This is a genomic window from Mesorhizobium sp. B2-4-18 (genome assembly GCF_006441385.1).
GTDB lineage: Bacteria > Pseudomonadota > Alphaproteobacteria > Rhizobiales > Rhizobiaceae > Mesorhizobium > Mesorhizobium australicum.
The window spans coordinates 444,429-499,831 of the sequence record NZ_VFUW01000003.1 but is presented as its reverse complement, the minus strand read 5'-3'; the positions used below and the strand labels follow the sequence as shown (position 1 = coordinate 499,831).

Below are 55,403 nucleotides of genomic sequence, written 5' to 3'. Positions count from 1 at the left end.
GACGATGCGGCCAGCGCCGGATAGCAGATGGCGGGCCTGAGATTGGCGAACAGCTCCATGTCCTTGCGCAGGCGCAGCAGGCCGGCTTCGGGGCGCACCTCGTAAGGCACGGCATCCCATTTCGGTCCGCCGACGGCGCCGAACAGCACCGCGTCCGCAGCCATCGCCTTTTCCATGTCGGCATCGGAAATCGCCGCACCGTGCGCATCGAAGGCGCAGCCGCCAACCAGGCCCTCGTCGGTGACGAAGCCACTGCCGAGCTTTGCGTTCATGGCCGAGATCAGCTTCTTGACCTCGGCCATCGCCTCGGGGCCGATGCCGTCGCCGGGGAGCAGGAAAAGATGCTTCGTTGCCATGGTGAGCCGTCCTAGAAAGAATGCGTTTCGGTTTGCACGGCGTCCTTCGCGCGCCAAAGAGGCTCGCGGCGCTGTGCGACGCGGCCTTGCTAAACGCCAAGCGGTTGCAGCGCAAGGGGAGGACGAAGGACCTGTCGCCGCTGTCCCGCCGGCATGTCCAAGTTAGTGGCCACGGAAGATGCGCTCACCGGTGCGAGAGAATGTTGACCAGCCGGCCCAGCGGATCGCGCACATAGAAGCGCCGCACGCCCCAGGGTTCATCGGCGGGTCCGTATTCGACGGCGAAGCCGGCGCCCTTCATGGCTTCGAATGCCGCATCGACATCGTCCACCTCGATCGACAGATCCGGCACCGGCGTACCGGACCCGCCTTGCGTCATGAAGCTGACCTGCAGCTCCATCATGTCCTCGGAACCGTAGGTTACGATCCAGCCCTGATCCATCAGGATGTCGAGGCCAAGCACGTCATGGTAGAAACGGTTCGCCGCGGCCACGTCCGGCGTTTCGATATTGGCCACGATACGCCGGACCTTCATGGCGGAAGTCTCCTCACACGGTACGCCGCAGCGCCGTCACCTCGATCTCGATCTTCATTTCCGGCTTGTTGAGCTGGCAGACGATCATCGTCGCCGCCGGCCTGATGTCGCCGAATGTCTCGCCAAGGATCGGGAAGACGACATCCACGAAGGCCTGGTCGGTGATGTAGTAGTGCGCGCGCACCACGTCGGATATCTCGAAGCCGCCGTCCTGCAACGCCTTGCCGATCGTCGCCAGGCAATTGCGCGTCTGCGCCTCGACACTGTCCGGCATCGTCATGGTGGCGTAGTCGTAGCCGGTCGTCCCGGACACGAAGCACCAGTCGCCCTGCACCACGGCGCGTGAATAGCCGGCGGCCTTTTCGAACGGCGAGCCGGTTGAGATGAGCTTGCGCATGGGGGAGCCTCGCATTGTTGCAGCTACTTTGGAGCGAAAACCCGATCCTGCCATGGGCCAATGCAGATGGATCGGCGGTGCAGAATCTATGGTCCCGACGGGCCAGCTTGTGCCCGGACGCCACAAAGGGAAATCGGCAAAGTCAACCGCCGCCACAATTTCTGCTTGCATTCAGGAACAAAAAGAGAACTATATATGTATCCGCGAGAGCAGACGCGGTCACTCCGGGGGGAGGAATCATTATGTCAAGCCGCACCGTCGCGCTCGCTCGCGCCTTCGTGGTACGGTTTTCGCGCGTGCCGGTGGTAGTCTTGACAGCGATGGCGGCCCAGGCCGGGCTTGGCTCTACGGCGCTTGGCGCGGGCATGGATTACGCCACCTGTTTCAGCGACGGCAAGGTTGGCGCCGACCAGCAGATCGCCGCCTGCACGCCCATCGCCGAGGACAGCAGCGAGATACCCGATCTGCGCGTGAATGCCTATTTCTGGCGTGGCCTTGCCTATACGCAAAAGAATGATATCGACCATGTCATCGCTGACATGAATGAGGTGATAGCGCTCGATCCGACTTACGTGCGCGCTTTTACCAACCGCGCCATTGCCTGGGAGAGCAAGGGGGACTTCGACCGAGCCGTGGCGGACTATACGGGCGCGATCGCGCTCACGCCGAACGACGCCAACCTCTACGCCTATCGCGCCAGGGCACTCGGCAAAGGAGGCGAGCATGATCGCGCTATTGCCGAGTGCGACAAGGCGATCGACATCGACCCCGCCAACGAGATCGCCTATGGCGTGCGCGGTGTCCAATGGGAAGACAAGGGCGACGCGGCGCGGTCCCAAGCCGACTATGACAAAGCGGAGAGCGTCCGTACCGACCCGGTCGCGCCTTATCAAGACCGCGTCCGCTCGTGGATCGCGAAGGGCGAGCGCAAGCGCGCTGAAGCCGACTGCAAGTACATAGCTGGCGTCGACGTGAGCAAAGGACGCGCTTGCAGCCACCTGATCGTGAAAGCTCTCGGCGACCCGCGCGACGGCGGCCCCGGCTCAAACCCCGCTTCTGCTCAAAATGCGATTGGAGTGGGGTGGCAGGAAAAGGGCGACCATACCCGCGCCATCGCTGCATTCGACGAGGCTATCCGGCTCAATCCAACAAGTTCCGCTTTCTACTTCAATCGCGCCAAGAGCTGGGGCTTAAAGAAGAATTATACCCGCGCGCTCACCGATCTGAATGAAGCCGTCCGCCGCAACCCGGCCAACGCCGAGGCTTATCGCGTGCGCGGGATGACTATGGCTCGAATCGGCAATTCAAAGGAGGCTTTTGCCGACCTCGACAAAGCGATTTCCATCAGTGCCGACGATCCAAAACCGTATTTTGAGAGGGCGCTTGTCTGGGAGACGAGCGATCCCAACAAGGCACTCGCCGATCTGGATAAGGCAATCGCGCTCGATCCGGCCAACGTGGGCTACCGCAACGAAAGGCTTCGCGTCCAGCTCGACAAGCGCAGGGCGAAGGGGCAACCCGTACTGCAGGCACCAGACACGGAGGACAATCAGGGTCCCGAGACCGCCGACACCTCCAACCCAGCCGCGATGCAAGCGGCGAAGCCTGCCGAGCCTCCAACGTATGAGCCGTTTCAGCCATACCCCAAGAAGGTGGATCATTCCGAGATCGTGGCCTCGACGCTCAAGCGGGGCCTGGAGCAACAGGCGCGTGGAAATCTCAATGACGCGATAGACTCGTTCAACTTTGCAATCGAACGCGACCCCTACAATGCCGACGCCTTCTACAACCGCTCGATCGCCGAGGCATCGCGAGGGAACGACGCCGTCGCCGCCAAGGACTGCCGGCGCGCCGTTGATCTCGACCCCAGGCGAACGGGTTCCTGCAACGACCATGCGTCGGCCGAACCAGCCGAGTCGGCTGCGGGAGGGACCAGGAACCCGGCAGCTGCGAAAGTCCTGATCGAGCGCGCCAAGGCGCGTCTCGCGGAATATAGCGCCGACAGCGCGCTCATCGATCTTGCCACTGCGATCCGCCTCGATCCCGACAATGCTGAAGCCTATCTGGCGCGAGGGCGAGCGAGGGCGACGAACGGGGACAAGGCCGGAGCATCGGCGGATTGCCGTCACGCGGTCGAACTCGATCCGAAATGGGCAGGAGCTTGCGACGAGCAGGTTGCAAGCGGCGAAAGCATGCAGTTGACTCCACCGAGGGTGGAACAGCCGAAACCCTCCGTCGCGGCCGGGGTTGAAATCCTGGCCCGGCAACTCAGCCAGGGTAAAGCAAAGCCAACCGAAAAGCTGCCCGCGTCAAAGGTAACGGAGCTGGCTCAGGCGGCTCGCCCGGGCGTCCTGAGCGCAGTGCAGAACGGCGACACTTTCTCGGGTGCCGGAAAATACGAGCAAGCCATCGGGCAATATGAGAAGGCGATCGCCCTCGACCCCAATAGCCCGTTCGCCTATTTCGGTCGCGGCAAGGCCTGGGCCGCAAAACGCAACTACAGTCGAGCGATCGCCGACTATGATCGGGTGATCGATCTCCTCCCAAACTTAGAGTCGACGTGGATTTTCCGGGGCATCGCCAAGACCATGTCGGGCGATGTCGACGGAGCCTTGGCGGATTGTAGCCAGGCCGCCAAGATTGACCCGGAAGCGAGCGACGCATTTGTCTGTTCCGCGTCGGCTTGGAGCGCCAGGGGCGACGCCGAGCGGGCGATCGCGGCCTACTCAGTGGCGATTAAGATCGACCCGAAAAATGCAGCCAGTTACTTCGGGCGCGGCATGGCACGAGTCGACATGAATGACTATGAGGGCGCCATTGCCGATTTCGATCAGGCGATAAAATTCGATCCTTACAATGTCAGCTATGTGACCGAGCGCATTACGGCTCTGGCCGCGAAGGCAAAAGACGCTGCTGCATCGGGTGCCGTTGGGCCTGAGCCGAAGAATCTAAAGGCTTTGACCGATCGTGGCTACACTATTCCACCTGCAGCCAGAGTGGCTTTCGAGCAGGGAGGGGTGCTGGATAACGAAAATGACTATGACGGCGCCATCGCGCAGTATGGCAAGGCAATCCTCCTGTTCCCTGCATTCCGGGACGCATATGTGGCCCGCGCCTTCCTTTGGGAGATAAAGGGCGATTATGCTCAGGCCATTGCCGATTTCAGCCTTGCGATCGCGATCAACCCCGACATTGGCGAGACCTATGGCGATCGCGGCCGCAACCTCAAATATCAAGGGGATTATGACGGAGCGGTGGCGGATTACGACAAAGCCGTCCGTCTTGATCCAACGAACGCCAGGAGCTATGCCGGTCGAGGCATGTTCCGAATGGCCCGGCGAGAAGACGCAGCAGCACTTGCCGATTTCGAGACTGTGCTCAGCCTCGATCGCAATAACGTTTTCGGTTACTTCGGCCGAGGAGCGATCGGCGTTCGCCAATCGAACTATGATGGCGCCATTGCCGATCTGAACCAAGCAATAAGGATGAAGCCGAATTTCGCTGCCGCTTATCAAGCGCGAAGCCAAGCATGGGAAGCCAAGGGAAACCACAAACGCGCCGAGGCCGACCGCAAGAAAGCGCTCAGCCTCGAAGCGAAATAAGCTTGTCCGTCGGAGTTGCATGGAGGTCGGTCCGACTGGTCCGATGGCGGGCTCACAACGGTGAGCCGGTGATGAATCAGGCTCGCAGTTGCGCCAGGACGCCTGCGATATCACCCATGCCCAATGCCGATGATGCGACCGTCTTCCACCCGAAAAAATGTCGCAGGAGGTGAAGTGCAGCGTCCGGCCGGTCGGTGCGACACCGAAATAGACACCTTGTGTGCCGCTGTAGACGAAGCTCGCGGCCACATGGTCCTTGTCGGCGACCACGACTTCCGTGACGACTTTGAGATCCGGCATTGCCGTCAGCCGCGCCTTGAAGAAAGCGACCGTCGCCTGTTTCGGACTGACATTGGCCGGCGGCGGTGCCGCGGCGCTCTGTTGATGATTCACATAGGTGTCGGCGAACAGTTCGGAGAAGGCGTCGATATCGCCCGCGCTCAATGTCGCCGCGAACCGTCCCGCCAGTGGTTGAGCCGAGCAGCCGCCCGGGCGAGGGTCGGTGTCAGCAAGCCGCCACCGAGAAGCAGCCCGGCTGCTGTCACTTGTCGCTGATTCTGCATCGTAGCCTCCGTCGGGAAATGGCGACGGAAGACCGTCGCGCTTGGCGACAGCGCTAGTTCGCCGACCCCAGCGCCTTGTCCAGCGCTTCCTTCACATCGGCCGGCCATGTCGCCAGCGCCGGCCAGGCGTTCGGTTGGCCATTGTCGCCGCGGCGGGCGAAATAGAGCTGGTGCTTGGCCGGGTCGACGGCCATGAAGCCGTCATTGCCGCCACAATCATGCGGCACGCAGCCGCTGGCGAAGAAAGCGCCGGACGCGGTCTTTTCCGTGCCGCCGCCGACCAGCAGGCTGGTCGCCATATCGGGCATGTCCTTGCCGAGCAGCTTTTCGGCTTCCTTGTAGACAGCCTCATTGTGGAAGGCGTCGATGATGTTCTGGTACTTTTCCGGATCGATGTCTTTCCAGTCGGTGCCGGGTTCGGGCATGTAGGTGAGATTGCCCGAAATCGTCAGCCCATCCGTCGGCGACCACTGCAGGGCCGGCTTCTGGTCCCCCGGCAGGAGATAGGGCACGAAATAGATGGCGTTGTCGGACACTCCCGCGGGCGGCGCTCCGCACTCGTCCTGCTCGACCTTGGTGCTCTGGATGGCGCCGCCTTCCGGCTTCCAGACGATCACCGTCGCCGGGCCGCATTGATTGCCGCCATCGCCAACATCGAACAGGGCCACCTTGATGCCGCCAACCTCCACAATCTTGTCGAAGAAGAGATCGTAATTGCTGGCCAGCTGCTTACCGTCATAAGCAAGCACCTTCTCGCCGTCCTGCTCCGGCTGCGTGATGGTGAGGTGGCCGCCTTCGAACGGCACCGGCGCCTGTTTGTCGTCATCGGCGGCGTCGGCGGCGTTGGCTCCCGCATCCTGATCGGGGGCCGGCTTTTCCACCGCCGGCGCCCTCTGCGCGGCGGGCATCTGGGTCTGCGCGAGCCCGCTCGCGGCGGGCGCCAGCAACAAGGCCAGCCCGCAAACGCCGGCAAGAAGCTGATGTCTCACGACTGTCCCTCCCTCGACCCGGCCCGGAAAGGGCCCGGTCCTGGCGGCCGCTCAGGCCCAGGGGCGCAGTTCGGCGTTCTTCTTCTCGAACGAGGCGATGGCGCCTGCCTTTTCCATGGTCAGGCCGATATCGTCGAGCCCATTGAGCAGGCAGTGCCGCTTGAAGTCGTCGAGGTCGAAGGTGACCACGCCGCCGTCCGGACCACGGATTTCCTTGGCTTCGAGATCGATCGACAGGGTGGCGTTGGAGCCGCGCGATGCGTCGTCCATCAGCTTCTCCAGGTCCTCGGGGCTGACGGTGATCGGCAGCACGCCGTTCTTGAAGCAGTTGTTGTAGAAGATGTCGGCGAACGAGGTCGAGATGACGCAGCGTATGCCGAAATCGAGCAGCGCCCATGGCGCGTGTTCCCTGCTTGAGCCGCAGCCGAAATTGTCGCCGGCAACCAGGATCTGCGCCTTGCGGTAAGCGGGCTTGTTGAGCACGAAATCCGGATTTTCCGAACCGTCGTCCTTGTAGCGCATCTCGGCGAAGAGGCCGGTGCCAAGCCCGGTGCGCTTGATTGTCTTGAGATAATCCTTCGGGATGATCATGTCGGTGTCGACATTGACGATCGGCATGGGAGCGGCGACGCCGGTGAGCTTGGTGAATTTTTCCATGGCTTTGGCCCGTGTTTTCGTTGCGGGGGGATTTGCTGAGGCTCGGTTTACACAAAGCCGCGGGCAAATAAAAGGCAACTGTTCGTGCGCGCCGGCACAAGGGCGCTGTGCAAAACAGCTTCGAATTCACCGCCCGATGGTGCAGTCTGGTCCAATGGTGGAAAACTCCCACGTTCTCTATGCGCGCGAACTGGCGCTCGGCATTCCCGAATTCCGCCGCGTGCTGGTGGAATCCGGTCTCGGCGAAGTCCGGCCCGTCGATGACGAGGCAAGGCTGAAGGCGATGCTGGAGGGCGCCAGCCTGATCGTGACCGCCCGTCTCGACATGGCCCGTCTCGACAGGGCCGGTCTCGACATGGCCGGTCTCGACATGGGAGGCAGGCCGCTGATTGGCGTTGCCCGCTGCCTGACCGACTTTTCCTGGGTCTGCTACATCAGCGATCTTGCCGTCTCGGCCAAGGCGCAAGGCCTGGGCATCGGCAAGGGACTGATGGACGAGGTGGCCCGGCAGCTCGGACCGTCGGTCGCCATCAGCCTGATTTCCATGCCCGACGCTGTCGGATTCTATGAACGCATCGGCATGAAGCGCATGCCCGACGCCTTCTGGATCTCCCGCCAGCGCTGACTTTTCCTCTGTGATCCATCCATCGTCAACGGTGAGCGACCTTGTCGCTTGACATGCAACCAAATGGTTGCATATTAAAGCCATGAGCATGGATGCCGTCTTTCGCGCCCTGGCCGACCCGACACGCCGGCAATTGCTGGACAGCCTGCATGCTAGGAACGGACAGACGCTCAATGCGCTGTGCGCGGAGATGGCCATGACCCGCCAGGCGGTGACCAAGCACCTGGCGATCCTGGAAGAGGCGAACCTCGTCACCACCATCCGCCGGGGCCGAGGGAAGGAGCACTACCTCAACCCGGTTCCGATCAATGAGATCGCCGAACGCTGGATCGGCAAATTCGAGCGCCACCGGCTTGATGCATTGAGTGATCTGAAGAAACGCCTCGAAAGGGAAGACTGATGAGCAACAGCTTCGTTTACGTGACCTATATCCGCACCACGCCGGAGAAACTCTGGGAGGCGTTGACCGACCCGGAGTTCAACCGGCAGTTTTTCCTCTGCTCCTATCAGGAGAGCGATTGGAAAGTGGGCTCCAGCTGGAAGCTGATCTTCCCGGACGGCCGTGTCGCCGACAGTGGCGAGATTCTCGAGATCGACCCGCCACGACGCCTGGTCATCAAATGGCGCAATGAATGGATGCCCGAGATCAGGCAAGACGGCTACACGCGCTGCACCTTCACCATCGAGCCCGACGGCGAGCTGATGAAACTTGCCGTCACCCATGAGGCGGACGGCCCGCACAGGCTGATCGGCAATGTCGCCAAAGGCTGGCCGCTGGTGCTGGCCAGCCTGAAGAGCCTGCTCGAGACCGGCAAGGGATTCGAGCGTCCGCCATCGAAAGCTTGAACTCGTTTCGCTAGCGGAACAAATTTCACGTGGAGGCATCGATGATGCACGCTCTCAGGGTGCGGAGCATGACCAATGGCGAGACGATCATGGCATCGGCCGAGATCGGCGCGCCTCCCGAACGCGTCTTCAAGGCGCTGGTCGGCAAGGAAGCCGAGCAATGGTGGGGGTCAGCCGATACCTACCGGATGGTCGACTGGTCGGCCGACCTTCGCGTCGGCGGCCGCTGGACTGTTGTCGTGCGCACGGCCGGCGGTAGGGACCTGCCGGCCGGCGGCGAATTCCTCGAAATCGAAACACCGCGCCGGATCGTGCAGACGTGGGCCCATGGCTGGGACCATCCCACGCTTGGCCGGCGGCAAACCAGGGTCGCCTGGCTGCTGGAGCCTATCGCCGACGGCACGCGCGTCACCATCTGCCATGGCGGCTTTGGCGGGCGGCAAGAGGCGGCGGCTGAACATGCCGAGGACTGGGCCCGGGTGCTGGCCTGGCTGCAGGCGTATGTCGAGGCTGGAAGGCTGGCTGCGGCCTGATCGGCGTGCGGAGCGACGTCACGCCCCTCCGCACGCCTTGACCCACGCCTGTTCTGGTCCACATCCCTTGCATGGGAAAACAGGCATGTTTCATAGGCACGGCTGGCTGGGGCATTCCGACACGATACAAGAATAATTTCCCGCAACCGGGATCGCATCTCGAACGCTACGCCCGGCACTTTCCGATCGTCGAGATCGACACGTCCTTCTACAAGCCGCACCGTCGCGAGACTTACGAACGCTGGGCACACGCCGTGCCGCAGCACTTCCGCTTCGCGGTCAAGATGCCGAAGGCGATCACGCATGAGCGCCGTCTCGTGGACTGCAACGACCCTTTGCAAAGCTTTCTCCAGGAGGTCGAAGGTCTCGGCGCAAAGCTCAGCGTGCTTCTGGTGCAGCTGCCGCCGAGCCTGCCCTTCGAGCCCGATGTCGCGAGCGATTTCTTCGACATGGTGGGCACGCGAACCGAGACTAGGCTGGTCTGCGAGCCGCGCCATCCCAGCTGGTTCGAAGCAGAGGCTGAAGCACTTCTGGCCGATCGCCGGATCGCGCGCGTTGCCGCCGATCCCGCTCCGGTGCCACCCGCCGCGGTTCCGGGCGGCTGGCCCGGCCTCGCCTATTTCCGCTGGCACGGCGCGCCGCGCGTCTACTACTCCGACTACGACGCCGACAGCCTCGACCGATTCAGCCGGCAAGTCGAGGCAGCGGCCGCTTCGGGTGCCGAGGTTTGGGGAATCTTCGACAACACGGCCGGAGGCAATGCGCTGGGCAACGCGCTCAAGGTTGGCGCGATGATACTCCAGACTTCGTCATTCTAGGGCGAAGCAAGGAGCGCAGCGACGCGGCGCAGACCCTAGAATCCATGCCGCGACGTCGACTTGTCGCGACAATACGCGCCAATCGGCACCCCCTTCGTTCTGCGCCGTTAGAACACTACGACAGCGGTAACGGCATGGATTCCAGGGTCTCCGCGACGTCGCGTCGCTCCTGCTCCGCCCTGGAATGACGAAGAAACTGAGCGCCTGGCAAACCCGCAAGGCAGCCCCTGACCTCAAATAACATTCAATTCCCGGAAGGCCCGCCCTTCGGCGACACGCGCGTAGCCAAATGCCGAGCAGTCGATCGTCCGGTAGCCGCCATGCACGATCAGTTCGGCCAGCGCCTTGCCGACCGCCGGCGCCTGTTGCAGGCCATGGCCGGAGAAACCGTTGGCGAACAGGAAATTCGTCACTTGCGGGTGCGGGCCGATCACGGCGTTCTGGTCCAGCGTGTTGTAGTCGTAGTGCCCGGCCCAGGCGCGCGTCGCCTTGATCGCCTCGAAGGCCGGGATGCGGGTTGCCAGCACCGGCCAGATAACCTCTTCGAACAGCGGCCAGTCGACGTCGAAATCCCCGGGATCGGCCGGGCCGTCGCCCTCTTCCGGCTCGGCGCCGCCGGTGAGGTAGACCGAGCCTTCCGGCCTGACATAGATGCCAGAGGGATCGACCAATAATGGCATGTCAGTGAATTTGTCCCGCGCGTCGAACACGAAGACGTTGCGCTTGCGCGGCTCGACCGGCAGCGAAAGCTGGGCAAGGGCGGCGACCTTGCCGGCATTCGGCCCGGCGGCATTGATGACGGTACCGGCCTCGAGCCGATCGCCATTGTCGAGGCTGACGCCGGTGACGCGGTCACCCTGCCGTTCGACGCCGGTGACCGACGCGTTGATAAAGTCGATCTTCTTCTGCCGCAGCGCCTTGCGAAACAGCATCAGCATCGCATGGGCGTCGAACCAGCCCTCGCCGGTCCGGCCATAGGCGCCGGCTGTGATGCCTTCGGCCGACAGCCAGGGGAAGCGGCGCGTCAGCTGGTCGGCATCCTCGAGCAGGATGTCGGCGCCCTCGGCGACCTGCGCTTCGTGGTTGGCTTTCAGGATCGGCAGCCCGGCCTCGCCGGCAAGGATGAGATAGCCGCCCTCGCGAAAACCGATATCGGCGTCGGTGCCGAATTCTTCTTTCAGGCGCCGAAACAGTTTTAGCGTGAACTGCGACAGGCGGATGTTTTGCGGAATGGAGAATTGCTGGCGGATCGAGGCCATGGACAGCGTCGTCGCCGCATGGGCGAATTGCGGGTCGCGCTCGATCAGCGCGATCGAGCCGGAAAACCCTTCCTCGCGCAGATAGTAGGCGATCGAGGACCCGACGATGGCCCCGCCGATGATGACGATGTCGTAGCGCACTTTTTTCTCCGATCCGCCGCCCGCAATCTACGCGACCGGCAAAGTGATCTCGAAGCGCGTGCCGCGCTCGGAGTCAACCAGCCGGATCGTACCATCATGCGCTTTCAGGAGGGCCAGCACGATGCCAAGCCCCATGCCGGTGCCGCCCGTATCGCGTCGCGTGGTGAAGAACGGCTCGAAGATGCGCGCTTGGTTGCTTGGCGAGATGCCGGCGCCGTCGTCGCTGACCAGCACGGTCGCCTTGCCGCCGGCGCTTGCGGCGGTGATCGAAACCAGCGTCGCGCCGTGCCTGGCGGAATTGTCGATGAGGTTGGCAAGCACGATCGCCGCGTTCTCGGCCGAGATGCGCAAGGCCAGGTCGCCACCGGCCTTGACTTCAACCGCCAACCTGGTGTCGACGGGAAGCAGGGCCAGCGCCGCGCCGACCGAGGTGCTTTCGCCGCTGGGTGCGAGGTTTTCGGCCCGCGCCAGGTCGAGCAGCCGCCGGACCAAAAGGTTGAGCCGCCCTGCATCGGTGACGATATTGTCGGAGAAGCGCCGCCGCTCGTCATCGCCCATCGCGCTGCCTGAATCGCGCAGCAGTTCGGCCGCGCCCTGGATCGCCGTCAGCGGCGATTTGAGTTCATGCGAGACATGGGTGGCGAAGGTCTGGATGGCGTCCGAGCGCGCCTGCAGTTTTTCGGCCATGTCGAGAAAGGCGGCGGACAATTCAGCCATTTCGCGCGTGCCATGGTGGTCGAGAGGCCGGATCGCGTCGCGTTCGCCGGCGGCGATGCGCTGGGTGCGGTCGATCAGCGCGTAGATCGGCCGGCTGACGGTGCGCAGGAAGACGAGGCCGATGAGCAGCGTGCCGCCGAGAATGGCGATCGCCGCCGCCGTCACCTTGCCGCGTTCGCCATAGAGATGTTTTATGATGTTGTTGGGCGTCCGCGAGACATAGACCACGCCGGCGACCTTGCCGTCGACGGCCACCGGCAAAGCGACGAAGACGCGCACCTTTGTGCCGCGGCTGACCGAATAGAGCGGCGGCGCCGGCTGGTTGGGGATGCGCAGCCGGAGCGCGCTGGCATAGCGCCCGGCAAGTGCTGCGCGCACCTCCTCGACCCCGGCAAGCGACTGCCCGGTCTCGTCGCGCCCGGCAATCACCACACCCCAGGGATCGAGCAGCCGGAAGCCGGCCAGCGTGGTCTTCTGCGTCGCGTCGAGAATGCCCGCCAGCCGCGCGCCGATCGCGGCGAAAGCGGGATCGATCGTTGCGGGAATCCCCGCCGGCCGGGTCGCAAGCACGTAGTCCGAGGCGAGATCGAGCCGCGGCTCGATCGGCCGATAGGGCGAATCGAGATTGGCGCCTCGGCTCGCATAGCCATTGGCCGGCGGCATCGCCACGCCAAGCTTTTCCGGTGAAATGCCGGCGTCGCGGACCTCCTGCGCATAGATGGCGGCGACGGCCGCGCCCTGTGCGATCAGTTCTGCCTCGGTCTGGCGGATCAGCTGGTTCTCATAGAGGCGGAAGAAGAACAGGCCGACCAGCGGCAGGGACATCACCAGGATCAGGATGGCGACGACGACGGTGGCGAGGCGCGGCCGCCATTTGCGGCCGATCCACTTGCTGCCAATCGACTTGCTTGATGTCGTCAGCCGCATCGGCCGAGCCGGAAGCCGACGCCGTGCACGGTCTCGATGACCTCCGGGCACCCCACGGCCGCCAGCTTGGCCCGGATGTTGCGGATATGGCTGTCGACGGTGCGGTCGGCGACATGGATCTTGCCGGCATAGGCGTTGGCCATCACCGCGTCGCGGTCGAGCACATGGGTGGGCCGCGCCAGAAACCCTTTCAGGATCGAGAACTCGATCGCCGTCAGGGCGAGCGGCTTGCCGTCGAAGGCGGCCGCGTGGCTGGCCGGCGCCAGGGTGAGCTTTCCCTGCGCGAACTGCCTGTCGTCGGCCAGTTCCGGCGCCGCCGGACGGGCGCGGCGCAGGATGACGTTGACACGGGCGACGAGTTCGCGCGGGCTGAACGGTTTGGTGACATAGTCGTCGCCACCCATTTCGAGCCCGAGGATGCGGTCGATCTCCTCGTCGCGCGCGGACAGGAACAACACCGGCACGTCTGATGTGTGACGCAGCCGCCGGCAGACCTCCAGCCCGTCCATCTCCGGCATGCCGATGTCGAGCACGACAAGGTCGGGTGTGCTTCGTTCGATTGCCTGCAGGGCGGCGGCGCCATCGGAGACGGCAGCCGTTTTCATGCCGGCCTTTTCCAGCGCGAAGCAGATCACTTCGCGGATATGCGGGTCATCGTCGGCGACGAGGATGTGATGCGGCATGGATTAGCGATCCGGCACGGGTTCCGCGGCGCTGGGAACAATAGGCCGCCTGTTGTCGAGATAGCGAAGCAGGCGCCAGTCGCGGAAGCTCCAGCTTCGCCAGTTTTCCTGCAGGCCGCGATACCAGCCTTCATCGACACCGCGCAACCTTGCCAGTTCGCCGACGGCACCGGCATTGGCCGTCCCGCGCTGAGGATCGAAGAAGCGATCGAGCGCTGGAAACGCGTCCGGCCCGAGCGATCGGAGATACCAGGCGTCGAGCGGGATGCCTTGGCCGCTCATTTCGAGGGAATTGTCGACATTGTAGGTGGCGATCATGGCTGCGAAGTTGATGAAACAGCAGGCATAAAGCGTTAGGGATAACGTCAGAAGATTGGCGGAGAGCAGCCATTCACTGGATTTTCCGAGCGCGATACGGGCGACGATCAGCGCAAGGCCGGCCGCCACCAGTCCCATCCAGACGAAAGCGGCGACGCGCCAGTAGGTCAGCGCATAGATGCCGACATAGAGGTCGAGCCGCAGGATCGACGAGACGACCAGCATGATGTTCTGCGCCACCCAGGCATAGACCAGCCGACGGATGAGCGGGTCGGCCGATGTTTCGCTGCCGGGCCTCAGCGCCGCAAGGACAAAGCCGGCGGCCAGCAGCGCGGTGACGATCAAGGGATAGGCGCCGCGATGCGCGTAGGCGGCGTAGCTCAAACCATCGGGAAGCGCGACCCCGCCCCACAGATAGGTGGCGTCGAGTCCGCTCTGCAGCGCAAACAGAATGTTGAAGACGATCAACGCGCGCAGGATGGCGGCCTTGCCGAAGACGATGTCCTCGACGGCGTGCCTGTCGGCCGCTGGCTGGGCATCGGCAGGAGGGTGATTTGGCCTGGCGATGCGGCGCTGAAAGCGCGGCAGGCGTGGCCGCAGAAAGGCCCAGACGCCGGCAAGCACGAATAGCCAGAAGGCAATCCGCGTCAGCTGGATCAGGTCGAGCAGCTTGAAGACGTCGATCAGCGACAGCCAGTCTTCGATGACCGGATTGGCGGCACCGAAAAGGGCGACGAAGACCGCGCCCAGCGTCAGCGGCATTACCCAGACCGCGATTGCCGCCAGCCTTATGCGATGTCCGCCGAACCGCCGCGCCGCTCTTCGCCATTGGAGAAAATCGCCGAGGAACCGGACCGGTGCCGCCAGTCCGAACAGCACGATCTGGCCGGCAATGCGCGGCGTGCGGTGTCGCAGCCGGCCGCTCAGCGAAAGCGCGAACGCCACCAGCGCGGCAAGCGCGACCGAGACGGACAAGGGACTGACAGTCTCGGCCAGCGGCAACAGCGCGACAAGCAAGGCGGCCGACTTGAGCCACACCTTGCCGTCGCTGAAGGCGGCGGGATGCACGGCAACCATCGCGGCGGCAATCAGGATGGCGAACAGCGGAACCGTGATGCCGGCGGGCTGGCCGTAGAACAGGAAATCGGCGAGCGCGACCAGCAGCACGGCGACGCCGAAGCGGCTGCAATAGCTTGGCGCGGCGCGGAAGAAAGAGGTCACGGCCTGATCTTCCTGATGGCGTTCCTTCGCCATGGCGATGGGCTCTTGCGGACAAATGGGATGGGAGTTGCAGCGGTGTTGGCGCGTTGCGGGTCGACCAGCCACCAGCCTTCGCTGCGCAGCCGGTAAGGCAGACGGGGTTTTGCTCGCTTGTGCATGCCGCCTGTCTCGCAGGCCTGCAGGAAAGCGATGCGGCGGATCGGAGGAGGTTTTCGGCAGGCGCGTGCAGTTTTCGTGCAGGGCCGGCGGCTTGCCTCGCCCGGCCGCAACCGGCATAGATCTGGCATGACCGAAACCTACCGCCCGCGCCGCTCCGTGCTCTATGTCCCGGCCTCCAACGACAAGGCGCTGGCCAAGATCGCGCAGCTTGCCTGCGACGCCGTCATCATCGACCTCGAGGACGCCGTCGCCCCCGCCGACAAGATCGCCGCGCGCGAAAAACTGGCCGGCATTTTCGCCAACCGCCCTGATGCCAATGGCCGGCGACGCGAGATGGTGGTACGCGTCAATGCGCTGTCCAGCGAATGGGGCACTGACGATCTTGCGGCCGTGGCCAAGGCGGAGCCGGACGGCATCCTGCTGCCGAAGGTCGACACGCCGCGTGACGTGCTCGAAGTCGGCGATGTGCTGGACGATAATTTTGCCCCGGACAGCGTGAAACTATGGGCGATGATCGAGACGCCCAAGGCCATGCTCAACATCGGCGCCATCGCCGAACTCGGCCGCGACCCCGCCTCACGCCTGGATTGTTTCATCGCCGGAACGAATGACCTGATCAAGGATACCGGCGTGCTGGCGACGCCGGATCGCGCCTACCTGCTGCCATGGCTGATGCAGATGCTGCTGGCGGCACGCGCCGGCGGGATCGACATGCTCGATGGGGTGTTCAACGAGTTCCGCGACCCGGATGCGTTCGCGCGTGAGTGCACGCAGGCAGCCGCCATGGGCTTCGACGGCAAGACGCTGATCCATCCATCGCAGGTCGAGGCGGCCAACCGTGCCTTCGCTCCGTCGGCGCAGGCGCTGGCCGAGGCGCGCGCGGTGAAGGATGCCTTCGCGCTTGCGCAAAACAGTGGCAAGGGCGTCATCGCGCTGAATGGCAGGATGGTCGAGCGGTTGCACTTGGCGCAGGCCGAGAAACTTCTGGCGAAAGCGGCCGCCATCGGCGCATGATATTCGCCGATTTGGGATACACGACAGGAATTGAACGATGAAACTCTACCGCTTTCTCACCGCCCCGGACGACGCCAGCTTCTGCCATAAGGTGACGGCGGCGCTGAACAAGGGCTGGCACCTGTTCGGCTCGCCGACCTACGCCTACGACAAGAAGACCAAGACCATGCGCTGCGGCCAGGCCGTGGTGAAGGATGTCGATGGCCAGGAATACGGGCCGGATACGAAGCTCAGCGACTGGTAGGGAAACGCCGAGGGCTACTCCGCCGCCTCTTCGATCTTCTCCATATCATCGTCCGACAGGCCGAAATGGTGGCCGATCTCGTGGATCAGCACGTGGGTGACGATGTCGCCCAGCGTTTCCTCGTTTTCGGCCCAGTAGTCGAGCATGGCGCGGCGGTAGAGCGTGATGCGGTTCGGGCCTTCGCCGGTTTGCGGATTCCAGCGTTCGGCGATGCCGCGCCCCTCGAACAGGCCGAGCAGGTCGAACGGCGTTTCCAGCGACAGGTCGTCCATGATCTCGTCGGTCGGGAATTCGGCGATCTGGATGACGATCTCGCCGGTCAGCTTGCGAAAATCCTCCGGCAGGTGGGCGTAGGCCTCCAGGGCAAGGAACTCCAATTCCTCCATCGAGGGCGCAAGTTCACCATGCCAGGTGCGGGTCTTGTAGATGCGGGCCATGCTTTGTCCTTTGATCCCGGCATATAGGCGTTCGCGCTGGTCGAGGCAAATGACGCCTGTACGCCGGTGTCGCGCAAGAAGAGGAATAAATTCCTTGATGAGTCTGCTTGACTCTTCCGATCCCCTCTGGAATCTATAGGAACATAACAGGAACAATCGTGAGTGGAAGCTGACCGTCATGGCGATGACCGCCGTGGCGCGGGAGACTGTTTTTGCCCTGCGCCGCCAGATCGCGAAGATCGAGGGAACACTGCCCGAGCGCCTGCAGGCGCCGGCTGGCGCGCCCCTTGCTGACGCCGGCAGCGATCTGACGATCGTCCGGCGCGGGCTTGCCGCCGCCTTGCCGGATGCTTTCCTGCCCATCGGCATCGAGCGGCTCGATGCCGCGCTCAGCGGCGGCCTGCCGAAAGCCGCCCTGACCGAAATCCATGGCCTGGAAACCCGCGATGCGGGCGCCGTCGCCGGTTTCGCTCTGTCGATCGTCAGCCTGATCCTCAGCCAGGCGCAGGGGCTGCCCATCCTGTGGATCGGGACATCGGAAATTTTCCATGAGGCCGGCTTTCCCTATGCCAGGGGGCTGCATGCCTCGTTCGGCATCGAGCCCCAGCAATTGCTGTTTTCCGAGACGCCCAGGCTTGTCGATGCGCTGTGGATCGCCGAGGAGGCGGCCCGCATGACCGCGCTTGCCGCCGTCATCCTGGAGATCCGCGGCAATCCGCAGCGGCTGGACCTGACCGCGACACGCCGCCTGCATGCGCGGGCGCAAGGTGCCGGCCGGCCGGTGTTCCTGCTGCGGCAGGCGGCCGAGCCCGAACCGACGGCGGCGCCTGTTCGTCTGATTGTCGCTTCGGCGCCGGCCGTGCCGCGCGAAACAGTCGCCGGGCCGCTCGCCGGCTCGATCGGCCACCCGGCCTTCACCATCAGCATCGGCAAGAGCCGCACGGCCCTGCCTGGACAATTCACACTGGAGTGGAACCCCGATGAACGCAGATTCGATGAAAGAAGGGGCGAGGAAAGAAGCAGGGCAAGCAACGAATGGGCAGAGAATCCTGTCCCTGTGGTTTCCCTATCTCGCGACCGAAAGGATCCTGCGGCAGCGTCTGGGGAAATCCTGGCGTTCCCGGCCGCCGGATCATCCGCAGCCATCTCATCCACCGCTCGTGATCAGCCATCGCCAGGGCAACGCGCAGCGCATCTCGGCCCTCGACGCGCGGGCTGAGGCGCTGCACCTGAAACGCGACATGGGGATTGCCGACGCGCGCGCCATGCATCCGTCGATCGACATCGTCGAAGCCGATCCGGAGGCCGACCGGCGCCTGCTCGAGGGCCTTGCCGACTGGTGCGACCGCTACACGCCGCTGGTGGCGCTAGACGGCATTGACGGCCTGTTCCTCGACGTCACCGGCTGCACCCATCTGTTCGGCGGCGAACGCGCCATGCTGGACGAAATCCTGTCGCGCTTCTTCCAGCAGGGTTTCGACGTCCGCGCCGGGCTTGCCGGCACGCCCGGGGCGGCCTGGGCGGCGGCCCGCTTTTGCGGCGACCGCATCGTTCCATCAGGCGAGGAGGAAGCCCTGCTCGCCCCCTTGCCGCTGGCCGCCCTTCGCATAGCGCCGGAAACCCGTACCAGCCTGGAAAGTGTGGGGCTGCGCACGGCGGGTGCCGTCATGGCGGCACCGCGCGCGCCGCTCGCCCGCCGCTTCGGCGCTTTGCTGCTCCAGCGCCTCGACCAGGCGCTTGGCCGTCTCGACGAGGCGATCTCACCGCGTCTTCCCGTCGCGCCGCTTTCGGTCGAGCGTCATCTCGCCGAGCCCGTCACGCTGACGGAGGAAATAGAACGGCTGGTGGGCATGCTGGCGACGACCTTGAAGACCGACCTCGAACGCCGCGGCGAAGGCGCAAGGAGCCTGGCGCTGCTGCTTTTTCGCGTCGACGGCGCCGTCAGCCGCATCGCGCTCGGCACCTCGCGGCCGATGCGCGAACCCTTGCTGATCCGGAAATTGTTCCATGAAAGGCTGGCGGCACTCGAGCAGCATATCGATGCCGGCTTTGGCTTCGACCTGGTGCGCCTCTCGGTGCTGGCCGTCGCCGCTTTCGACATGCAGCAGGCCGATCTGACCGGCGAAGCGCCCGATGACGGCGCCGACATCGCCCTGTTCGCCGACCGTATCCGCGCCCGCCTCGGCAAGGGCGCGGTTCTGCAGCCGGTTCCCGTGGAAAGCCACCTGCCGGAACGCGCCGTCGCCGTCATTCCCTTCACCGAAGCCCCGCGCCGGACCACACCACCCAAGAAGCCGGACAGGATGCAGGCGCCGATGACCATCTTCCCGCCGGAACGACCGATCCGGCTGTTCCGTTCGCCCGAGCCCATCGAGGTGCCGGCCACCGAAATGCCGGAGGGACCGCCGCTGCATTTTCGTTGGCGCCGCGCGCTTTACCGTGTGACGCGCGCCGAAGGACCGGAGCGCATCGCCGCCGAATGGTGGCGCGAGGCGCCGGGCGACGCGGCGGCGTCGACACGCGATTATTTCCGCATCGAGGATGCCGGTGGCCGCCGCTACTGGCTCTACCGGCAAGGCCTTTACGGCGGCGTCTCGCAAACCCCGCCGCGCTGGTTCATGCATGGGGTCTTCGCATGAACGCGCTGACAGTCATTCCTTATGCCGAGTTCGGCATCCAGTCGAATTTCTCCTTCCTGCGCGGCGCCTCCAAACCCGAGGAGCTGGTGGTCGCGGCCAAGCTCATGGGCTTCTCCGCGATCGGGCTCGCCGACCGCAACAGCGTCGCCGGCGTGGTGCGCGCCTGGCAGCAGGCCAAGGTCGAAAAGCTTGCCTACCATCCCGGCTGCCGGCTGGTTTTTGGCGACGGCACGCCGGACATTCTCGCCTATCCCAGGGACCGTGCGGGCTGGGGCCATCTGTGCCGCATGCTCACCCAGGCCAATCTGCGTGACGAGACCGAAAAGGGCGCCACCCTGCTCCGGCGCGACGACCTGCTCGAATGGGGGGACCGGATGTCGCTGGCGGTCCTGCCCGATCTGGCGGCCGGCGCGCAAGACAGTCTGGCTTTGCTCCGTGAATTCAAGGATCGCTTCGGCAGGACCCTGCGGCTCGGCGTCTCACCCTGTTATGCCGGCCATGATCGCTTCCGGATCGAGCAGGCGGCGGCGTTCGCCGAGAGCAGCGGCATCCCGCTGATGGCGACCAACGACGTGCTCTACCACACGGCCGAACGGCGCCCGCTGCAGGACGTGCTGACCGCGATCCGCCTCAATGTTCCGGTCGCCGAGGTGGGGCTGGAACTGACCGCCAATGCCGAACGCCATCTGAAGCCGCCGCTGGAAATGGCGCGCCTGTTCCGCCGGTATCCGCAGGCGCTGGCGGAGACGCTGCGTTTTGCAGAGGGCCTGGAATTTTCACTGGAGGAGCTGAAGCACAACTACCCGGAAGAGACAACCGAGGCAGGCGTCGACCCTCAGACCGAACTGGAAAGATTGACTTGGGATGGTGCTAGGAAACGTTACCCCGAGGGCGTCCCAGACAAGGTAGAAGGTCTCATCCGGCATGAACTCGCAATTGTCGGGTTGAAGAAATACGCTCGTTATTTCCTTACTGTTCGAGACATCGTTCGGTTTGCGCGCTCGGAGGGTGTTCTGTGTCAGGGACGCGGCTCCGCCGCGAACTCTGTCATTTGCTATTGTCTTGAGATTACGGAAGTTGACCCCAGCCTCCTGGACGTTCTTTTTGAACGCTTTGTTTCAACGGAGCGTGACGAGCCTCCGGACATTGATGTCGATTTCGAGCATGAAAAGCGCGACGTCGTCATCAAGTATATTTACGATAAATACAGCAGCAAGCGCACGGCGCTTGCTGCTGCTGTTATCAGCTATCGCGGCCGCTCGGCGCTACGTGAAGTGGCTAAGGCCATGGGTTTGTCCGAGGATGTCAGGAGTGCATTGTCGAGTACGATATGGGGCTGGTCGACCTCCGAGCTTGGAGAAAAGGAGGCTCACGCTGGCGGCATCAACCGAGCCGACCCGTTGGCAAGGCTAGTGATCGAACGCTCCAACGATATTATGGGCTTCCCCCGTCACCTGTCGCAGCATGTTGGCGGCTTCGTCATCACTAAGGATCGGCTCGATGAGATCGTGCCTATCGTCAAGACGGCGATGGACGAGCGCAAAATGGTCGAATGGGACAAGGATGACTTAGACAATGTCGGCATTCTTAAAGTCGATGTGCTGGCGCTTGGCATGCTGTCTTGCCTGAGGCGCGCTTTTGATCTGCTGGAAACTCACTACGGGGTGAGAGACAAATATGGCCGGCGCCTTACCCTTGCAACAATCCCTCAAAAGGATGACCGCGTCTACGACATGATCTGTCGTGCCGACACGCTTGGCGTCTTTCAGATCGAATCGCGCGCCCAAATGTCCATGCTACCACGCCTAAGGCCGCGCGAATTTTACGACCTCGTCATCGAGGTGGCGATCGTACGGCCGGGCCCGATCCAAGGCGATATGGTGCACCCTTATCTTCGTCGGCGACAGAAGAAGGAGAAGGTCGATTATCCGAGCAAGGAGCTTGAAATCATTCTGAAGCGGACGCTCGGTGTACCTCTGTTTCAAGAGCAGGCAATGAAGATCGCCATTGATGCCGGAGGGTTCTCTCCCGGTGAAGCAGACAAGCTAAGACGCGCGATGGCTACCTTTAAACGAAATGGCACGATCGGAAATTATGAAACGCTAATGGTCGAAGGAATGGTCAAGAAAGGCTACGAAAAGGACTTCGCCGAGCGCTGTTTCAAGCAGATCGAGGGCTTTGGCGAGTATGGCTTTCCCGAAAGCCACGCCGCCTCCTTCGCCCTGCTCGTCTATGCCTCCTGCTGGTTCAAGACCTTCTACCCGGACGTGTTCTGCGCCGCGATCCTGAATTCGCAGCCGATGGGCTTCTATCAGCCGGCGCAGCTGGTGCGCGACGCCCGCGACCATGGCGTCGACATCCGCGAGGTCGACGTCAATTTCTCCGTCTGGGACTGCACCTTGGAAAAGGCGCTTTTCGACCCGGCCCGCATCCTGCCGCGCCATGCCGAAATGCGCGGTGTCATCGAGACTCAGCATGCGGTGCGGCTCGGCTTCCGGCAGATCAAGGGACTTTCCAAGGAACGCATGGAGGTTTTCGTCGAGCGGCGCGGCGCCGGCTACTCGACGGTCCGGGATGTCTGGCTGCGCTCCGGCCTCAATGTCGACGAGATCGAGAAATTGGCGCAGGCCGACGCCTTTCGTTCCATCGGCCTCGACCGCCGCGCGGCACTATGGGAGGTCCGCGCGCTTGACGGCAAGAGTGCCGCCGAGAAGCTGCCGCTGTTCGACCAGCCGGCGCTCAGCCTGCGCGAGCTGGAGCCCGAGACGAAGCTGCCGAAAATGCCGCTCGGCGAGCATGTCATCCATGACTACCGCTCGCTCGGCCTGTCGCTGAAGGCGCATCCGGTCGCCTTCCTGCGCGAGCGGCTCGACCGCGCCGGCATCACTCCCAATGCCAGCCTGCCTTCCGTGCGCGACGGCAGGCGGGTCTCCGTTGCCGGGCTGGTGCTGGTGCGCCAGCGCCCCGGCAAGGGCAACGCGATCTTTCTCACGCTGGAAGACGACAAGGCCGTCGCCAACGTCATCTTCTGGGAAAGGACCTTCACCCGTTTCCGGCCCATCGTCATGGGTGCCCGGTTTGTGAAGGTCACCGGAAAACTGCAGTCGGAATCAGGTGTCGTCCATATCGTCGCCGAGAAGATCGAGGACCTGACGCCCTGGCTGACCGTGCTGCTGGAGAAGGTCGGTGCGGCCGCACTGCCGGCCGCCGATCCTTCGGACCGCTCCGGCCAACCCGCAATTCGGCCCGCGATGCTGAAAGACGAACGGGATCTCGCAACGCTGTCGGAAGAGGCGGAGAGGGTCATGCCCAAAGGGCGTAATTTTCAGTAGGCCCGACCCACCTTCGTCATCCACGGGCGAGCAGGAGCGAAGCTCCGTCGCGGCGACCCGAGGACGACAAACGTGATGGGTTGCTCAGCCGTAGATCTGCTTGTGGATCTGGTAGAGCATTTCCGAACGGTCGGCGCGCATGTCGGCCAGATCGCGGCTGGAGAAGCTGTCGATTTCGGCGATGAGGCGATTGTAGTGCTTGCGCTTGGCGATGCTGGTGCGAGCGCGGGTCACGAGGTCGTTGAAGATCATAGCAAGGTTCCTTCTGTGCCGCATTCGGCGCGGCCGTTTCTTCCTCCCTTGATCGGTACGGATCATGACATAGGAATGGTGCGTTGCAAAAAGAAGATGTTGCAATGCACCATTGCAGCCAGCGCATAGCCGGTTAATGGCTTCCTAAGCTCCCGCACGACGCGCGGCCCGGGCCGGCAGGCGAGCCGCCTCCCATTTTGTCTTACAAATTAGCGTTACCCCGTCTTGCCAGATCGATTGCGGGCTGGCTTGATCCAATGTCACCTGATGCCTGGAGGAAACATGGCGGCCGCAGATTATTATGAAGTTCTCGATCCGCGTTTCGGGCGCCTGTTCAACGGCAACGCGCAGGTGGAGAAGCTGTTCACCGGCTGCCGGTGGGCGGAAGGGCCGGCCTGGTTCGCCGCCGGCCGCTATGTCGTCTGGTCGGACATTCCGAACAACCGCATGATGCGCTACGACGAGACGGACGGCAGCGTCAGTGTCTTCCGTCAGCCGTCCGGCAATTCCAACGGCAACACCGTCGACCGGCAAGGCCGGCTGGTCACCTGCGAGCATTCGGGCCGGCGCGTCAGCCGCACCGAGCATGACGGCTCGATCACCACCATCGCCGCCAAATGGAAGGGCAAGCCGCTGAACTCGCCCAACGACGCGGTGGTGAAGTCCGACGGCTCGATCTGGTTCACCGATCCGACCTACGGCATCGACACCGACTATGAGGGCGACAAAGCCGAGAGTGAAATCGGCGCCTGCCACGTCTACCGGGTCGATCCCGACACGGGCGATATCGAGGCTGTCATCACCGACATGGTCAGGCCGAACGGCCTTGCCTTCTCGCTCGACGAAAGCCTGCTCTATGTCGTCGACACCGGCCGCACGCATGGCGCCGAGAACCCGGCGCATATGCGGGTGTTCAATGTCGGCAAGCACGGCAAGAAGGTTTCCGGAGGCAAGGTGTTCGCCGACTGCACGGCCGGACTGTTCGACGGCTTCCGGCTCGACGCCGATGGGCGTATCTGGACGAGTGCCGCCGACGGCATCCATTGCTACGATCCCGACGGCACGCTGATCGGCAAGGTCAAGGTGCCGGAGGTGACCGCCAATTGCGTTTTCGGCGGCGCCAAGCTGAACTGTCTCTACATCGCCGGCACCACCTCGCTTTATTCGGTGCGGCTGATGGTGAATGGGGCCAAGACCTATTGAGTCTGCTGGAAACGCTTCTCTGGCGTCCCTTATTGGCCGTTTTGCGGGTAGCCACAGCGCCCGCTTCGCCGCGGCTTCCGGAGCCACGATCCTGCAGTTCGCCGGAGCGGAGTTCGAAGCCGCCTGTCGGCGGTATCAGACACAATTCAAGGGGAGGGCGTCATGCCATTCGTCAACATCCGCATCGTCAAGGAAGTGATCGCCGCCGATCCGGCCGGCAAGAAGGCTGACATCGCCAGGAAAGTCACGGCGGCCATCATGGACGCCACCGGGCTGGGCAATGACGATGTCTGGGTGGTCTTCGAGGAGGTCAACGCCCGCGACTGGTATGTCGGCAAGACCGACGTGGAGACGTTGAGAGGCAAGAAATAATCCCAAGGCGCGATGAGCGCCGCAAATCCGGGCTCTGCTCAGGACGGTGAAGGTGCGGCGGCCGTATCCGCGCCTGCCGTGCGTCCGCCGACCGTACCTTCACCCGGCCGGCGCTTCGCCCAGCTCTCCAGCCAGTCGCGGCTTTGCATCTCGATCAGCCGCGATGCGGTTCGCTCGAATTCGAACACCTCGACGCCGCGCTTGGCCACATAAAGCGCGTGCGGTGGCGCCTCGGCGCTCACCACCAGCCGCGTATGATGGTCGTAGAGCGTGTCGATCAACAGGATGAAGCGTTTGGCCTCGTTGCGCTTGCCTTCGCCCAGTACCGGCACACGGTCGATGAAAACAGTCGAAAACCGCCCGGTGATCGCCAGGTAATCGCGCGCGCCGAGCGGCTTTTCGCAGAGGTCGGCGAAGGTGAAACGCGCAGCGTCACCAGCGGCGGCCGGTACCACCACCTTGCGTCCCTTCAGCGTCAGCGAGGTCTCGGCCGTCGGCGCACCGCGCGTCATCGCCTGCCAGGCCTCGTCGAGCGCCTGGTCGGCCGCCGCATCGGCCGGCGTGACATAGACCGGCGTACGGGCGAGCTTTTCCAGCCGGTAATCCTTGTCGCTGTCCAGCGACAGCACCTGCGCGTGGCGTTCCAGTATGGCGATGAACGGTAGGAAAAGCTGGCGGTTCAACCCGTCACGGTAAAGGTCTTGCGGCGCCACGTTCGAGGTGGCCACCAGTACGACCCCGTTGGCAAACAGTGCCGAGAACAGCCTGGACAGGATCATGGCGTCGGCGATGTCGGTGACCGAGAACTCGTCGAAACACAGCACCCAGGCCTGCTCGGCGAGCGCCTTGGCCACCGGCGGGATCGGATCGTCTTCCCTGACCGTGCCTTCCTTGCGCGCCTGCCGGTGTTTCTGGATACGGTCCTGCACATCGGCCATGAAGTCGTTGAAATGCACACGGCGCTTGCGCCTGACTGGCAGGAGCTCGAAGAACATGTCCATCAGCATGGTCTTGCCGCGGCCGACGCCGCCATGGATGTAGAGGCCCTTGACAGCTTCATGCGTCTCGCGCTTGCGCGCAAACAGCCAGCCCAGTGCACTGGACTTGTGCGCCAGCCGCTTGGCCGAGATCTCGACGGTCAGCCGGTCGAGCGCGGCGGCGATCGCTTCCTGCGCAGCATCGCGCTCGATCGCGCCTGATACCACCAGATGGTCGTAGCGCTGCCGGACGGTCGGATGGGTCTGAAGGCCGTCACGCAGATGCATCGATCACGTCATTGTTCAGAGCAGGATGCCCAGAGAAAGGGTGCGCCGAGATTGAGGTCACGCCGCCGGCATCACCTGAATGTCGGCATCTCCTACCTCGTAAGCGAGATCGGTTGCCCGTTGGAAGTCTGGCCGTCGAATTTCGAGCCGCCCGACGAATAGAGCCGCGCCAGCGAACCGCCATTCTCGTCATAAAGCGTCAGCTGCTTGCCGGCGACGTTCCACGACTTGATGCCGTCGATCGGCGCCGGGCAATGCAGCGGCCCGGCGCGGAAACCGGCGCCGAACTTGGTCTGCGGCGTCGCCACCTTGCAGCTCTGGCCGGAGACGCTGACGTTCCAGACACCGGCGACGGCCGCCGCGCTGAGATCGGCGGCACCCGCGGGCGCCGCGCCGTCCGGCGGCAGCGAAGCAACTTGCGTGTTAGCCGGCGCGGTCGGGAACCGCGACGGGTCGGTGGTGCCGGGTGAGGCCGGCGGCGGCAGCTGGTTGGAACTCACCTGGCCAGCGGGGGCTGGCTGCAGCGGCGCCGGTTGCTGGTCGTCCATCGACGAGAAGCGTGAGGTTGAGCAGCCGCTCGCAACGAGTGCCGCCAGGGATACGGCCACCAGGCCGCCTTTCGAAAAATTCATTACAACCTCCGTCGGATCCGGCTGGGGGGAAACCGTCCGCGCAATCTCACCTCCACCAAGATGGAGAAGGTGGCGAAATTTCAACCCGATATGGTTAAAATAGGGTTTGTGGTATGAATTGTTGCAAATTTATCGCACTCACCCGGCGAGCGGCGCACTCGGCACGAACACATATCCGTCCGGTCCGACGATATAGCACTCGCGCAGACCATGCGGCTTGTCGATCGCGCCGGCCAGCACGATGTGGCCATGCTCCAGCGCCGCCGCCTCGATCGCGTCGGGCTCCGCGCCATAGAGACGCAGTTCGATGCCGGCACCGCGCGTCTCCGTACCCGCGATGGAGCCCGTCATGGGATTGTCGAGATAAGAATGGTCCGCATGCAGCATGAACACCGATCCCAGAAGCTCGAGCGCGGCGAAATCCTCGTCGGCATAGACGATGCGGGCGCCAAGCACGTCACCGCAGAAGGCTTCCATCGCCGCCATGTCCGATACCAGCAGATTGACGCCGATGCCGCGCGGCAGCGAGCGGCCGAAATCCTCGGCCTTCATCCAGGGTGTCTTGGTCCGCTTCATCGCCATGCGTCTTCCTCCTGATGCCGCGATCCTAGCCGAGACCGCCTTGCCGCCCTTGGCCTTCGGCCGGCAAACGCTTGCGCCAGCCGCGTCAGGGCTTATGTCTATGGCCAATTCCAGGAAAGGTGTGTGGCGATTTCCCCGGGAAACGCGCAGCACTTTCCCCCTGGGAATTGAGTGAAAACAAAGAGTTCACCGAAACCCGCCGGAGCGCAGACCTTGGCCGCCAGAAAGAAAGCCGCCAACCGCTACTACAGCGGCCCGCCCAGCGACCATTTCGACGGCAGCCTGTTCTTCAATCCCGGCGGCCGGATGCCCGGCCCCTTCAAGGATCTGCTGAAATGGCAGTTCAGCGGCCAGCGCTCGAAATGGCCGGCTGCCAGCCCGAGCCCCTTTGCGCAGGCAAAGCCGGCGGCGGCGGTCGAAGGCGCCGATCTGGTCGTGACCATGGTCGGCCATTCGACCTTGCTGATCCAGACAGCCGGGCTGAACATCCTTACCGATCCGGTCTGGTCGGAGCGCACATCGCCGTTCTCCTTTGCCGGACCCAGGCGCGTCAATCCGCCGGGTATCGCCCTTGGCGATCTACCGGCGATCGACCTCGTGCTGGTCAGCCACAACCACTATGACCATCTCGACCTTGCCACGCTGAGGCAGTTGCAGGAGAAGCACGATCCGCTGGTGGTGACGCCGCTCGGCAACGATGCCATCATCGCCGCCGCGGTGCCCGGGACGCGGCTTTCCGCGCATGACTGGGGCGACAGGGTCGATGTCTCCGACGGCACCGCTATCCACGTCGAGCCCGCGCATCACTGGTCGGCGCGCGGGGCGCGCGACCGGCGCATGGCGCTGTGGGCCGGCTTCGTCATCGAGACGCCGGGCGGAAAGATCTATTTCGCCGGTGATACCGGCTTCCACGGCGGCATCAACTACCGGCTGATGGCGGAGAGGCATGGCGGCTTCCGCTTCGCCATCCTGCCGATCGGCGCCTACGAGCCGCGCTGGTTCATGGCGCCGCAGCACCAGAACCCCGAGGAAGCGGTCCAGGGCATGTCGTTGTGCAACGCAGCCTTCGCCGCCGGCTGCCATTGGGGCACGTTCCAGCTCACCGACGAGCCGTTCGACGAACCGGTGCGGAAGCTGGCCGAGGCGCTGGACGGCCGAGGCATCCCACAGGAGCGCTTTCGCGCCTTGCGGCCCGGCGAGATCTGGGAAGTGCCCCGGATATGATCGCCTCGATGGCTGGAATGACCGTTTACGCTGCCATGGTTTCGCTGATGGTCATCCGCGGACAGGATAGGGGAATCAGATGAAGTCAATCATGGCAGGTCTTTTGGCGCTGGCGGTCTCTGCGCCGGCGGCTTTCGCGGGCGAGATCAGCGATCGGGCGGCCGAGGCCGAGAAGCTGCTCCAGTCGGGTGATGGCGCCGGTGCGCTGGAGAAATTCAGCAGCGCCCAGGAAGCGCTCTGGCAAGCGATGCCGCTTGGCGTCCTGAACGTCAAGCAAGTCGACACGGCCTCCGGCTTCGGTATCTACAGCGAGCGCGCCAACCACATCTACAAGCCCGGCGAGAAAATCGTGCTGTACATGGAGCCGGTCGGCTATGGCTACGGCAAGGACGGCCTCGGCAACAGCATGATCGCGCTCTCTGTCGACATCACCGTCGTGTCCGCAGCCGGCGAAACGCTCGGCACAATGGAAAAAGTCGGCCGTGTTCAGATCGCCTCTCGCTCGCACAATCGCGAACTGTTCTTCAAACTCGACCTCTCCCTCGACGGCCTGCCGGCCGGCAAATACCGGTGCAACTTCGTCATGCATGACGAGAATTCGAGCAAGACGGCCCCCTTCAGCACGGATATCGAGATCGCCGGCTGAGGCGATGCCGGGAAAACCACCGATGTCCGATGGAGACGGCACCGGCGGGGACGAAATCCGCGTCGGGCGTAATGTCTTCATCAATCAGAACTGCACTTTTTACGACCTCGGCTGCCTCGACATCGCCGACGCTATCTCCCGGCCTCGGGAACCCAAGTACGACAGCCGCGTTTTTCAACCGGTTTCAATGTGTCCGGCTTGCGAGGCGTTCCCATGCTCAAATGGATCATCATTCTCCTGATCATCGCCGCCGCGGCGAGCCTGCTCGGCATGCCGGCGCTGGCGGGCGCGGCCGCCACTGGCGCGCGCATTCTCATCGGCATCGTGCTCATCATCTTCCTGTTGATCTTGCTTGGGGTCTTTGCGGTAACGTAAGTCCCGCACCTTCGCCGTGAAAGCGGCTGCGCACTGGTAATTCCTGCCCGTTTCCGCCATATAGCGCCGAACGGATATGGAAATTTCGGAGCAATGGCAGGCACGGCCCCTTTCGCCAAGATGAACGGCATCGGCAACGAGATCATCGTTGCCGACATGCGTGGCCGTGCGGATCGGGTGACGGCCGCGGCTGCCATCGCGCTCAACGCCGATGCCTCGACGCGGTTCGACCAGATCATGGCGATCCACGACGCCAGGACGCCGGGCACCGCTTATTTCGTCGACATCCTGAATTCCGACGGGTCGGGCGCGCAGGCCTGCGGCAACGGGATGCGCTGTGTCGTCCAGGCGCTGACCGCCGAGACCGGCGAGAAGACCTTCACCTTCGAAACCGTGGCCGGGATCTTGAACGCCCGCGAACACGCGGACGGCTCGATCTCGGTCGACATGGGCACGCCGCGCTTCGGCTGGCGCGACATCCCGCTGGCCGAGGAGTTCCGCGACACCCGCATGATCGAATTGCAGGTCGGCCCGATCGACGCGCCGGTGCTGCATTCGCCTTCGGCGGTCTCGATGGGCAACCCGCACGCCATCTTCTGGGTCGACGCCGATGTCTGGACTTATGAACTCGATCGTTTCGGCCCGCTGCTCGAAAACCATCCGATCTTTCCCGAGCGCGCCAACATAACCATCGCGCAGGTGACCTCGCCCGACTCGATGATCATCCGCACCTGGGAGCGTGGCGCCGGCCTGACCAAGGCCTGCGGCTCCGCCTCGTGCGCGGCTGTCGTTGCCGCCGCGCGCACCAGGCGCACGGGCCGCAGCGTCAACCTTTTGACCCCCGGCGGCGGTACGCTGCATGTCGAGTGGCGCGAGGACGACCACGTCATCCTGACCGGCGCGGCCGAGTGGGAATTTTCCGGCAGCTTCGATCCGTCGACCGGACAATGGGCCCGCGACACCGAAAGCGCGGCGTGATGTCCGCTCTTGCCAAGGACGTCGACGTGGCGAAGGAGCCCGGCTGCATCGACGTGGTGACTTTCGGCTGCCGTCTCAACACCTATGAGTCCGAAGTGATGCGGCGCGAGGCCGAAAATGCCGGCCTCGGCGCGCTGGATGGCGGCACCGTCATCTTCAACACCTGCGCAGTCACCGGCGAAGCGGTGCGCCAGGCCAGGCAGGCGATCCGCAAGGCGCGCCGCGACAACCCGGCCGCGCGCATCATCGTCACCGGCTGCGCCGCGCAGACCGAGCCCGAAAAATTCGCCGCCATGGACGAGGTCGATCTCGTGCTTGGCAACGAAGAGAAGCTGAAGGCCAATTCCTATCGCGCGCTGCCGGATTTCGGCGTCAACGACACCGAGAAGGCGCGCGTCAACGACATCTTTTCGGTGCGCGAGACCGCCGGCCACATGGTCGACGCCATCGAGGGCCGGGCCCGTGCGTTCGTGCAGGTGCAGAATGGCTGCGACCATCGCTGCACCTTCTGCATCATCCCCTATGGCCGCGGCAATTCGCGCTCGGTGCCGATGGGCGCCGTGGTCGAGCAGGTCAAGCGGCTGGCGGGCAACGGCTACGCCGAGATCGTGCTGACCGGCGTCGACATGACGTCTTTCGGCGCCGACCTGCCAGGCGCGCCGAAGCTCGGCAAGCTGGTGAAGACCATCCTGCGTCAGGTGCCCGACGTAAAGCGGCTTAGGCTGTCCTCCATCGATTCGATCGAGGCCGACGACGACTTGCTCGATGCGCTCGCCACAGAACCCAGGCTGATGCCGCATCTGCATCTGTCGCTGCAGTCGGGCGACGACATGATCCTGAAGCGCATGAAGCGCCGGCATCTGCGCGATCAGTCGATCCGCTTTTGCGAGGATGTGCGCAAGCTGCGGCCCGACATTGTCTTCGGCGCCGACATTATCGCGGGTTTCCCGACCGAGACCGAAGCCATGTTCGAGAATTCGCTGGAGATCGTCGAGGAGTGCGGCCTGACCCATCTCCACGTCTTCCCGTTTTCGCCGCGCGAAGGCACACCCGCCGCGCGCATGCCGCAGGTCCGCCGCGAGTTGGTCAAGCAGCGCGCCGCCCGGTTGCGCGCCGCCGGCGAAGCGGCCTACCAGCGCCATCTGTCCTCGCTCGCCGGCAGCCGTCAGTCGGTCCTGATCGAGCGCGACGGCCTTGGCCGCACCGAAGGGTTCACGCTTGCCGCACTCGGCACCGGCGCGCCGGGAGAGATCGTCGAGGCTGATATAACCGGCCACGACGGGATCAGGCTCATAGCCACCCCCCTTGCCGCCCGCGCCGCCTGAGAACACAAAAGCATGGCTGGTTTTTTCAAGAAGATATTTTCGTTCGGCAAGAAGGAGGTGGTCGAGGAGCGCATCGACGAGACCGCCCCGCTGCCGCCGATCAAATGGGACCAGCTCGACGCGCTGAAGCCAGCGGCCGAGCAGGCCGTGCCGGAGTTTTTGAAGCGCGAGGAGCCTGTGGCGGAAGCCGCGCCGGCGACCGTGCCTGCTCCGGTCGAGGCCGCGCCCGGACCGCAGCCCGAGGAACCCACACCCGAAGAACCCACACCCGAACCTGCGCCGACCATTCCGCCCGCGCCGGAACCGACCGTTCCGTCAGAACCGGAGCGGCAGCCGGAGCCCGAGCCGGAAGAGAAACCGGCACCCGCGCCCGAAACGCCTGAACCGCCCGCGCCCGAAGAGGTCCCGCCGCCGCCGGTTGCTCCCGAGCCCACACCCGAACCCCAGCCGCAGGAGATTCCGCCGGCGCCATCGGAGCCGGAGATCGTTCCCTCACGTCCGGAGGGGCGACCGGAACCCGCGCCCATCGAAGTGCCGACGCCGCCAGTCGAAGTGCCGGCCGGGATACCCGCACCGGTCGAGGTGCCGCCGGCGTCGCCGGTTGAAGTGCCTCCGTCGGCGGCCGCCGTCGAGCAGCCTTCAAAGGCCGGCGCTGCCCCTCATCCGCCTGCCGGCACCTCCCCGTATAGGGACGGGGCGAAGGAAGGGGCTTCAGCGCCGTCCTTGCCCGGTTTGCGGGGAGAGCATGAAGGAAAGCGCGGACCTCCCGTCGAAGCGGCGCTCGAAGCGCCACCAGCTGAAATCGCCCCTCCCATTCGCCAACCTGCACCGGTCGAGACGCAGCCGGTCGTTGCCGAGGTCGCGCCCGAGCCTCAATCGGTCCCGCGGCCCACCCCGGAGCCAAGACCCGTTCCCGGCAAGGTGACGGTCGCCAGGAAGGTCGAGCAGAAGGCCGAGCCACAGAAGGCGCCGGAACCGGCGCCGAGGCAATCCTGGTTCCAGCGCATGCGGGACGGGCTAGCCCGGTCCTCGCGCGAACTGACCGGCAACATTGCCGGCGTCTTCACCAAGCGCAAGCTGGACGAGGAGACGCTGCAGGACCTGGAGGACGTGCTGATCCGCGCCGATCTCGGCGTCGAAACGGCGCTGCGCGTCACCGATTCACTGGCCTCCAGCCGCTACGGCAAGGATGTTTCCGATACCGAAGTGCGCGCCGTCATGGCGGCCGAGGTGGAGAAGGTGCTCGCGCCGGTCGCGAAACCACTCGAGCTTGACCTCTCGCACAAGCCGCATGTCATCCTGGTGGTCGGCGTCAACGGCACCGGCAAGACCACGACCATCGGCAAGCTAGCCGCCAAGCTGACCGATGGCGGCCTGTCGGTGATGCTGGCCGCCGGCGATACGTTCCGCGCCGCCGCGATCGAACAGCTGAAGATCTGGGGCGAACGAACGAAATCGCCCGTCATTGCCTCGAAGCTCGGCGCCGACGCCGCCGGTCTCGCCTACGATGCCTTCGAGCGGGCAAAGGAAGCCGGCTCCGACGTGCTGATCATCGACACCGCCGGCCGGCTGCAGAACAAGACCGAACTGATGGCAGAGTTGGAAAAGATCGTCCGCGTGCTGGGCAAGCTCGATCCCGAAGCGCCGCACACCGTGCTGCAGACGGTCGACGCCACGACCGGCCAGAACGCGCTCAACCAGGTCGAGATCTTCCGCAATATCGCCGGCGTCAACGGCCTAGTGATGACCAAGCTGGACGGCACGGCGCGGGGCGGTATTCTGGTGGCGATCGCGGCAAAACATAAATTGCCGGTCTATTTCATCGGCGTCGGCGAACAGGTCGACGACCTCGAACCGTTTTCCGCAAGCGAATTCGCCAGGGCGATCGCTGGAGTGGCTTGAACAAGGCACGATGCCGGAAGTGAGGCTTCCGGATTGGATCGTGCGTTAGAAGGAAACCATGAACCCACCCATTCTCGAACGCGATCCGTCCGACCCGCAGAAAGAGAAGAAAGAAGGCATCAATCCCGTGCTCAAGCTGGCGCTGGAGCTCGGGCCGCTGCTCGTCTTCTTCTTCGCCAATGCGCGCGGCGAGTGGCTGACGCAGAAATTGCCCGTGCTGGCTGAATTCGGCGGCCCAATCTTCGTCGCCACAGGCCTGTTCATGGCCGCGACCGCGATCGCGCTGATCGCCTCATGGCTGCTCACCCGCACCTTGCCGATCATGCCGATGGTGTCGGGGGTCGTCGTTTTCATCTTCGGCGCGCTGACGCTTTATCTGCAGGACGATATCTTCATCAAGATGAAGCCGACCATCGTCAACACGCTGTTCGGCGGCGTGCTGCTTGGCGGCCTGTATTTCGGCCGCTCGCTGCTCGGCTATGTCTTCGAGTCCGCATTCAAGCTCGATGCCGAAGGCTGGCGCAAGCTCACCTTCCGCTGGGGCCTGTTCTTCCTGTTCCTGGCCCTCGTCAACGAAGTCGTCTGGCGGAATTTTTCCACCGACGCCTGGGTTACGTTCAAGGTCTGGGGCATCATGCCGATCACGCTTCTTTTCACCTTCAGCCAGATGCCGCTGATCCTGCGCCACTCGCTGGACGACAAGGCCGGCGGCGAAGAGAAAGTCGGCAAATAAGGCTGTAAAGGGGAGAGCCATGGAATTCGTCACCACCCAGGACGAGCTGCGGACGATCTACAAGACGCCGCGCCCGACCGATGGCTCGATCCGCAAGGAATTGAAGGCGCTGGACGCCCATTGCCGCTCCTTCATCGGCAAGAGCCCATTCGTGCTGATCGGCTCGTCCGATGGCGAAGGCAATGCCGACGTGACCCCGAAAGGCGACAAGCCCGGCTTCGCCGCCATTCTCGACGAGAACACCATCGCCATCCCCGACCGGCCCGGCAACAACCGGCTGGATACGCTGGAAAACATCATCCGCAATCCCTCGGTCGGGCTGCTCTTCCTCATACCAGGCATGAACGAGACGCTGCGCGTCAATGGCGATGCCCGCATCACCGTCGATGCCACCTTGCGCGAGCGCCTTGCGGTCGACGGCAAGGAGCCGCAAAGCGTTATCGTGATCGTAGTCAAGGCCGCTTACATGCATTGCGCCAAGGCTTTCATGCGCTCCGATTTGTGGAAGCCCGACAGCTGGCATGATCGCGCCACGCTGCCGACGCTCGGCCAGATCCTGCGCGACCAGTTGGCACTGGCCGATTCGGCCGAGGCGACCGACCGCTGGCTCGACGGCGAGTACAAACAGACGATGTGGTAGGGTTGTCGCCCCCCGATTCGTCTGGACTGGTCCGCCTTGCTCAACCTCATTGCGATATCCGGCAGCCTGCGGGCGGCCTCCACCAATTCGGCCCTGGTCGCGGCACTGGCGCTGAACACGCCAGCGGGCTGTCGCGTCACCGTCTATGACGGGCTTGGCCGGCTGCCGATCTTCAACCCCGACGACGAGGGCGAGCGGACGCCGCGCGAGGCCTCCGATCTGATCGAGGCCGTCACCGGCGCGGACGGTGTCGTCGTCTCCTGTCCCGAATATGCCCATGGCGTGCCTGGCGGGCTGAAGAATGCGCTCGACTGGCTGGTCTCGCGTGACGCCGCCGTGGGCAAGCCGGCGATGCTGGCGCACGCCTCGCCACGCTCTCTCTACGCCCGCGCGGCGCTGGCGGAGATCATGCGCACCATGTCTTTCGCGCTTTGCGAAGAGGCCATGCTCGAGGTTTCGCTCCTCGGCAAGAAGCCGGCGGAGGTTGAAAGTATCCTGCGAGAGCCGGCAAACGTGCGGACAATTTGCGATGGCCTGTCAGCCTTCGCGGCCTTCATCCGCTCGCGCCAAATTTGAGCGGACTCGCGCCAAATTGAGCGGACGCCATCGTGTCGTCGTCCTGGAAGGACCGGAGGCGTCGGCCAATCGCTACAGCCGATAGACGTACATCACAAAGGTCTCCGCCTCGCCATGCGCCTCCTTGCGCCCGCCATAAAGTGCGCGGGCGGGCAGATTGTCCGGCTCGGTGCCGACCCAGGCCTCTTCGCAGCCATGCTCGCGACCGAGCGCGAACATGGCGTCGAGCATTCCGCGCGCGATGCCTTGGCGCTGGAAGGCTGGCGAGACGCCGACCTCGTCGACATAGAGTTCGGGCGCCTTGTCCGGATGGCGGTGCATGACCGCCGCGCATTGGCCGACGACAACGTCCTCGGCCAGGGCCACGATCATGAAATGGCCCGATTGCGCGAGATAGCTTGCCAGGCGATCGGGCCGCACCGGCTCGTCGAACACGTCGTCGGCAATCCGCATCACAAGGGCGTCATCTCCGGGATAAAGCCTTCTGATCTCAATCGCCATTGTGTAAATTCTCCCAAGTCGGCTTACAAACTTTGACGTTTACGTAAATCCCAAAGACACTAACCGATTGAAAATGCAGGGGTCGAAATAATCGTTTGAATTTATCCCGCACCAGAGTTATTGGGTGCGGGAAATTCGCGGTTCCCCGCAGCAGTCCGGCTCTTCCTCGACGCCGTGTTGGCGGGTCACAGACAAAGGGAAATCATCCTCACATGGCACGCAACAAGATAGCGCTTATCGGCTCTGGCATGATCGGCGGCACGCTCGCCCACATGATCGGCCTCAAGGATCTCGGCGACGTGGTCCTGTTCGATATCGCCGAGGGTATCCCGCAAGGCAAGGGGCTCGATATCGCGCAGTCGTCGCCGGTCGATGGTTTCGATTCCCGGCTGACCGGCGTCAACGACTATGCCGGCATCGAGGGCGCCGATGTCTGCATCGTCACCGCCGGCGTGCCGCGCAAGCCGGGCATGAGCCGCGACGACCTGCTGGGCATCAACCTGAAGGTCATGGAGCAGGTCGGCGCAGGGCTGAAGAAGTACGCGCCGAAGGCCTTCGTCATCTGCATTACCAATCCGCTCGACGCCATGGTGTGGGCGCTGCAGAAGTTTTCGGGCTTGCCCAAGACCCATGTCGTCGGCATGGCCGGCGTGCTCGACAGCGCGCGCTTCCGCTACTTCCTGGCCGAGGAATTCAAGGTTTCGGTCGAGGACGTCACCGCCTTCGTGCTCGGCGGCCACGGCGATTCCATGGTGCCGATGATCCGCTATTCCACGGTGTCGGGCATTCCGCTTCCCGACCTGATCAAGATGGGCTGGACCTCGAAGGAAAAGCTCGACCAGATCGTGCAGCGCACCCGTGACGGCGGCGCCGAGATCGTCGGCCTCCTGAAGACCGGCTCGGCCTATTACGCGCCGGCGGCCTCGGCGATCCAGATGGCCGAATCCTATCTCAAGGACAAGAAGCGCGTGCTGCCTTGCGCGGCACACCTCTCCGGCCAGTATGGCGTCAAGGGTACCTATGTCGGCGTGCCCGTGGTGATCGGCGCCGGCGGTGTCGAGCGCGTCATCGAGATCGACCTTAACAAGGCCGAGCAGAAGATGTTCGAGGCATCGGTGGCGACCGTGCAGGGCCTGACCGAGGCCTGCGTCAAGATCGCGCCGCAGCTCGCCTCGAAATAACCCGCCCAAACGTCACCCCGGCAAAACGACCTGGAGATAGTTCCCGATGAACATCCATGAATATCAAGGCAAGGCGCTGCTGAAGAGCTTTGGCGCGCCGGTGGCCGAAGGCGTGCCGGTTTTCAAGGCAAGCGAGGCGGAAGCCGCTGCAGAGGCGCTGCCCGGCCCACTCTATGTGGTGAAGAGCCAGATCCATGCCGGCGGCCGCGGCAAAGGCAAATTCAAGGAACTCGGCGCCGACGCCAAGGGCGGTGTGCGGCTGGCGAAGTCCGTCGCCGAGGTGGTCGCCAACGCCAACGAGATGCTCGGCCATACGCTGGTGACCAAGCAGACCGGCCCGGCCGGCAAGCAGGTCAACCGCCTCTATATCGAGGACGGCGCCGACATCGAGCGCGAGCTCTATCTCTCCATCCTGGTCGACCGCTCGGTCGGCCGCATCGCCTTTGTCGTCTCGACCGAGGGCGGCATGGACATCGAGGGCGTCGCGCACGACACGCCGGAAAAGATCATCACCGTCGCCATCGATCCGGAAAAGGGCGTTACGGCTGAGGACGTCAAGGCGCTCAACGATGCGCTGAAGCTCGACGGCGACGCGGCCAGGGACGGCGGCACGCTGTTCCCGATCCTCTACAAGGCCTTCGTCGAGAAGGATATGAGCCTGCTCGAGGTCAACCCGCTGATCGTCATGAAGGATGGGCATCTGCGCGTGCTCGACGCGAAGGTGTCGTTCGACAACAACGCGCTGTTTCGCCACCCAGATGTGCTCGAACTGCGCGACACGTCAGAAGAGGACGAGAAGGAGATCGAGGCGTCGAAATACGACCTCGCCTATGTCGCGCTCGATGGCAATATCGGCTGCATGGTCAACGGCGCCGGCCTTGCCATGGCGACGATGGACATCATCAAGCTCTATGGCGCCGAACCCGCCAACTTCCTCGATGTCGGCGGCGGCGCTTCCAAGGAGAAGGTGACGGCGGCGTTCAAGATCATCACCAGGGATCCGGCGGTCAAGGGCATCCTGATCAATATCTTCGGCGGCATCATGAAGTGCGACATCATCGCCGAGGGTGTGATTGCCGCAGTCAAGGAAGTCGGGCTCAAGGTGCCGCTGGTCGTGCGCCTGGAAGGCACCAATGCCGAGCTTGGCAAGAAGATCATCAACGACAGCGGCCTGAACGTCGTCTCGGCCGACGATCTCGACGACGCGGCCAAGAAGATCGTGGCGGCGGTGAAGGGCTGAGCCGGTGCCTCCACGCAAGATAAACCTGGTCGAGGCGGCGGATCGGACCATCACTGAGGTCTTCGATCCGCATATCGCCGGCGACGTGAATGACAGCCAGGCCAAGGTCGCCAAGTTCGGCGAGGTCTTCGACTGGCATGCGCATGACAATGAAGACGAAGCCTTCCTCGTGCTGCGCGGCAGGATCGCCATCGATTTCCGCGATGGGCCGATCGAGCTCGGCGAGGGCGATTTCATCGTCGTACCGCGCGGCGTCGAGCATCGGCCGCGTTCGCTGACATCAGAGCCGGTGGTGCTGATGTTCGAACCGGCGACGACACTCAACACCGGCAATGCCAAGAGCGATCTGACGGTCGCCGATCTGAAGCGGCTCTGACCGATGAACGCCTCGCCCTTCTCTTCGCTCTCGGCCGATCACCAGCTCCTGCAGGCTTTGGTCGGTGCTTGGCGCGGCGAGGAGGAGGTGGCGGATACGCAGTGGGCCGATGGCGGCATGGCGACGAGCGAAGTGACAGCGGAAGCGCAGTTCGGCGGTCTGTTCGTGGTGCAGCGCTATAAGCAGCGCCGCGATGGCACGGTCTCCTTCGGCGCGCACAATGTATTCGGCTTCGACCAGCAGAACAGCGTCGTCACCATGCACCAGTTCGATTCGATGGGCTTTGTGCCGTCCTCGCCCGCCACGGGCACATGGAACGGCAGCGAATTGGTACTGGAGCGATCGTCGCCGCGCGGCTTTGCGAAGGTGACGTATGTTTTCGACGATGCCGACACCTACCGCATGCGATTGCATTTCAAACTTGCCGGCAGCGATGACTGGCAAGACATGGTGAGCGGCGTCTACCGGCGCGTCTCGCCTTCCTCGATCAACGGTTTTTAAAAAGGGCGGCCATGTCCATTCTCGTCGACAAGAATACCAAGGTGCTGGTGCAGGGCCTGACCGGCAAGACCGGTACGTTCCATACCGAGCAGGCGCTGGCCTATCACGGGACAAAGATGGTCGGCGGCATCCATCCCAAGAAGGGTGGCGAGACCTGGACAGGCTCGAAAGGCGAGAGCCTGCCGATCTTCGCCACTGTCGCCGAAGGCAAGGAAAAGACAGGCGCCAATGCCTCCGTCATCTACGTGCCGCCGGCGGGCGCCGCGGAAGCCATCATCGAGGCGATCGAGGCGGAGATCCCGCTGATCGTCTGCATCACGGAAGGCATTCCGGTGATGGACATGATCAAGGTCAAGGCGCGGCTCGATCGCTCGGCTTCGCGGCTGATCGGACCGAACTGCCCGGGCGTGCTTACCCCCGACGAATGCAAGATCGGCATCATGCCCGGGAACATCTTCCGCAAGGGCTCGGTCGGCGTTGTTTCGCGCTCGGGAACACTTACCTATGAGGCTGTGTTCCAGACCACCAATGTCGGCCTCGGCCAGACCACTGCCGTCGGCATCGGCGGCGACCCCGTCAAGGGCACCGAGTTCATCGACATGCTCGAGATGTTCCTGGCCGATGATGAGACCAAGTCGATCATCATGATCGGCGAGATCGGCGGTTCGGCCGAGGAAGACGCCGCGCAGTTTCTCAAGGACGAAGCCAAGCGTGGTCGCAAGAAGCCGATGGCCGGCTTCATCGCCGGGCGCACGGCGCCGGCCGGACGCACCATGGGCCATGCGGGCGCGGTCATCTCCGGCGGCAAGGGCGGCGCGGAAGACAAGATCGCGGCGATGGAATCGGCCGGGATAAAAGTTTCGCCGTCGCCGGCGCGGCTGGGCACGACGCTGGTCGAGGCGATCAAGGGTTAAGCCAGTAGTGAGTAGCAGGTAGTCAGTAGTGAAGAAGGGAAGAACGGGTGAGTAGCAGCTGAGCGGAAAATTCCATTTTCCACTCACTACCGGCTACTCACTATTCCCTCGAAAGGAGACGGAGCCAGGCTCCGCTGAAACGACATGGCAAGACACGATCAGGCCAACGACCAATTTTCGCTCACCTCTTTCCTCTATGGCGGCAATGCCGATTACATCGACGCGCTCTACGCGGCGTATGAGGACGATCCCGCCTCGGTCAATCCCGAGTGGCAGGAGTTCTTCGCCGGGCTGAAGGACGATGCCGGCGATGTGCGCAGGAACGCCAAGGGCGCTTCATGGGCGAAACCTTCCTGGCCGCTGCAGGCCAATGGCGAGCTGGTGTCGGCGCTGGACGGCAATTGGGGCATCGTCGAAAAGCACCTGGAAAAGAAGGTCAAGGACAAGGCCGTCACCAACGGTGTCGTGCTGTCCGACGCCGATGTGCACCAGGCGACACGTGATTCCGTGCGCGCCATCATGATGATCCGCGCCTTCCGCATGCGCGGCCATCTGCACGCCAATCTCGATCCGCTCGGCATCAACACGCTCGAGGATTACAACGAACTGTCGCCGGAAAATTACGGCTTCACCGAAGCCGACTACGACCGGCCGATCTTCCTCGACAATGTGCTGGGGCTCGAATTCGGCAGCATCCGGCAGATGCTGGAGATCCTCACCCGCACCTATTGTTCGACGCTCGGCGTCGAGTTCATGCATATTTCCGATCCCGAGGAAAAGGCCTGGATCCAGGCGCGCATCGAGGGCGCCGACAAGGAGATCTCGTTCACCGCCACCGGCAAGAAGGCGATCCTGCAGAAGCTGGTCGAGGCGGAAGGCTTCGAGCAGTTCATCGACGTCAAGTACAAGGGCACCAAGCGCTTCGGTCTCGACGGCGGTGAATCGCTGATCCCGGCGCTGGAGCAGATCGTCAAGCGCGGCGGCCAGCTCGGCATGAAGGAGATCGTGCTCGGCATGGCCCATCGCGGCCGCCTCAATGTGCTTTCCCAGGTGATGGCCAAGCCGCACCGCGCCATCTTCCACGAATTCAAGGGCGGCTCGGCGGCCCCCGACGAGGTCGAGGGCTCGGGCGACGTGAAGTACCATCTCGGTGCCTCGTCGGACCGCGAGTTCGACGGCAACAAGGTTCACCTTTCGCTGACGGCGAACCCTTCGCATCTGGAGATCGTCGATCCCGTGGTGATGGGCAAGGCGCGCGCCAAGCAGGATTCCCTGTTCGGCCGCGGCCGCGAAGAGATCGTTCCGCTGGAAGAGCGGGCCAAGGTGCTGCCCCTCTTGCTGCATGGCGACGCCGCCTTCGCCGGCCAGGGCGTGATCGCCGAGATCCTCGGCCTGTCGGGCCTGCGTGGCCACCGCGTCGCCGGCACGCTGCACTTCATCATCAACAACCAGATCGGCTTCACCACCAATCCGCGCTTCTCGCGCTCATCGCCCTATCCGTCCGATGTCGCCAAGATGATCGAGGCACCGATCTTTCACGTCAATGGCGACGATCCGGAGGCTGTGGTGCACGCCACCAAGGTGGCGATCGAATTCCGCATGAAGTTCCATAAGCCGGTGGTCGTGGACATGTTCTGCTACCGCCGCTTCGGCCACAATGAGGGCGACGAACCGGCCTTCACGCAGCCGCTCATGTACAGCAACATCCGCGCCCACAAGACGACGGTGCAGATCTATGGCGATCGCCTGATCGCCGAAGGGCACATCACCCAGGCCGAGCTCGATCAGATGAAGGCCGACTGGCGCGCGCATCTGGAAGCCGAATGGGAAGTCGGCCAGCACTACAAGCCCAACAAGGCCGACTGGCTCGACGGCGCCTGGTCAGGCCTGCGCACGGCCGACAACCAGGACGAGACAAGGCGCGGCAAGACCGCGGTACCGGTCAAGACGCTGAAGGAAATCGGCAAGAAGCTGACCGAGGTGCCGAAGGGCTTCGAAGCGCACAAGACGATCATCCGCTTCCTCGAAAACCGGCGTCAGGCGATCGAGTCCGGCGAAGGCATCGACTGGTCGACGGCCGAGGCGCTGGCCTTCGGCGCGATCCTGCTCGACGGCAATCCGATCCGGCTGTCCGGACAGGATTCCGAGCGCGGCACCTTCTCGCAGCGCCATTCCGTGCTCTACGACCAGCGCGACGAGACCCGCTACATCCCGCTCAACAATCTGTCGGCGGCGCAGGCCGGCTACGAAGTCATCAACTCGATGCTGTCGGAAGAAGCGGTGCTGGGCTTCGAATATGGCTACAGCCTGGCCGAGCCGAAGGCGCTGACCTTGTGGGAGGCGCAGTTCGGCGACTTCGCCAACGGCGCCCAGGTCGTGTTCGACCAGTTCATCTCGTCGGGCGAACGCAAGTGGCTCAGAATGTCGGGCCTCGTCTGCCTGCTGCCGCATGGCTATGAAGGCCAGGGCCCGGAACATTCTTCCGCCCGGCTGGAGCGCTTCCTGCAGCTTTGCGCCGAAGACAATATGCAAGTCGCCAACTGCACGACGCCGGCCAACTACTTCCACATCTTGCGCCGACAGCTGAAGCGCGACTTCCGCAAGCCGCTGATCCTGATGACGCCGAAGTCGCTGCTGCGCCACAAGCGGGCGGTGTCGACGCTGCCGGAAATCTCGGGCGAAAGCTCGTTCCACCGGCTGCTGTGGGACGACGCCCAGCTGTTGCCCAACCAGGCGATCAAGCTGACCAAGGATTCCAAGATCCGCCGCGTCGTGCTGTGCTCGGGCAAGGTCTATTACGACCTCTATGAAGAGCGCGAGAAGCGCGGCATCAACGACATCTATCTGCTGCGCGTCGAACAGCTCTATCCGTTCCCGGCCAAGGCGCTGATCACCGAGCTGTCACGCTTCCGCAACGCCGAGATGGTGTGGTGCCAGGAGGAGCCCAAGAACATGGGTGCCTGGTCGTTCATCGATCCGTATCTGGAATGGGTGCTGGCGCATATCGACGCCAAACATCAGCGGGTGCGCTACACCGGCCGTCCGGCGGCCGCCTCGCCGGCGACCGGGCTGATGTCGAAGCACCTCGCCCAGCTCGCCGCCTTGCTCGAAGACGCGCTCGGCGAATAAGCAGAACAGAACCGAAAGAACGGACAGGCACAATGGCTACCGAAATCCGCGTTCCCACACTCGGCGAATCCGTCACCGAAGCGACCGTCGGCAAATGGTTCAAGAAGGTCGGCGATGCCATTGCCGCCGACGAACCGCTGGTCGAGCTCGAAACCGACAAGGTGACGATAGAGGTGCCCGCCGCCGCCGCCGGGACGCTCGGTGAAATCACGGTTGGGGAAGGCGAGACGGTCGGCGTCGGCGCCCTGCTCGGGTCGATTTCGGCCGGTGGCGCGGCTGCTCCCGCGACCAAGCCGCAAGCGGTCGCGCAGGCGTCCAGCCCCGACGCGGCATCCACCACCAAGCAGGCCGCGGCCGAGACCGCCAAGGTTGCCGGCGATGCCGGACCGGTCGAGCCGCGCACCATGCCGCCGGCGCCGGCGGCGGCAAAATTGATCGCCGAGAACAATCTGTCGGTCGACCAGCTCTCCGGCTCGGGCAAGCGCGGCCAAGTGCTGAAGGGCGACGTGCTGGATGCCATCTCCAAGGGTGCGCCGTCGCAGCCGGCCGAGACGCCAAAGGCAGCGCCGGCACCGATCGCGGTTCGGGCACCGTCGTCGGGCGAGGATGCATCGCGCGAGGAGCGCGTGCGCATGACCAAGCTGCGCCAGACCATCGCGCGCCGCCTGAAGGAGGCGCAGTCGACCGCCGCCATGCTGACGACCTTCAACGAAGTCGACATGTCGGCGGTGATGGCGCTCAGGACCAAGTACAAGGACGTTTTCGAGAAGAAGCACGGCGTGAAGCTCGGCTTCATGGGCTTCTTCACCAAGGCGGTCACCCACGCGCTGAAGGAAATCCCCTCGGTCAATGCCGAGATCGACGGCACCGACATCATCTTCAAGAACTATGCCCATATTGGTGTCGCGGTCGGCACCGAAAAGGGCCTCGTGGTTCCGGTCGTGCGCGATGCCGACCAGATGTCGATCGCCGAGATCGAGAAGGACATCGGCCGGCTGGGCATCGCCGCGCGCGACGGCAAGCTGTCGGTCGCCGACATGCAGGGCGGCACCTTCACCATCTCCAATGGTGGCGTCTACGGGTCGCTGATGTCGACGCCGATCCTCAATGCGCCGCAGTCGGGCATTCTCGGCATGCACAAGATCCAGGACCGGCCGGTCGTGGTCGGCGGCCAGATCGTGATCCGGCCGATGATGTACCTGGCGCTCAGCTACGACCACCGCATCGTCGACGGCAAGGAAGCTGTGACCTTCCTGGTGCGGGTCAAGGAAAGCCTGGAGGATCCGGAACGGCTGGTGCTCGATCTGTGAGGCGGTCGGATGGCGGCTTGCGGCAAAGAGCGGCCAATGATGGCGCGTTTGCTCGGAGCCACCAAACCGGTTGTGCTGATGATCGGTGTCGTGATGGCCACCGCAGCCGCCCAGGCCGCCTGCCCGATCGAACTCGCCGTCTATGGGGATAGCCAGAGCGGCAGCGAGATCGATTTTACCCCGACCGGCACATCGGCTGTTGTCACCAATACGTTCCGGCTGATCCTCGACAACGATGTGGTGCTGAACGGCATCGTCATGTGGAACGAAGGCGTCGCACGGTCGAACGGTTCCTTGATGTACAAATGCCCTGAGGGCGACATCACCGGCGCCGAGCTCGCCACCTGTACGCTGTGGAACGGCGTCATCTACACGTCGGACGACAAGGGCAGCATCGGGCTTTTGCCGGCCGAGGGAGTGGAGGCGCCGAAGACGCTGATCCTGCCCGATCTCGGGCCGGTGCTTAGGCAATCCCGGGCGTATGGCGGTGGCGGATTTTCGAAAGTGCCGTCCGATGTGTTCGCGATGAAGGGATGCCAGGAATGAGCGCGACGCAAAAAGTGCTGCTGGTCACCGGCGGCAGCCGCGGCATCGGCGCCGCCATCTGCCGGCTGGGGTCGGAGGGGGGCTATCGCGTCGCGGTCAATTACGCCTCCAACAAGGCCGCCGCCGATGCGCTGGTCGCCGAAATCAAGGACGGCGGCGGCGAAGCCGTTGCCGTCAGGGGCGATGTCGGCAAGGAAACCGATATCGTGGCCATGTTCGGCGCCGTCGACCGCGCCTTTGGCCGGCTCGACGCCTTCGTCAACAATGCCGGCATCGTCGACGTCAAGGCGCGCGTCGACGAGATGGATGTCGCGCGGCTGGAACGCATGATGCGCATCAATGTCGTCGGCTCGTTCCTGTGCGCCCGCGAGGCGGTGAAGCGCATGTCGACGCGGCATGGCGGGTCGGGCGGTGCGATCGTCAACATCTCGTCGGCGGCGGCGACGCTGGGCTCGCCGGGCGAATATGTCGACTATGCCGCCTCCAAGGGCGCCATCGACACCTTCACCATCGGCCTTGCCCGCGAGGTGGCGCTGGAAGGCATCCGTGTCAATGCGGTGCGGCCGGGCATCATCGACACCGACATCCACGCCTCCGGAGGCCAGCCGGACCGGATAGAACGGTTCCGCGATCTGCTGCCGATGAAAAGGGCGGGCACGGCGGATGAAGTCGCCGGTGCGGTCCTCTATCTTTTATCCGATGCCGCGTCCTATACGACGGGCGCGATCCTGAATGTCAGCGGCGGCCGCTGAACCCCAAGCAAAAGGGAAACAAACATGGCTTATGACGTGGTTATCATCGGCTCGGGACCCGGCGGCTATGTCTGCGCCATCAAGGCGGCACAGCTTGGGCTGAAGGTCGCGGTGGTCGAGAAGAACGCGACCTTCGGCGGCACCTGCCTCAACATCGGCTGCATCCCGTCCAAGGCGCTGCTTTATGCCTCGGAAATGTTCGCCGAGGCCGGCCATTCCTTCGACACGCTCGGCGTCGAAATTCCGGCACCCAGGCTGAACCTGAAGAAAATGATGGCGCACAAGGACGCGACGGTGTCGTCCAACGTCAATGGCGTCGCCTTCCTGTTCAAGAAGAACAAGATCGATGCCTTCCGCGGCACCGGCAAGGTGGTTGCCGCAGGCAAGGTCTCGGTGACCGGCGAGGATGGCAAGGTCGACGAGATCGAGACCAAGAACATCGTCATCGCCACCGGGTCCGACGTCGCCGGCATTCCCGGCGTCAAGGTCGACTTCGACGAAAAGATCATCGTGTCCTCGACCGGCGCGCTGTCGCTGGAGAAGGTGCCTGGCCATTTGGTGGTGGTGGGCGGCGGTGTCATCGGCCTCGAACTCGGCTCGGTCTGGGCACGGCTTGGCGCCAAGGTCACTGTGGTCGAGTTCCTCGACACCATTTTGGGCGGCATGGACGGCGAGGTGTCGAAACAGTTCCAGCGGCTGCTCTCCAAGCAGGGCTTCGAATTCAAGCTCGGCGCCAAGGTGACCGGCGTCGCCACGGCCAAGAAGGGCGCGACCGTTACCTTCGAGCCGGTCAAGGGGGGTGCTGCCGAAACCATTGAGGCCGATGCCGTGCTGATCTCGACGGGACGCCGCGCCTTTTCGGACAGCCTCGGGCTGAAGGAAGCCGGCGTCGAGGTCGACGAGCGCGGCCGGGTCAAGACCGACGGGCATCTCAGGACCAATGTTCCCGGGATCTACGCCATCGGCGACGTCATCGCCGGTCCGATGCTGGCGCACAAGGCCGAGGACGAGGGCGTGGCGGTGGCCGAGACCATCGCCGGCCAGGCCGGCCATGTGAACTATGACGTCATTCCGAGCGTCGTCTACACCAGTCCGGAGATCGCCTCGGTCGGCAGGACCGAGGAAGAGCTGAAGAAGGCCGGCATCGACTACAAGGTCGGCAAATTCCCCTTCACGGCCAACGGCCGCGCGCGCGCCATGCTGCATACCGACGGTTTCGTGAAGATCCTGGCCGACAAGCAGAGCGACCGCGTGCTCGGCGTCCATATCGTCGGCTTCGGCGCCGGCGAGATGATCCATGAGGCGGCGGTACTGATGGAGTTCGGCGGCTCGTCGGAAGATCTGGCCCGCACCTGCCACGCCCATCCGACGATGTCGGAAGCGGTGAAGGAAGCGGCGCTGGCCACCTTCTTCAAGCCGATCCACATCTAAGGGTGCCCAACGCTTCGTCGTCCTATGGCGGAGCAAGGAGCGAAGCGACGCGGCGTAGATCCCTGGAGCTGCTCCGCAGCCCAAGGGACCCCTGCCGTGACTTCAGAGCGCTCCTGCGATGCGGAATTCTGCTCCGCTGCATTCCTCGGCCGAGGTCGCGGCATGGATCCTCGGGTCAAGCCCGAGGATGACGAACGGGCGGAGTGGCTTGGCGCCAAGGCCCCCCAACGGTCATCACCCAAAACAAAACGGCCCGCCTTTCAGCAGGCCGTTGGTCTTTGATATCGAGCCCCTTACTGGGCCGGCGCTGGTGCCGGGGCGGGCGCTGGTGCCGGGGCGGGCGCTGGTGCGGGAGCCGGCGCTGGCGCTGGTGCCGGGGCGGGCGCAGGAGCAGGTTCGGCTGGCTTGGCCGGTTCGGCGGGCTTCATCGGTTCAGCCGGTGCGGGCGCCGGAGCCGGTGTGCTGGCCGCTGGCGGCTCGGCGGGTGCCGGGTGCTCGCCACCACTTCTTCCGAAAACATAATACGCGACAATCGCCAGGATAACGACGACCAGTGCAATCAACCAAGGGCTGCCGCCACCGCCGCTCGGCCGAGGGGCATTGGTGGTCGAATTGTACGGGTCGTTTGGGTTTGGTGTGTTCGCCATAAATGTGTCCTCCGGGAAAATGAAAAAGGTCAATCAACATCCATCAACGCGCAACCGTTGAATGGGTTTCACGCTAGCGGAGGAAAACGCCGTAAACGCGGCGTTTGCGTGCCTCCGCTGCCATCCGACTCAATTGACGGCGGTGACAGTATAGCCGGCTTTGCGGAAATCCTCGACCAGTCCCTCTGGACCGGGAAGGTGCAGCGCGCCGACCGCCATGAAGGCGTTGCCCTTGGCCAGGATCGGCCCGGCATGATCGACCATTACCTTGTTGCGGCTGGTGATCATGGTTTCCTCGAAGGCGGCGTAGCCCGCGGGGTCGTCCTGCTCCTCGGGCATGGCGGCGCGGAACAGCGGCCAGAACATCCCGGTGTCGCCACGCTGGTAGAGCACGATCATGGTTTCGTTGATATCGTTGACCTTGTCGCCCAGCTTCAGCGTGTCGACCAGACCTTTCATGTGAAACGCGAGCGGCAGCGAGGCCATGGCGCGCAGCTGGCTCTCGGCCGTTTCCAATCCTTCCACCGGCTTGCCGGCCGCCTTGGCGCTCTCGGCCAGCTTGACGTCGAGCACCGGCGCGCCGCCGGACTGGCGGGCGAGTTCGCAAGCCGGAAGCGCCATCATGGCCGACAGCATCCACGGCTTCATTTTTGCGACCGTCGCCGGCGGGATGCCGCGCGCATCGAGCGCGGCGTTCATGGCCGCCGCTTCGTCCGGCGACAGCAGTGACGAAAGCGTCGTGGAGTCGGTGAACATCATCAGGTCCGGCTCCTTCAGCATCGCCGCCATCATCTTCTGCTTGTCGAGCACGTCGGTGGTCTCGATGATGAGGGTGCCGGCCGCATCGAAGGCCTTCTGCGCATAGGCCGGCAGCGTGGTGACGCGCGGATCGGTCATGTGCATGGTGCCGAACAGGTAGGATGGCTGTTCGCCTGATTTTTCCAGCTTCCACAGCAGTCCCTTGCCGTTCAGCGTGGCAGCCGCCTCGGCCTCGATTTTGCCGTAGGTGGCAGGGTTGCTCTTCTGCAAGGCCGACAGCATGTCGGCGCCGCTACAGGTCGGGATTTCCGCGTGCGCCCTGCCGGCGGCGAACAGCAGGACAGCAAGGAAGGACAGGAAAAACAGCACGTTGAGCGCGACAAGCAGTTTCAGCGAGACGGAAGCCGCACGGTCGGCGATGGCAATGACGCGTTTCATGGTCCCATTCCTAGGACTGAAAAGCGGCAAAACCGTTAATCGGGGTTATGAAATTGTCCTAACCGCCCATTCTTCGTCATCCACGGGCGGAGCAAGGAGCATAGCGACGCGGCGCAGACCCCTGGAGCTGCTCCGCAGCCCAAGGGATCCATGCCGCGACTTCAGAGCACCGCCCACGGTGCAGAATTCAGCTCCGCTGCATTCCACGGCTGATGTCACGGCATGGATCCCAGGGTCTCCGCGACGGAGCTTCGCTCCTGCTTCGCCCTAGGATGACGAAGTTGGGAAGGCTTCGGCCAATCGCGAATGTTTATAATGGGCCACCGATACTGCATGGCTTTACCGACGTTCATGCCCTGGGATGGGCCGATTCGTAGATTTCGAGCAGCCTTGCGGTGTCGACGCCGGTGTAAATCTGCGTCGTCGACAGGCTGGCGTGGCCCAGGAGTTCCTGGATGGTGCGCAGATCGCCGCCTCGGCCGAGCAGATGGGTGGCGAAGGAATGGCGCAAGGCATGTGGAGTCGCCGTGTCCGGCAGGTTGAGCGCCGAACGCAGCTTCGCCATGTCACGCTGGATGATGGCCGGGTTGAGCGCGCCGCCGCGCGCGCCGCGAAACAGCAGACCCTTCGGATCGAGGTGATAGGGGCAGAGCCGGCGGTATTCGGCGATCGCCCTGAGCGCCACCGGCAACACCGGCACCAGCCGTGTCTTGCCGCCCTTGCCGGTGACGCGCAGCACGGTGTCGGCTTCCGACGCCAGATCAGCGGCATTGAGGCCAAGCGCTTCCGAAATGCGCAGGCCCGAGCCGTAGAGCAGCGTCAGCACGGCGGCGTTGCGGGCGGCGATCCAGGGTTCTTCCGCCAGTTGGCCTTCCACCGATACGACATGTTTGGCATCGCTCGCCGTCAAAGGTTTGGGCAGGGATTTGGGTTGTCGCGGCGCGCGCAAGGCCGCCGCACCCGCCGCATTGGCGAGACCGCGCCGCTCGAGGAACCGCAGCAGCGAGCGGATGCCGGCCAAGCCACGGCCAAGCGTGCGGGCGCCGGCGCCGGCATTGCGGCGGGCGGCGAGGAAGCCGCGCAAATCGGCCGGGCGCAGGTCGGCGATATCGGAAATGCCAGGCGGTCCGCCGAGATGGCCGGTGAGGAAGTGCAGGAACTGGCGCGAATCGCGCTCGTAGGCTTCCACTGTCTCGGGTGACAGGCGACGTTCACGCGCGAGCATCTTCAGCCAGCTTTCGCGCGCGGCCTGGAGATCGGCTTTTGCCGGTATGAGGAATTCCTGCATCGGGTCTGTTCCGGTTCGCCGTCATTTTCCGGCAGCCGGGTTAGGAAGCGGTGAAGAGCCCGTTGTTGAAATGACGGCGAGGCGGCGCTAGAGCAGGGACAAAGGATTTTCGCCCATGAGCAAGCCGCAGAACCCCGTCCAGATGGCCGTAATCGGCGCCGCGCACGGCATCAAGGGCGAACTCAGGGTAAAAACCTTCACCGGCGAGCCAATGGCGCTGGCGGATTATGGGCCGCTCTACGCCAGGGATGGACGAGCCTTTCAGATAACCGACATAAGGCCTGCCAACACCGTTGTCGTGGTGCGCTTCAAGGGTGTCAGCGACCGCAATGCGGCCGAGGCGCTCGCCGGCACGGAGCTGTTCGTCGACCGTTCGATGCTGCCCGATGATGGCGAGGAGGACGAATTCTACCATGCCGACCTGATCGGGCTGGAGATCCGGGATGATACCGGCGCCGCCATCGGCAAGGTGGTCGCGGTGCACAATTTCGGCGGCGGCGACATCCTCGATGTGACGCTCGCCGGGCGCAAGGGCGTGCTGATCCCGTTCACGCAAGCCGCCGTGCCTGCCGTGTCGATCGCCGAGGGCTTTGTCCGCGTCGATCCGGTGGCGGCTGGACTGGTCGAGGACGAGGACGAGGACGCGGACGCGCCGCGCGAGGAGGATTTCGACCCGAAGGGCCGGCCGCGCGGGCCGCGCGACGCCGGAGGCAACCGGTGAGTTTTGCCGCGTCGGTGCTGACGCTCTATCCCGAGATGTTTCCGGGCGCGCTTGGCCTGTCGCTGGCCGGGCGGGCACTGGAGGCGGGGACATGGTCTCTGGAGGCGATACAGATACGCGACTTCGCCACCGACCGGCATCGCACCGTCGACGACACGCCGGCCGGCGGCGGCGCCGGCATGGTGATGCGCGCCGATGTCCTGGCGAAGGCGATCGACCATGCCTCGCCGGAGGGCGATTTGCGTCCGCGCCTGCTGATGAGCCCTCGCGGAAGACCACTGACGCAGGCTCGCGTGCGCGAACTCGCCGCCGGGCCGGGTGCCGTCATCCTGTGCGGCCGCTTCGAAGGCGTCGACCAGCGGGTGATCGATGCACGGGGACTGGAGGAAGTCTCGATCGGCGATTTCATCCTGTCCGGCGGCGAGCCGGCGGCCCTGGTGCTGCTCGACGCCGTGGTGCGGCTGTTGCCCGGGGTGATGGGCAATGCGGTCTCCGGGGAAGAAGAGAGTTTCGAAAACGGCCTGCTCGAACATCCGCACTATACGCGACCGCAGGAATTCGAGGGCCGGGAGATTCCCGAAGTGCTGATCTCCGGCAATCACAAGAAGATCGCCGCCTGGCGCCGCGCGCAGTCGGAGACGCTGACGAAAGAGCGGCGACCCGATCTGTTCCGCGATCAGCCTTTGCCGAAATAGTAAAGAGCCAGGAACAGGCCGACGGCGATGACGAAGCCGCGCACCACGTTCTGCGGTACGCGCTTGGCGATCCAGACGCCGGCATAGCCGCCGAGCGCGCCGCCCGGGATCATGACGATCGCCTCCGGCCAGGCGACGACGCCGCCCGAGACGAAGACGACGATGGCGACAGCCGCGATGACCACGGCCAGCATGTTCTTCAGCGCGTTCAGGCGGTGGTAGTCGCCGGCTTGAGTCAGGCCGAGGGTGGCCAGCATCATCACGCCCATGCCGGCGCCGAAGAAGCCGCCATAGATGGCGGTGACGAATTGCGCCAGGGAGCCGGCGAGTGAGCCGACAGCCGCTTCGTGTCCGGGTTTCGGCGCCGGCTTCAGCCAGGGCCCGGCGGCAAACAGTGCCGTCGCGCCCAAAAGCAGCCACGGCACCAGGACGCGAAAGGACGGATTGTCGAGCGCCAGCAGGATCAGGGCGCCGGCTAGCGCGCCGACGGCCGAGATCAGGCAGAGCAGCAGCGCGCCGCGCCAGAAGTGCCTGATGTCGGCCCAGTAAGCGAGGGTCGAGGTGATGTAGCCGGGGAACTGCGTCACCGAGGAGGTGGCGTTGGCCACGATCGGGGGGACGCCGACCAGTGTCATGGCGCCGAAGGTGACGAAGGTGCCGCCGCCGGCGACCGCGTTGGCGGCGCCGGACAGAAAGCCCGCCAGGAAGAGCAGGATGGCGTCGAAGACAGACATGGATGGCCGCCGTGAAGAAGTGTGCTATTCTGGCTTAGAAAGCTTGGTGGACAGACGCAACCCGGCACGGCAGGATTAAGATGGTGCCATGCCGGGAGCCATGCCGGCAAAAAATGCACGGGCAAGGCGTGACAAAGCGCCGAAATAGCTGTATGTGCCCGCCCGTACCGGCAAGAACAACTCTGCCGGACCCGTCAACAATGACGGTGTAGTCGCCCCTGCCCGATGTCTGGGAGACAAATGTCTTGGAGACAAAGGACATAGCCGAGCGGTCAATGGAACTGCAAGGCGAGCGTAGGGCGCTCTGACTGTCGAAAGAACAAGAAGTGGATTTTTAGATGGATCTCATCCGTCAGCTCGAGGCCGAACAGGCCGCCAAGATCGAAGCCAAGCGCAAGCTTCCCGAATTCCAGCCCGGCGACACCGTGCGTGTCCAGGTCCGCGTGACCGAAGGCACCCGCACCCGCGTCCAGGCTTATGAGGGCGTCGTCATCGCCCGCGCCGGTTCCGGCTTCCAGGAAAATTTCACCGTCCGCAAGATCTCCTACGGCGAAGGCGTCGAGCGCGTGTTCCCCGTCTACTCGCCGATGGTCGAAGGCGTCGAGATCGTGCGCCGCGGCAAGGTGCGTCGCGCCAAGCTCTATTACCTGCGCGATCGTCGCGGCAAGTCGGCCCGTATTTCGGAAAACACCGGCGTGCGCGCCCGCAAGCTCAATGATGAGGAGCGCGACGCGCTGAACGCCGAGAAGGCGCGCATCGAGGCCGAGAAGGTCGCAGCCGCCCAGGCGCTGGCCGCCGAGACGGCCGCCAAGGAAGCCGCCGAGAAGAAGGCAGCCGCCGAGGCTGAAGCAGCAGCCAAGGCTGCCGCCGAAGCGACCCCGGCCGAATAAGAGTTCGACGAAGGAATTTGAAAAAGGCGGCTTCGGCCGCCTTTTTTCGTTTCACCGAACTGTGAACGGGTTCAGCCTCGGAGATCGGGATCGGCAATTGACGTCCAATCGTTTTGTGCACTAACTAATCGTGCACAATCTAATTGGAGAATGGAAGATGGCACTCTACACCACACAGGCCCACGTGACGGGCGGTCGCGCCGGCCATGGCGAAACCAGCGACGGCCTGCTCAAGGTCGATCTGGCGATGCCCAAGGAGCTCGGCGGACCGGGTGGCGCGACCAATCCCGAACAGCTTTTCGCCATCGGCTATGCCGCCTGCTTCGAAAGCGCGATCCGCTTCGTGGCGCGCAAGCAGAAGCTGCCGCTCGAGGATGCAGCGGTAGCGGCCACCGTCAGCCTGCTTCCCAATGGCGAAGGCTTCAAGCTCGGCGTCGCGTTGGCAGCGGAGACGAAAGGCCTTGATCAGGCGGCGGCGGAAGCGCTTGTATCGGCGGCGCATCAGATTTGCCCCTATTCGAATGCCATCAGGGGCAATGTCGAGGTGGCGCTTTCGGTAAAGGTGGCATGACGACAAAAGTCGAAACGAAAGCCAGAGAAGCCCCGGCGGAGGCCGCCGGGGCGTACCCGGTGCCACGGCTCGACCAACAGCTCTGTTTCGCGCTCTATTCGGCGAGCGGATTGATGATCAAGCTTTACCGGCCGTTGCTCGATCCGCTCGGCCTGACCTATCCGCAATATCTGGTGATGCTGGCGCTGTGGGAACGCGCGCCGAGCACGGTGGGCGACCTTGGCGAAGCGCTCGGCCTGGATTCAGCGACGCTGACCCCGCTGCTCAAGCGAATGGAAGCGGGCGGCCTCGTCACCCGCCGACGCGATGCCGACGACGAGCGCCGGGTCCTGGTCGAGCCGACGGCCAAGGGCCAGGCGCTGCGCGCGAACATGAAGGATGTGCAGGCGGCGCTCGATTGCGGCATGCCGCTGGAGCGGGACGAGCTCAAAACCCTTCACGGCACGCTCACCCGCCTTGTCGCGGGATTGCGCGAAGCCGCGACCGAGCAAGATTGATCGCGGCAAGGATCGTCCTCAAAAACCGCCTCCCGGAAGCACTGGAATCCACGTCAACGCGCAAGGTCGCGGTGGACCCGTCTTGCAAGGCGCTTGCGGAAAGCTAAAGTCGGCGCCGGATTTCTCTGCCGCGCAAGCATCGCGCGGCCAATCATTTCGGGGAGTGTGTCATGACCAAATCGAAATTGCTGCTGGCCGGCCTGTTGGCGCTGGTCCTGGCGCCCGTTGCCGCCTTCGCGCAGGCGCTGCCCGATCTCGGCGGCAGACAAGTGGTGGTGGTGACTGAAAACGCCTATCCGCCGCTGCAGTTCATCGATGCCAAGACGGGAAAACAGATCGGCTGGGAATATGACGCGATGAACGAGATCGCCAAGCGGCTCAATTTCAAGGTCGAATACCAGAACACATCCTGGGATGCGATGATCCAGGCGGTCTCCGACAACCAGTACAACATCGGCATGACCGGCATCACCATCAAGGACGACCGCAAGCAGAAGGTGGATTTCTCCGACCCCTATATGCGCTCGGAACAGTTCATGCTGGTGCGCGGCGATGAAAGCCGCTT

At 64.0% G+C, this 55,403-nt stretch carries 56 protein-coding genes (2 of these 56 cut by a window edge); 38 read left to right on the top strand and 18 right to left on the bottom strand.

Annotation, left to right across the window (positions count from 1 at the left end; genetic code table 11):
* From leuB to FJ527_RS09610, 3 genes are all read right to left on the bottom strand, one after another.
* A protein-coding gene (leuB, locus tag FJ527_RS09620; protein WP_015314971.1) for a 3-isopropylmalate dehydrogenase crosses the window boundary here: on the bottom strand, positions 1-356 show its beginning. Its footprint begins 748 nt before the window's first position; 356 of the gene's 1,104 nt are visible here — the first part of the coding sequence; the start codon lies at positions 354-356; its stop codon lies off the left edge, out of view.
* Positions 357-540: 184 nt separating this feature from the next.
* Positions 541-891 carry a VOC family protein gene (locus tag FJ527_RS09615; protein ID WP_015314972.1) on the bottom strand — a complete coding sequence of 117 codons (351 nt, stop codon included), beginning with the start codon at positions 889-891 and terminating at the stop codon, positions 541-543.
* A gap of 13 nt (positions 892-904) precedes the next feature.
* Positions 905-1,288 carry a RidA family protein gene (locus tag FJ527_RS09610; protein WP_140822870.1) on the bottom strand — a complete coding sequence of 128 codons (384 nt, stop codon included), beginning with the start codon at positions 1,286-1,288 and terminating at the stop codon, positions 905-907.
* A gap of 242 nt (positions 1,289-1,530) precedes the next feature.
* On the opposite strand from FJ527_RS09610, the gene FJ527_RS09605 reads away from it, so the two are divergent.
* On the top strand, positions 1,531-4,890 hold the full coding sequence (locus FJ527_RS09605; protein WP_246677700.1) for a tetratricopeptide repeat protein: 3,360 nt from the start codon (positions 1,531-1,533) through the stop codon (positions 4,888-4,890).
* A 616-nt stretch (positions 4,891-5,506) separates the two neighbouring features.
* On the opposite strand, the gene FJ527_RS09595 is transcribed toward FJ527_RS09605, so the two are convergent.
* Positions 5,507-6,442, bottom strand: coding sequence for a hypothetical protein (locus FJ527_RS09595; RefSeq protein ID WP_140660423.1), 936 nt, complete (start codon positions 6,440-6,442; stop codon positions 5,507-5,509).
* A 51-nt stretch (positions 6,443-6,493) separates the two neighbouring features.
* Positions 6,494-7,099, bottom strand: a complete 606-nt coding sequence (gene leuD / locus FJ527_RS09590; RefSeq protein WP_140660424.1) for a 3-isopropylmalate dehydratase small subunit — start codon at positions 7,097-7,099, stop codon at positions 6,494-6,496.
* 154 nt (positions 7,100-7,253) lie between these two features.
* On the opposite strand from leuD, the gene FJ527_RS09585 reads away from it, so the two are divergent.
* The 5 genes from FJ527_RS09585 (at position 7,254) to FJ527_RS09565 (ending at position 9,921) form a co-directional block, all read left to right on the top strand.
* The gene (locus tag FJ527_RS09585) at positions 7,254-7,724 is read left to right on the top strand and encodes a GNAT family N-acetyltransferase (RefSeq protein WP_140719689.1); all 471 of its coding nucleotides are present in this window, start codon (positions 7,254-7,256) and stop codon (positions 7,722-7,724) included.
* Between the two features lie 82 nt (positions 7,725-7,806).
* On the top strand, positions 7,807-8,124 hold the full coding sequence (locus FJ527_RS09580) for a helix-turn-helix domain-containing protein (protein WP_140660426.1): 318 nt from the start codon (positions 7,807-7,809) through the stop codon (positions 8,122-8,124).
* Positions 8,124-8,570 carry an SRPBCC family protein gene (locus tag FJ527_RS09575; RefSeq protein WP_140660427.1) on the top strand — a complete coding sequence of 149 codons (447 nt, stop codon included), beginning with the start codon at positions 8,124-8,126 and terminating at the stop codon, positions 8,568-8,570. Before FJ527_RS09580 ends, FJ527_RS09575 begins: the two co-directional genes overlap by 1 nt.
* A gap of 41 nt (positions 8,571-8,611) precedes the next feature.
* Positions 8,612-9,103 (top strand): SRPBCC domain-containing protein, encoded by a 492-nt coding sequence (locus FJ527_RS09570; RefSeq protein WP_140822868.1) that lies wholly within the window; start codon positions 8,612-8,614, stop codon positions 9,101-9,103.
* A 71-nt stretch (positions 9,104-9,174) separates the two neighbouring features.
* Entirely contained in the window at positions 9,175-9,921 is a 747-nt protein-coding gene (locus tag FJ527_RS09565; protein ID WP_140822866.1) for a DUF72 domain-containing protein, read from the top strand.
* A gap of 233 nt (positions 9,922-10,154) precedes the next feature.
* Here FJ527_RS09565 and FJ527_RS09555 read toward each other — a convergent pair whose 3' ends face one another.
* From FJ527_RS09555 to FJ527_RS09540, 4 genes are read right to left on the bottom strand one after another with little or no spacing between them, the layout of a single operon-like run.
* The gene (locus tag FJ527_RS09555) at positions 10,155-11,321 is read right to left on the bottom strand and encodes an FAD-binding oxidoreductase (protein WP_140822862.1); all 1,167 of its coding nucleotides are present in this window, start codon (positions 11,319-11,321) and stop codon (positions 10,155-10,157) included.
* Between the two features lie 27 nt (positions 11,322-11,348).
* Entirely contained in the window at positions 11,349-12,965 is a 1,617-nt protein-coding gene (locus FJ527_RS09550; RefSeq protein WP_140822860.1) for an ATP-binding protein, read from the bottom strand.
* Positions 12,956-13,648 (bottom strand): response regulator transcription factor, encoded by a 693-nt coding sequence (locus tag FJ527_RS09545; RefSeq protein WP_015314984.1) that lies wholly within the window; start codon positions 13,646-13,648, stop codon positions 12,956-12,958. Before FJ527_RS09545 ends, FJ527_RS09550 begins: the two co-directional genes overlap by 10 nt.
* 3 nt (positions 13,649-13,651) lie before the next feature.
* Positions 13,652-15,187, bottom strand: coding sequence for a DUF4173 domain-containing protein (locus FJ527_RS09540; protein WP_140823082.1), 1,536 nt, complete (start codon positions 15,185-15,187; stop codon positions 13,652-13,654).
* Between the two features lie 285 nt (positions 15,188-15,472).
* Between FJ527_RS09540 and FJ527_RS09535 the strand changes: the two genes are divergently transcribed.
* Together FJ527_RS09535 and FJ527_RS09530 are read left to right on the top strand one after the other, a co-directional pair.
* The gene (locus FJ527_RS09535; protein WP_140822858.1) at positions 15,473-16,360 is read left to right on the top strand and encodes a CoA ester lyase; all 888 of its coding nucleotides are present in this window, start codon (positions 15,473-15,475) and stop codon (positions 16,358-16,360) included.
* 37 nt (positions 16,361-16,397) lie between these two features.
* Positions 16,398-16,604: a DUF1737 domain-containing protein gene (locus FJ527_RS09530; protein ID WP_015314987.1), complete on the top strand. Its 207-nt coding sequence runs from the start codon at positions 16,398-16,400 to the stop codon at positions 16,602-16,604.
* Positions 16,605-16,618: 14 nt separating this feature from the next.
* Here FJ527_RS09530 and FJ527_RS09525 read toward each other — a convergent pair whose 3' ends face one another.
* A complete protein-coding gene (locus tag FJ527_RS09525) occupies positions 16,619-17,041 on the bottom strand; it encodes a metallopeptidase family protein (RefSeq protein ID WP_023774502.1) in 423 nt (140 codons plus the stop codon).
* Between the two features lie 178 nt (positions 17,042-17,219).
* On the opposite strand from FJ527_RS09525, the gene FJ527_RS09520 reads away from it, so the two are divergent.
* Genes FJ527_RS09520 through FJ527_RS09510 form a run of 3 tightly spaced genes read left to right on the top strand, consistent with a single transcriptional unit; the run spans position 17,220 to position 23,012 of the window.
* A complete protein-coding gene (locus tag FJ527_RS09520; RefSeq protein ID WP_140822856.1) occupies positions 17,220-18,260 on the top strand; it encodes a hypothetical protein in 1,041 nt (346 codons plus the stop codon).
* Positions 18,202-19,680, top strand: coding sequence for a DUF6504 family protein (locus FJ527_RS09515; protein WP_140822854.1), 1,479 nt, complete (start codon positions 18,202-18,204; stop codon positions 19,678-19,680). The genes FJ527_RS09520 and FJ527_RS09515 overlap by 59 nt, the downstream gene beginning before the upstream one ends.
* Positions 19,677-23,012: an error-prone DNA polymerase gene (locus FJ527_RS09510; protein WP_140822852.1), complete on the top strand. Its 3,336-nt coding sequence runs from the start codon at positions 19,677-19,679 to the stop codon at positions 23,010-23,012. The genes FJ527_RS09515 and FJ527_RS09510 overlap by 4 nt, the downstream gene beginning before the upstream one ends.
* An 84-nt stretch (positions 23,013-23,096) precedes the next feature.
* Here the strand turns inward: FJ527_RS09510 and FJ527_RS09505 are convergent, their stop codons facing one another.
* A complete protein-coding gene (locus tag FJ527_RS09505; RefSeq protein ID WP_015314993.1) occupies positions 23,097-23,264 on the bottom strand; it encodes a hypothetical protein in 168 nt (55 codons plus the stop codon).
* 282 nt (positions 23,265-23,546) lie between these two features.
* Between FJ527_RS09505 and FJ527_RS09500 the strand changes: the two genes are divergently transcribed.
* Both FJ527_RS09500 and FJ527_RS09495 read left to right on the top strand, forming a co-directional pair.
* Positions 23,547-24,467, top strand: coding sequence for an SMP-30/gluconolactonase/LRE family protein (locus FJ527_RS09500; RefSeq protein WP_015314994.1), 921 nt, complete (start codon positions 23,547-23,549; stop codon positions 24,465-24,467).
* A gap of 162 nt (positions 24,468-24,629) precedes the next feature.
* Positions 24,630-24,839 carry a 4-oxalocrotonate tautomerase family protein gene (locus FJ527_RS09495; RefSeq protein ID WP_140618294.1) on the top strand — a complete coding sequence of 70 codons (210 nt, stop codon included), beginning with the start codon at positions 24,630-24,632 and terminating at the stop codon, positions 24,837-24,839.
* Positions 24,840-24,877: 38 nt separating this feature from the next.
* Here the strand turns inward: FJ527_RS09495 and zapE are convergent, their stop codons facing one another.
* The 3 genes from zapE to FJ527_RS09480 all read right to left on the bottom strand — a co-directional run bounded on the left by zapE (position 24,878) and on the right by FJ527_RS09480 (position 27,318).
* Positions 24,878-26,104, bottom strand: a complete 1,227-nt coding sequence (gene zapE / locus FJ527_RS09490; protein WP_140822850.1) for a cell division protein ZapE — start codon at positions 26,102-26,104, stop codon at positions 24,878-24,880.
* Positions 26,105-26,196: 92 nt separating this feature from the next.
* Positions 26,197-26,736 (bottom strand): protease inhibitor Inh/omp19 family protein, encoded by a 540-nt coding sequence (locus tag FJ527_RS09485; RefSeq protein WP_015314997.1) that lies wholly within the window; start codon positions 26,734-26,736, stop codon positions 26,197-26,199.
* 138 nt (positions 26,737-26,874) lie between these two features.
* Positions 26,875-27,318: a hypothetical protein gene (locus FJ527_RS09480; RefSeq protein ID WP_015314998.1), complete on the bottom strand. Its 444-nt coding sequence runs from the start codon at positions 27,316-27,318 to the stop codon at positions 26,875-26,877.
* A gap of 213 nt (positions 27,319-27,531) precedes the next feature.
* Between FJ527_RS09480 and FJ527_RS09475 the strand changes: the two genes are divergently transcribed.
* The 9 genes from FJ527_RS09475 (at position 27,532) to FJ527_RS09430 (ending at position 35,717) form a co-directional block, all read left to right on the top strand.
* Entirely contained in the window at positions 27,532-28,542 is a 1,011-nt protein-coding gene (locus FJ527_RS09475) for an MBL fold metallo-hydrolase (RefSeq protein WP_140618297.1), read from the top strand.
* Between the two features lie 79 nt (positions 28,543-28,621).
* A complete protein-coding gene (locus tag FJ527_RS09470) occupies positions 28,622-29,188 on the top strand; it encodes a hypothetical protein (protein WP_140822848.1) in 567 nt (188 codons plus the stop codon).
* Between the two features lie 213 nt (positions 29,189-29,401).
* Positions 29,402-29,563 (top strand): DUF1328 family protein, encoded by a 162-nt coding sequence (locus FJ527_RS09460; RefSeq protein ID WP_015315001.1) that lies wholly within the window; start codon positions 29,402-29,404, stop codon positions 29,561-29,563.
* A gap of 93 nt (positions 29,564-29,656) precedes the next feature.
* Positions 29,657-30,541, top strand: a complete 885-nt coding sequence (gene dapF / locus FJ527_RS09455) for a diaminopimelate epimerase (RefSeq protein ID WP_140822846.1) — start codon at positions 29,657-29,659, stop codon at positions 30,539-30,541.
* Positions 30,541-31,866 carry a tRNA (N(6)-L-threonylcarbamoyladenosine(37)-C(2))-methylthiotransferase MtaB gene (gene mtaB / locus FJ527_RS09450; RefSeq protein ID WP_140822844.1) on the top strand — a complete coding sequence of 442 codons (1,326 nt, stop codon included), beginning with the start codon at positions 30,541-30,543 and terminating at the stop codon, positions 31,864-31,866. Before dapF ends, mtaB begins: the two co-directional genes overlap by 1 nt.
* A 285-nt stretch (positions 31,867-32,151) precedes the next feature.
* On the top strand, positions 32,152-33,768 hold the full coding sequence (gene ftsY, locus FJ527_RS09445; protein WP_348642615.1) for a signal recognition particle-docking protein FtsY: 1,617 nt from the start codon (positions 32,152-32,154) through the stop codon (positions 33,766-33,768).
* A 58-nt stretch (positions 33,769-33,826) separates the two neighbouring features.
* A complete protein-coding gene (locus FJ527_RS09440) occupies positions 33,827-34,501 on the top strand; it encodes a septation protein A (protein ID WP_015315005.1) in 675 nt (224 codons plus the stop codon).
* Positions 34,502-34,520: 19 nt separating this feature from the next.
* On the top strand, positions 34,521-35,141 hold the full coding sequence (locus FJ527_RS09435) for a pyridoxamine 5'-phosphate oxidase family protein (RefSeq protein ID WP_015315006.1): 621 nt from the start codon (positions 34,521-34,523) through the stop codon (positions 35,139-35,141).
* A gap of 36 nt (positions 35,142-35,177) precedes the next feature.
* Positions 35,178-35,717, top strand: a complete 540-nt coding sequence (locus FJ527_RS09430) for an NADPH-dependent FMN reductase (RefSeq protein ID WP_140618305.1) — start codon at positions 35,178-35,180, stop codon at positions 35,715-35,717.
* Between the two features lie 72 nt (positions 35,718-35,789).
* Here FJ527_RS09430 and FJ527_RS09425 read toward each other — a convergent pair whose 3' ends face one another.
* Entirely contained in the window at positions 35,790-36,218 is a 429-nt protein-coding gene (locus FJ527_RS09425) for a GNAT family N-acetyltransferase (RefSeq protein ID WP_140618307.1), read from the bottom strand.
* Positions 36,219-36,430: 212 nt separating this feature from the next.
* Here FJ527_RS09425 and mdh point away from each other — a divergent pair, with 212 nt between their 5' ends.
* From mdh to lpdA, 10 genes are all read left to right on the top strand, one after another.
* A complete protein-coding gene (gene mdh, locus FJ527_RS09420; RefSeq protein WP_015315009.1) occupies positions 36,431-37,399 on the top strand; it encodes a malate dehydrogenase in 969 nt (322 codons plus the stop codon).
* Between the two features lie 46 nt (positions 37,400-37,445).
* Positions 37,446-38,639 carry an ADP-forming succinate--CoA ligase subunit beta gene (sucC, locus tag FJ527_RS09415; RefSeq protein WP_140822840.1) on the top strand — a complete coding sequence of 398 codons (1,194 nt, stop codon included), beginning with the start codon at positions 37,446-37,448 and terminating at the stop codon, positions 38,637-38,639.
* A 4-nt stretch (positions 38,640-38,643) separates the two neighbouring features.
* Positions 38,644-39,015, top strand: coding sequence for a cupin domain-containing protein (locus tag FJ527_RS09410; protein WP_015315011.1), 372 nt, complete (start codon positions 38,644-38,646; stop codon positions 39,013-39,015).
* A gap of 3 nt (positions 39,016-39,018) precedes the next feature.
* Positions 39,019-39,516 carry a DUF1579 family protein gene (locus tag FJ527_RS09405; RefSeq protein WP_140822838.1) on the top strand — a complete coding sequence of 166 codons (498 nt, stop codon included), beginning with the start codon at positions 39,019-39,021 and terminating at the stop codon, positions 39,514-39,516.
* A gap of 11 nt (positions 39,517-39,527) precedes the next feature.
* Entirely contained in the window at positions 39,528-40,430 is a 903-nt protein-coding gene (gene sucD, locus FJ527_RS09400) for a succinate--CoA ligase subunit alpha (protein ID WP_023784122.1), read from the top strand.
* Positions 40,431-40,574: 144 nt separating this feature from the next.
* Complete coding sequence (locus FJ527_RS09395) at positions 40,575-43,559, top strand: 2-oxoglutarate dehydrogenase E1 component (RefSeq protein ID WP_140822836.1); 2,985 nt, start codon at positions 40,575-40,577, stop codon at positions 43,557-43,559.
* Positions 43,560-43,591: 32 nt separating this feature from the next.
* Positions 43,592-44,869 (top strand): 2-oxoglutarate dehydrogenase complex dihydrolipoyllysine-residue succinyltransferase, encoded by a 1,278-nt coding sequence (gene odhB / locus FJ527_RS09390; RefSeq protein ID WP_140618315.1) that lies wholly within the window; start codon positions 43,592-43,594, stop codon positions 44,867-44,869.
* Positions 44,870-44,905: 36 nt separating this feature from the next.
* Complete coding sequence (locus FJ527_RS09385; RefSeq protein WP_140822834.1) at positions 44,906-45,415, top strand: hypothetical protein; 510 nt, start codon at positions 44,906-44,908, stop codon at positions 45,413-45,415.
* The gene (locus tag FJ527_RS09380) at positions 45,412-46,167 is read left to right on the top strand and encodes an SDR family oxidoreductase (RefSeq protein WP_140791683.1); all 756 of its coding nucleotides are present in this window, start codon (positions 45,412-45,414) and stop codon (positions 46,165-46,167) included. The genes FJ527_RS09385 and FJ527_RS09380 overlap by 4 nt, the downstream gene beginning before the upstream one ends.
* Positions 46,168-46,191: 24 nt before the next feature.
* Positions 46,192-47,598: a dihydrolipoyl dehydrogenase gene (lpdA, locus tag FJ527_RS09375; RefSeq protein ID WP_140822831.1), complete on the top strand. Its 1,407-nt coding sequence runs from the start codon at positions 46,192-46,194 to the stop codon at positions 47,596-47,598.
* A gap of 776 nt (positions 47,599-48,374) precedes the next feature.
* On the opposite strand, the gene FJ527_RS09365 is transcribed toward lpdA, so the two are convergent.
* Together FJ527_RS09365 and FJ527_RS09360 are read right to left on the bottom strand one after the other, a co-directional pair.
* Entirely contained in the window at positions 48,375-49,442 is a 1,068-nt protein-coding gene (locus tag FJ527_RS09365; protein WP_140822829.1) for a TraB/GumN family protein, read from the bottom strand.
* A gap of 349 nt (positions 49,443-49,791) precedes the next feature.
* Positions 49,792-50,730, bottom strand: coding sequence for a tyrosine recombinase XerC (locus tag FJ527_RS09360; protein ID WP_140822827.1), 939 nt, complete (start codon positions 50,728-50,730; stop codon positions 49,792-49,794).
* Between the two features lie 115 nt (positions 50,731-50,845).
* On the opposite strand from FJ527_RS09360, the gene rimM reads away from it, so the two are divergent.
* Complete coding sequence (rimM, locus tag FJ527_RS09355) at positions 50,846-51,451, top strand: ribosome maturation factor RimM (RefSeq protein ID WP_140660455.1); 606 nt, start codon at positions 50,846-50,848, stop codon at positions 51,449-51,451.
* Positions 51,448-52,146: a tRNA (guanosine(37)-N1)-methyltransferase TrmD gene (trmD, locus tag FJ527_RS09350; RefSeq protein ID WP_140712271.1), complete on the top strand. Its 699-nt coding sequence runs from the start codon at positions 51,448-51,450 to the stop codon at positions 52,144-52,146. Before rimM ends, trmD begins: the two co-directional genes overlap by 4 nt.
* Here trmD and FJ527_RS09345 read toward each other — a convergent pair.
* Positions 52,128-52,880 carry a sulfite exporter TauE/SafE family protein gene (locus FJ527_RS09345; RefSeq protein WP_140822825.1) on the bottom strand — a complete coding sequence of 251 codons (753 nt, stop codon included), beginning with the start codon at positions 52,878-52,880 and terminating at the stop codon, positions 52,128-52,130. The two genes, trmD and FJ527_RS09345, sit on opposite strands and share 19 nt — an antisense overlap.
* 338 nt (positions 52,881-53,218) lie before the next feature.
* On the opposite strand from FJ527_RS09345, the gene rplS reads away from it, so the two are divergent.
* The 4 genes from rplS to FJ527_RS09320 all read left to right on the top strand — a co-directional run.
* Entirely contained in the window at positions 53,219-53,770 is a 552-nt protein-coding gene (gene rplS / locus FJ527_RS09335; RefSeq protein ID WP_013892267.1) for a 50S ribosomal protein L19, read from the top strand.
* 157 nt (positions 53,771-53,927) lie between these two features.
* Positions 53,928-54,341: an organic hydroperoxide resistance protein gene (locus FJ527_RS09330; protein WP_140660458.1), complete on the top strand. Its 414-nt coding sequence runs from the start codon at positions 53,928-53,930 to the stop codon at positions 54,339-54,341.
* Positions 54,338-54,838: a MarR family winged helix-turn-helix transcriptional regulator gene (locus tag FJ527_RS09325; RefSeq protein ID WP_140822823.1), complete on the top strand. Its 501-nt coding sequence runs from the start codon at positions 54,338-54,340 to the stop codon at positions 54,836-54,838. Before FJ527_RS09330 ends, FJ527_RS09325 begins: the two co-directional genes overlap by 4 nt.
* Before the next feature lie 170 nt (positions 54,839-55,008).
* Positions 55,009-55,403, top strand: the 5' end (the start) of a protein-coding gene (locus FJ527_RS09320) for a transporter substrate-binding domain-containing protein (protein ID WP_140719745.1). Its footprint extends 403 nt past the window's final position; the window shows 395 of its 798 coding nt (coding positions 1-395); it begins with the start codon at positions 55,009-55,011; the stop codon falls past the right edge of the window.

Bases quoted from the DNA above. Each gene is read 5' to 3' on its own strand.
- FJ527_RS09615 (WP_015314972.1), bottom strand. From the start codon at position 891: ATGAAGGTCCGGCGTATCGTGGCCAATATCGAAACGCCGGACGTGGCC.
- FJ527_RS09610 (WP_140822870.1), bottom strand. From the start codon at position 1,288: ATGCGCAAGCTCATCTCAACCGGCTCGCCGTTCGAAAAGGCCGCCGGC.
- FJ527_RS09605 (WP_246677700.1), top strand. From the start codon at position 1,531: ATGTCAAGCCGCACCGTCGCGCTCGCTCGCGCCTTCGTGGTACGGTTT.
- leuD (WP_140660424.1), bottom strand. From the start codon at position 7,099: ATGGAAAAATTCACCAAGCTCACCGGCGTCGCCGCTCCCATGCCGATC.
- FJ527_RS09585 (WP_140719689.1), top strand. From the start codon at position 7,254: ATGGTGGAAAACTCCCACGTTCTCTATGCGCGCGAACTGGCGCTCGGC.
- FJ527_RS09580 (WP_140660426.1), top strand. From the start codon at position 7,807: ATGAGCATGGATGCCGTCTTTCGCGCCCTGGCCGACCCGACACGCCGG.
- FJ527_RS09575 (WP_140660427.1), top strand. From the start codon at position 8,124: ATGAGCAACAGCTTCGTTTACGTGACCTATATCCGCACCACGCCGGAG.
- FJ527_RS09570 (WP_140822868.1), top strand. From the start codon at position 8,612: ATGATGCACGCTCTCAGGGTGCGGAGCATGACCAATGGCGAGACGATC.
- FJ527_RS09565 (WP_140822866.1), top strand. From the start codon at position 9,175: ATGGGAAAACAGGCATGTTTCATAGGCACGGCTGGCTGGGGCATTCCG.
- FJ527_RS09550 (WP_140822860.1), bottom strand. From the start codon at position 12,965: ATGCGGCTGACGACATCAAGCAAGTCGATTGGCAGCAAGTGGATCGGC.
- FJ527_RS09545 (WP_015314984.1), bottom strand. From the start codon at position 13,648: ATGCCGCATCACATCCTCGTCGCCGACGATGACCCGCATATCCGCGAA.
- FJ527_RS09535 (WP_140822858.1), top strand. From the start codon at position 15,473: ATGACCGAAACCTACCGCCCGCGCCGCTCCGTGCTCTATGTCCCGGCC.
- FJ527_RS09530 (WP_015314987.1), top strand. From the start codon at position 16,398: ATGAAACTCTACCGCTTTCTCACCGCCCCGGACGACGCCAGCTTCTGC.
- FJ527_RS09525 (WP_023774502.1), bottom strand. From the start codon at position 17,041: ATGGCCCGCATCTACAAGACCCGCACCTGGCATGGTGAACTTGCGCCC.
- FJ527_RS09520 (WP_140822856.1), top strand. From the start codon at position 17,220: ATGGCGATGACCGCCGTGGCGCGGGAGACTGTTTTTGCCCTGCGCCGC.
- FJ527_RS09510 (WP_140822852.1), top strand. From the start codon at position 19,677: ATGAACGCGCTGACAGTCATTCCTTATGCCGAGTTCGGCATCCAGTCG.
- FJ527_RS09505 (WP_015314993.1), bottom strand. From the start codon at position 23,264: ATGATCTTCAACGACCTCGTGACCCGCGCTCGCACCAGCATCGCCAAG.
- FJ527_RS09500 (WP_015314994.1), top strand. From the start codon at position 23,547: ATGGCGGCCGCAGATTATTATGAAGTTCTCGATCCGCGTTTCGGGCGC.
- FJ527_RS09495 (WP_140618294.1), top strand. From the start codon at position 24,630: ATGCCATTCGTCAACATCCGCATCGTCAAGGAAGTGATCGCCGCCGAT.
- zapE (WP_140822850.1), bottom strand. From the start codon at position 26,104: ATGCATCTGCGTGACGGCCTTCAGACCCATCCGACCGTCCGGCAGCGC.
- FJ527_RS09485 (WP_015314997.1), bottom strand. From the start codon at position 26,736: ATGAATTTTTCGAAAGGCGGCCTGGTGGCCGTATCCCTGGCGGCACTC.
- FJ527_RS09480 (WP_015314998.1), bottom strand. From the start codon at position 27,318: ATGGCGATGAAGCGGACCAAGACACCCTGGATGAAGGCCGAGGATTTC.
- FJ527_RS09470 (WP_140822848.1), top strand. From the start codon at position 28,622: ATGAAGTCAATCATGGCAGGTCTTTTGGCGCTGGCGGTCTCTGCGCCG.
- FJ527_RS09460 (WP_015315001.1), top strand. From the start codon at position 29,402: ATGCTCAAATGGATCATCATTCTCCTGATCATCGCCGCCGCGGCGAGC.
- dapF (WP_140822846.1), top strand. From the start codon at position 29,657: ATGGCAGGCACGGCCCCTTTCGCCAAGATGAACGGCATCGGCAACGAG.
- mtaB (WP_140822844.1), top strand. From the start codon at position 30,541: ATGTCCGCTCTTGCCAAGGACGTCGACGTGGCGAAGGAGCCCGGCTGC.
- FJ527_RS09440 (WP_015315005.1), top strand. From the start codon at position 33,827: ATGAACCCACCCATTCTCGAACGCGATCCGTCCGACCCGCAGAAAGAG.
- FJ527_RS09435 (WP_015315006.1), top strand. From the start codon at position 34,521: ATGGAATTCGTCACCACCCAGGACGAGCTGCGGACGATCTACAAGACG.
- FJ527_RS09425 (WP_140618307.1), bottom strand. From the start codon at position 36,218: ATGGCGATTGAGATCAGAAGGCTTTATCCCGGAGATGACGCCCTTGTG.
- mdh (WP_015315009.1), top strand. From the start codon at position 36,431: ATGGCACGCAACAAGATAGCGCTTATCGGCTCTGGCATGATCGGCGGC.
- sucC (WP_140822840.1), top strand. From the start codon at position 37,446: ATGAACATCCATGAATATCAAGGCAAGGCGCTGCTGAAGAGCTTTGGC.
- FJ527_RS09405 (WP_140822838.1), top strand. From the start codon at position 39,019: ATGAACGCCTCGCCCTTCTCTTCGCTCTCGGCCGATCACCAGCTCCTG.
- sucD (WP_023784122.1), top strand. From the start codon at position 39,528: ATGTCCATTCTCGTCGACAAGAATACCAAGGTGCTGGTGCAGGGCCTG.
- FJ527_RS09395 (WP_140822836.1), top strand. From the start codon at position 40,575: ATGGCAAGACACGATCAGGCCAACGACCAATTTTCGCTCACCTCTTTC.
- odhB (WP_140618315.1), top strand. From the start codon at position 43,592: ATGGCTACCGAAATCCGCGTTCCCACACTCGGCGAATCCGTCACCGAA.
- FJ527_RS09385 (WP_140822834.1), top strand. From the start codon at position 44,906: ATGATGGCGCGTTTGCTCGGAGCCACCAAACCGGTTGTGCTGATGATC.
- FJ527_RS09380 (WP_140791683.1), top strand. From the start codon at position 45,412: ATGAGCGCGACGCAAAAAGTGCTGCTGGTCACCGGCGGCAGCCGCGGC.
- lpdA (WP_140822831.1), top strand. From the start codon at position 46,192: ATGGCTTATGACGTGGTTATCATCGGCTCGGGACCCGGCGGCTATGTC.
- FJ527_RS09365 (WP_140822829.1), bottom strand. From the start codon at position 49,442: ATGAAACGCGTCATTGCCATCGCCGACCGTGCGGCTTCCGTCTCGCTG.
- FJ527_RS09360 (WP_140822827.1), bottom strand. From the start codon at position 50,730: ATGCAGGAATTCCTCATACCGGCAAAAGCCGATCTCCAGGCCGCGCGC.
- rimM (WP_140660455.1), top strand. From the start codon at position 50,846: ATGAGCAAGCCGCAGAACCCCGTCCAGATGGCCGTAATCGGCGCCGCG.
- FJ527_RS09345 (WP_140822825.1), bottom strand. From the start codon at position 52,880: ATGTCTGTCTTCGACGCCATCCTGCTCTTCCTGGCGGGCTTTCTGTCC.
- rplS (WP_013892267.1), top strand. From the start codon at position 53,219: ATGGATCTCATCCGTCAGCTCGAGGCCGAACAGGCCGCCAAGATCGAA.
- FJ527_RS09330 (WP_140660458.1), top strand. From the start codon at position 53,928: ATGGCACTCTACACCACACAGGCCCACGTGACGGGCGGTCGCGCCGGC.
- FJ527_RS09325 (WP_140822823.1), top strand. From the start codon at position 54,338: ATGACGACAAAAGTCGAAACGAAAGCCAGAGAAGCCCCGGCGGAGGCC.